Here is a 42755-nt window from a genome sequence, read left to right as displayed (position 1 = left end):
TCAGTAAATATTACAAAAACTACTACAAACCTTACTTTAAATGATTCACATCATACTATAGTACTTTCTGGAAATCATACTATTACATTACCTGAAGCAAATACTTGTCCAGGAAGAATTTATATCATAGAAAATCCAACTAACAACTTAGTAACTGTTTCTAGTTATAAAGATTTAATTGGAGCAGGATCAACTATAATAAAAAGACAATCAACAACAAAGCTTAAAAGTGATGGGGATAGTTGGTTACAAATAAAAGCAAGTAAAATCACATATTGAAAATAGTAATTAAAGTTACTAAAGACGATAGTTTTGCACTTAAATGGTTAAGGCGTATACCTTAATTATAAATCATAATAAATATCAAATAGTTGGTTAACTTTGCCAACTTATATGGATTCACTAACTCAAATAGTTTTAGGAGCAGCTTGCGGAGAAGCTATTCTAGGAAAAAAAATAGGAAATAAAGCCTTATTATTTGGTGCTATTGGAGGCACCATTCCAGATTTAGATGTTCTTGTTGGTAGCTGGCTTTACGGCAACGAAATTGACGCTATGCTGTTTCATAGAGGGTTTATGCACTCTATATTATTTTCAGTAATTGCCGCTTTTTTATTGGGTTGGTTGTTTTATAAACTATATAATTCAGGAAAACGATTAAATACTACCACACAAAAAGATTGGATTCTATTATTCTTTTGGTCCCTTTTTACACATCCTATTCTAGACTGTTTTACACCCTATGGTACTCAATTATTTGCGCCATTTAGTAATTATCGTGTGGCTTTTAATAATATTGCTGTTGTAGATCCTATATACACATTACCTTTTTTAATTTGTATGATAGTTTTAATGTTTTTTAATCGTGCATCAAATACCAGACGTATTTGGTTAAAATGGGGGATTTACATGAGTTCTGTTTATATGTTTTTCACATTAGGAAATAAACTATACATAGATTCTGTTTTTAGGAAATCTCTAAAGGATAGTACTATAAACGCTATTCGATTTAGCACACAACCAGCCATTTTTAATAACATATTGTGGTATGGTATTGCTGAAACAGAAAGCACGTATTTTATTTCTGATTATTCTTTATTCGATTTAAAAAATAGATTTTTAAACTTTAGGGAAGTACCTAAACAACGTGATTTAAATCCCCAAGATTATAAGGATATTAAAGATTTAGCATGGTTTAGTAATCAGTATTATAGTGTTTATAAAATAGGGGAAAATGAATTTCAATATAACGATTTAAGATACCCCCTTTTAGATCTTGATAATCCAAATACATCTGTATTTAGTTTAAATCTTTACAAAGATGAAAATAGGTTAAACATGAAACCTTTTAAGCCTAAATTTGAAAGTTTAGATGATATTATAAGTACTTTGTGGATAAGGATAAAAGGAATCTAGGGACTGTAATTTTATTATTTTAACTATTTATTTAACTTCTTTTAGATCTCTTTAATTTAGAAAATCTCTTCGTTTATCGATTATTTTAAGGTATTCGTCTTGTTTTAAGCGGATTAAGCCAAATTCTCTGTGACCTATTGATTTAGTTGGAGTCTAAACATTAAATAATTAATTCAGTATCACGATGTCCTCAATAATTAAACTTTTTAAAATATATTTTATATCATTCTTTTCATTTTGTTTTAGGGAAAATGTTGACACAGTCAAAATAAATAATGAGAATAGTGAATTTGTAAGTTATAATTCTAAAAACGATAAAATAGAAAAGAGTACTACTATAAAAAGTTTTGGTAATACCAAATCAAAAGTAATTGAAATAAATTATAATAAAACTACATTAAGTAACCTTGAGGTTGATTCTAAAATAAAAGTGCTTTATTTCAGATTACGAAAAAATTTAGATACACTAGTTTATCTTTCTGAATTAGAGGCTCAGTTTGAAAATAAATATAGTTTATCTAAAGTGATTCAACAATATAATGCAATTAAAAAGTCAATTCAAGTTGATACTATTGAGATTACTAACGAATTGTCATATTATAAAGGATTAAAACAAAATGCATGTGCTTAATTATAACTTGCATAAATATTATAAATTAATTAATAATATTTAATTTCTGCATACAGTTACGCATCATTTTATAAGTACGCTCAATATCAGCATCTAAACCAATAGAAAAACGAATTAATCCATTACTTAAACCCATTTCCTTTTGCTCATTTTCAGGAATTTCAGATGATGTAGAGCTACCTGGTGCACTAAATAAAGTTTTATAAAACCCAAGGCTAACAGCTAAGTATCCTAAATTTTTGTTTTGCATAAGTTCCATTAGCTCATTAGCTTTTTCTAGAGAACCAACATCAATAGTTAGCATTCCACCAAAACCGTAAGTTTTATTCATCATACTTTTAAATAAGTTGTGTGAAGGGTGTGATTTTAAACCAGGATACACCGTTTTTAAACCATCTGATTCAAATTTTTCAGCTAAATACATCCCGTTTTTACTATGCTGCTGCATTCTAATATGCAATGTTCTTAAATTTTTTAATACAGATGCAGCTCTTAAACTATCCATAGTCGACCCTAAAAGCATAGAAGCACCATCGTTAACATTTCGTAAATCATTTATAAAATCTTGAGTGCCACAAACTACACCACCAACAGTATCACTAGAACCGTTAATAAATTTAGTTAAACTATGTATTACGATATCTGCTCCCAAAGTAGCAGGAGATATTGATAAAGGAGAAAAGGTGTTATCTACAATTAATTTTAAACCGTATTTTTTTGCAATAGCAGACAAACCTTTTATATCTGCAACTTCTAAAAGCGGATTGCTTACAGATTCACAGTAAATAATTTTTGTGTTTTTTGTTATAGAAGCTTCAACAATTTCAAGTTTAGTAATATCAACAAAACTTGTTTTAATATTAAATCTAGGTGTAAAATTTTTAAGAAAGGCATAAGTGCCACCATAAATAGTCCTGCTTGAAACAATATGATCTCCAGAATTACATAATTGTAAAATAACAGGTGTTATAGCTCCCATTCCAGATGCAGATACATTGGCGGTTTCTGTACCTTCCATAGCTGCTAAGGCCTCGCCTAAATATAAATTTGAAGGTGAAGAGTGGCGAGAATATAGGTAACAGCCATCAGCATTTCCTTCAAAAGTATCAAACATAGTTTTGGCAGATAAAAATGTATAGGTAGATGAATCTGAAATTGAAGGGTTAACACCTCCAAATTCTCCAAAATATTGTAAATCTTGTATATTGTTTGCGGGTTTAAATGCCATGATTTTTTTGTTTAGGTTAAATTGGGTTGATGTTTTATGTTATTTCATACAAATCTTATTATAATTAGTCTTAAAAACAATGATTATGTTTTAATTTAGAAAATAAAACTAAATTTATATCAATTTTTAGATTATTTATTTAAGTATATCGTATTTTTGAGTTCATTAAAGAAATATTTTAAATTATGATATTTGATGCAACAGATAAAAAGCTTTTAGAATTTATACAACAGGATAGTAAACAGACTAATAAAGAACTTTCAAATAAGCTAAAAATGTCTGTAACAGCTGTTTACGAACGAATAAAAAAGCTTGAAAAAGAAGGATATATTAATGGTTATATAGCTGTCGTTAATAAAGAAAAGGTTGATAGAAATTTTGTGGTGTTTTGCCATGTAAAACTCATTCAACATAGTCAAGAATTTGTAATTAGTTTTGAGAAAGAAGTTAAACAACTAGATGAAGTTCTAGAATGTTATCATTTGAGTGGAGATTATGATTATCTTTTAAAAGTAATTGTAAAAGATATGGCTGCTTTTAGAGAGTTTATGGTAAAAAAGCTAACCCGTATTAATCATATTGGAAGCACGCATAGTATGTTTGTAATTAATGAAGTAAAATACAGTACAGCAATTAATTTCTAATGAATTCTATAATTTATAAAAGTTTAGAGCTTTTTATTATTTTTATTTTAATACCAACAAGTTTTGCTATAAGTTATTCCCCTTGGCTTAAATTTGGTATTGGTGTATTTGGGTTTATTTATGTGATTTATATATTGTTAAAAGTAGAAAACCTCAATTTTAAAATTTCAAAATACTTAAATTGGAAATCCTTTTGGAAAAGTACTGCTGTTAAATTAGTTTTAATTGCTATTCTTACTACATTGTTTGTATGGTTTACAGACAGAGAATCACTTTTCATAGTAATGCTTAATAAACCCATAAAATGGTTTGCCATACTGTTTTTTTATAGTTTCTTTTCAGTATATCCACAAGAATTGATTTATAGAACTTTTTATTTTAAAAGATACAATAACTTATTTAAGAGTGAGTGGCTGTTTATTTTTGTCAATGCTATATTATTTGCTTTAGCTCATCTTTTTTTTGGAAGTGTTTTAGTACTTATTTTAACTTTTTTGGGAGGTTTATTGTTTTCTTTTACTTACAAAAACACACAATCAACACTTTTAGTATCCATAGAGCATGCAATCTATGGCTGCTGGTTGTTTACTGTCGGTATGGGTGAAATGCTAGGTTTTCCAATATAGTATAAAAAAATATTTTTTAAGTGAATGATTGTTTTTTACAATAGTAAATTCTTTTTACTACTTTTAAGCAGCTATTATTAACAAAAACTAACTTATAACATGAAAAAATTAGGACCAATTATCTTAGGAATTATTATTGGAGCAGTATTAACGTATTACTTTTGCCCTCGACAAATTGATGATATGCACTCTGTGGGTGCAGAATTATTAATACCTAAAGACACTATATCTGTTGCTGAAGCCAAAATATTAAGCAAAAACTGGGAGAAAAATAATGCTACAGAAGTAGACTCAACTCTTGAAATTGAAGGATCAAAAAAGAAAATCCGTTCTGTTTGGTGGTCATTAAAAGAAGTTAGAGAGTACCTAACTTACGCAAAATCAAAATCAGACTCTTTAGGGTATAAAATGACAGGTGTTAGAGTTTATTTAGCAAACTATGGTAAGAATGCAAAACCTTCCAAAAATAATAGAAATACTATGTTTATTGTGCCAACAGGGGTTAAATCAACTTCAAAGGCTAGTAGTATAAATCTTTATTTACCACCAAGTAATGGGGATATTCCTGCACCACCATTAAATGAAGGACAAGGAGGAAATCAAGGTTATCCGCAATAATATTAATGAACGATTTTTTATTAGAATATAAAAACACTATTACTTTTAGTGTAGAAATTTTAGCATCTGTTACAGGTTTATTACTTTATAAAAAGTATAAATCAACAGATGTTAAATTTTTTATATGGTTTTTGGTATACCTAACTGTTTGCGATACATTAGGTAATTACACAGAATATATTCATGATGGTGGTATTCTAAATTTTCTTGAAGGTTCTATAATAGACCAAAGTTACTGCTATTGGTGGTATACTACATTCTGGAAAATTGGCGCTATTATGTTTTTTGCTTTTTATTATAGAAAAATATTAGAAAAAAAACTGTTTAAAAAAATAATACAAATTTGTAGTTATATTTTTTTAACATTTTCAATTATTTTTATTGTGCTTAATTGGGATGATTTTTTTAATAAGTTCTTTCCGGCTATTAGTGTTTTAGGTGCTGTAATTATTTTTCTTTGTACAGTTTTTTACTTTATTGAAATATTGCAAAGTGAAAAAATACTAACTTTTTATAAATCAATAAATTTTTATGTTAGTACAGCTATATTTATTTGGTGGCTTGTAGTAACACCGTTAGTTTTTTATGACATTTATATGTCAAATGCAGATTGGAATTTTATTTTTTTAAGATGGCAAATTTATTTGTTTGTTAATATACTTATGTATTCCACTTTCACCTTTGCTTTAATATTTTGTAAGCCAGAAAAAACTGTTATAAACTAATAATTTGGATGATTTTTTTATAAAATATTATACTCAATTAATTCATTTAGTGGAGATTATTGCTGCGGTTACAGGAGTATTACTTTATAAAAAATATAAATTCACAAGTACTAAATATTTCATATACTTTTTAGTGTTTATTGCTTTGGCAGAGATTGTTTCAATGTATACTTATTTGGTTGAGTATAACGGTGTTTTAGGTTTTCTTAAAAGTACTGTTTTTAGAAGAAATTATTGGTGGGGAACATTATATTGGAGCATAGGTAGTATTATGTTCTATTCTTTTTATTTCTTAAAAATATTAAAAACAAAACGTTATAGAGGCATTATAAAAGTAAGCCGTTATTTCTTTTTGTGCTTTAGTTTCATTTTTATAATTATGAATTTTGATGAGTATTTTACAAAGCCATTTCCAATAATTAGTGTACTTGGTGCCTTGATAATTTTTTTGTGCGTGATATTTTATTTTTTAGAAATTTTGGAAAGCAATACAATTTTGCACTTTTATAAATCTATTAATTTTTATATTGCAGCTACAATATTTTTATGGTGGTTAATTATAACACCAATAGTCTTTTTTCATATTTATTTTAGAAATGTAGATTGGGATTTTATTCATTTAAAATGGAGAATCTATTTATTCGCTAATATTTTTATGTATTTAACTTTTACATTTGCTTTAATATGGTGCAGACCACAGAACGATTAGCCAGTACAGCTTCAGAGCGATATTTATTGATTTACATGATTGCTGTTTTGGTAATTGTAACGTCTTTAGTTATTTTATTTTTTGTTGTTTTTTTAAAACGAAAAAATAAATTACTCTTAGATAAAATAAAGCAGCAACAAGCATTTGAAGCAGAAATTATACAAGCTCAAACTGAAGCACAAGAGCAAACCTTAAAAAACATAGGATGGGAATTGCATGATAATGTTGGTCAACTATTATCTTTTGCAAGTATGCAATTAAGTATATTAAAAATGCAAGTTTCTGAAGATATAAAAGATAAATTTAAAGATACATCAGAAGCATTAAGTAACGGCTTAAAGGAGGTTAGAGCACTTTCAAAAACATTGAATAACGACGTTATTTTAAATATTGGTTTTGAAAAATCCATAACCAATGAATTGGATAGAATGAAAAAGATGAAGTTTACTTCGGCAGAACTAAAAATTATTGGCGATAAAGTTGAGTTTAACGACCGTAAACATGAAATTATTATCTTCAGAATTCTTCAAGAGTTTTTATCAAATTCAGTAAAATATTCTGAAGCAAAGAATATAGGTGTAACTCTAGATTATAAACCAGAAAGTATTATTATAACTGCAGTCGATGATGGAAAAGGTTTTGATATAAATGATGTTGAAAAGGGCTCTGGCTTAATTAATATGAAAAGTAGAGCAGCATTAATTAATGCCAGTTTTGAGTTAAACTCTAAACCCAATAAAGGCGTAGAATTAATCATTAATTATCCTTTAAATATTACCCCAGAAATTTAAACACTTTTTTTAGTAACCCTGTTTTTCCTTTATATGGTGCATACCTAAATGAGGGATCAAACCAATTACCACGTTTTACAACAGGTTTTGTATTCGAAAATGCTTCAAAACCATGTTTTCCATGATATTCACCTATACCACTAGCACCAACACCACCAAAAGGTAATCTGTGGTTTCCAAAATGGATTAACAAATCATTAACTACACCGCCACCAAAACTAAATTTATTAATGGTTTTTTCAATAAATGACTTGTTATTAGAAAACACATAAAGTGATAAAGGTTTATCTAAATTCCAAATAATGTTTTCAATATCTTCATTAGTATTATAAGTTACTATTGGTAAAATTGGCCCGAAAATTTCTTCTTGCATAATGGCACTATCTAAACCAGGTTCATCAATTAAAGTAGGTGAGATATAACAATCGTTAATATCAATTTCTCCACCAAATATAATTTTAGTGTCTTTAATTAATTCAGCAAGTCTAAGTGTGTTTTTTTTATTTACTATTCTAGGGAAATCAGCAGATTCTTTAGGATTTTCACCGTAACCTTTTTTAATTTCAGTTTTTAAAACCTGAATAAGTTTTTGTTTCATTTCAGACTGTACAATAACATAATCTGGTGCAATGCAGGTTTGTCCACCATTTAGTAATTTACCCCAAACTAACCTTCTAGCAACGAGTTTTAAATTAACAGTACCATCAATAATACAAGGCGATTTTCCACCAAGTTCTAATACTGTTGGTGTTAAGTTTTTTGCTGCTGCTTTAGCTACTATTTTTCCAACTGTAGTGCTGCCAGTAAAGAAAATAAAATCCCATTTTTGGGACAATAACTCTGTAGCAGTTTCAACACCACCTTCAATAGATGTTGCATGTAACTCAGTAAATACATTTTTAATTATTCGAGTAATTACTTCAGAAGTATGTTTTGTTAACTCACTAGGTTTTAAAACGACAGTATTTCCTGCTGCTATAGCCATAATTAACGGTTCAATGGCCAAGAGAAACGGATAATTCCATGGGGCGATTATAAGTACTGTTCCGTAGGGTTCTTTGTAAATAAAATCTTTTGATGGAAAGGTTAGTAATGATGCTTTAATCCGTTTTGGTTTTGCCCATTTTTTTAAGTTTTTTATAGCTAAGTTTAATTCTGAAATAACAATACCAAATTCACTTAAGTAGGCTTCAAACTCAGATTTTTTAAAATCTTTATTTAGAGCTTTTAGAATAGCTTTTTCATTAGCAAGAATCTCAACTTTTAAAGCTTTTAACAGAGATATTCTATAATTAATATCTTTAGTTTTTTGCGTTTTAAAAAAGGATTTTTGTGAAGAGACTATTTCTTTAATGGATTTCAATTTTTTCTTTTAAAGATATGAAAAATTTAAAGACAAGCATTCCAAACAGCATCATTTGGTAAAGGTGCATCAATAGCTATTGGTTCTTTTTTTACAGGGTGAATAAACTCTATATGTCTGGCATGTAAACTGATGCTGGCATCTTTATTACTTCTATCGAAACCATATTTTAAATCGCCTTTAATTGGGCAGCCTATACTTGAAAGTTGTACTCTAATTTGGTGATGTCTTCCAGTTTCTAAGTTTACTTCAAGTAAATAATAGTTGTCTAGTTTTTTTAAGATTTTATAATGAAGTATGGCTTTTTTACTTTCTGAAACCTCTTTGGTATATGCTTTAGATTTATTGTTTTTAGGATTCTTCTTGAGCCAATGAACTAGGGTGTCTTCATTTTTAGGTGGTTCATTTTTAACTAGAGCCCAATAAGTTTTATTAATATCCTTTGAAGCAAATAATTTATTTAATCTTGGAAGTGCTTTACTGGTTTTTGCGAAAATAACAAGCCCTGTTGTTGGTCTGTCCAACCTATGTACAGTTCCTAAATATACGTTTCCAGGTTTGTTGTATTTATCTTTTATATATTCTTTTACAACGTCGCTTAAAGGTTTGTCGCCTGTTTTATCTCCTTGTACAATGTCTCCAGCACGTTTGTTTACTACAATAATGTGGTTGTCTTCAAATAAAACTTGAAGATTGTTTTTATGAGATAGAATTTTTTCTGCCACGAATTCACGAATTATATATACTAACCACTAAGAGCGATTAATATTGTTCACTCTCATTCGGGAAATCTTGTGTTTTTACATCGTCAACATATTGAGAAATAGCTGTCGTCATTTCTTCATATAGATGTAAATATCTGCGTAAAAATCTTGGGTTAAATTCGTGAGTCATGCCAAGCATATCGTGTAAAACTAATACTTGCCCATCTACATCTGGTCCAGCTCCAATACCAATAATTGGAATACTAACACTTTCGGCTACTTGTTTTGCTAGTTTAGCTGGTATTTTTTCTAATACAATAGCAAAACAACCTACTTTTTCTAACATTTTAGCATCCTTAATTAATTGTTTAGCTTCTTCCTCCTCTTTAGCTCTAACAGTATAAGTTCCAAATTTATATATAGATTGTGGTGTTAAACCTAAATGCCCCATAACAGGAATTCCTGCATTTAAAATTCGTTTTATAGATTCTTTTATTTCATTTCCACCTTCTAGTTTTACAGAATGTGCACCACTTTCTTTCATAATTCTTATGGCAGAACGTAAAGCTTCTTTTGGGTCACTTTGGTAGCTTCCAAAAGGTAAATCTACTACAACTAAACATCTATCTATGGCTCTAATTACAGAAGATGCATGATAAATCATTTGATCTAAAGTAATAGGAAGCGTTGTTTCGTGTCCTGCCATAACATTACTAGCAGAATCACCTACAAGAATAACATCTATACCAGCACCATCAACTATTTTTGCCATAGTATAGTCGTATGCTGTTAGCATAGATATTTTTTCACCATTGGCTTTCATATCAACCAAGGTTTTTACGGTAACGCGTTTGTATTCTTTTTTAGCTACAGACATGTGTTTTTTAGTTTAGTTTGCATGTAAAAATACTAAATTAAGAAGATACTCTTAAACTTTTTATTGTTATAGTAGGCCTTATAAATAAATGTGTGCTTAAAGTTACTAATTACCAAAGTGTTGCATTATAAAATGGCATTGGCTAATAATACTTTTGTTGCCATTGGATGCGCAAGGGATAGAAGAGGAAAGCCCACAGCGAGGTACGAGCGAGGACTTGTAACGTATAGCCCGACCCTTGTGGTTGCGCCCATATAATGACATGATTACTCCAGCTAAATACCTATAATTACTAATAATTTAATAAATATATGACACTATGACATATTTTTTTGGTTGGCATAATGATTGACTTATACAACCTGAAATTAAAAATGAACATTCAACACAATAAAAAAATATATTATGAGTAAAATTATTGGAATCGATTTAGGAACAACCAACTCTTGCGTTTCTGTAATGGAAGGTAACGAGCCAGTAGTTATTCCTAATGCAGAAGGGAAAAGAACAACACCATCTGTTATTGCTTTTGTAGAAGGCGGTGAGATTAAGGTTGGTGATCCTGCAAAAAGACAAGCGGTAACAAACCCAACAAAAACAGTTTATTCTATTAAACGTTTTATGGGTAATAAATATTCTGAGTCTAAAAAAGAGGCAGAACGTGTACCATATAAAGTAGTTAAAGGTGATAATGATACACCTAGAGTTGATATTGATGGTCGTTTATATACACCACAAGAATTATCGGCTATGATTCTTCAAAAAATGAAGAAAACTGCCGAAGATTATTTAGGAACAGATGTAACACGTGCTGTAATTACTGTACCTGCTTACTTTAATGATAGCCAACGTCAAGCTACTAAAGAAGCTGGTGAGATTGCTGGTTTAAAAGTAGAGCGTATTATTAACGAACCTACTGCGGCTGCTTTAGCTTACGGTATGGACAAAAAAGGAACAGACCAGAAAATTGTGGTTTTTGACTTTGGTGGAGGAACACATGATGTATCTATCTTAGAATTAGGAGATGGTGTATTTGAAGTACTTTCTACTGATGGTGATACACATTTAGGTGGTGATGATGTTGATGAGAAAATCATTAACTGGTTAGCAGATGAGTTTCAAGCTGATGAGAATATGGACTTACGTAAAGACCCAATGTCTTTACAACGTTTAAAGGAAGCTGCTGAAAAAGCGAAGATTGAATTATCATCTTCTGCACAAACAGAAATTAACTTACCTTATATTACGGCTACTGCTAGCGGACCAAAACACTTAGTGCGCACATTAACACGTTCTAAATTTGAGCAATTAATTGACGATTTAGTAAAACGTACTATCGAGCCATGTGAGTCTGCTTTAAAAGCAGCTGGTTTATCAAAATCAGATATTGATGAAGTTATTTTAGTAGGTGGTTCTACACGTATTCCTGCAGTACAAGCAGCAGTTGAGAAATTCTTTGGAAAAGCGCCAAGTAAAGGTGTAAACCCTGATGAAGTTGTGTCTCTTGGAGCTGGTATTCAAGGTGGTGTATTAACTGGTGATGTTAAAGATGTATTACTTCTTGATGTTACACCATTATCTCTTGGTATTGAAACTATGGGTAATGTATTTACTAAGTTAATTGAAGCGAATACTACGATTCCTACTAAGAAATCGCAAGTATTCTCTACAGCAGCAGATAATCAGCCTTCAGTAGAAATTCACGTATTACAAGGTGAAAGAGCTATGGCAGCAGATAATAAAACAATTGGACGTTTCCATTTAAGTGATATTCCACCAGCAAGACGTGGAACACCACAAATTGAAGTAACGTTTGATATTGATGCGAATGGTATCATAAAAGTATCAGCTGAAGATAAAGCAACTGGTAAGAAACAAGATATTAGAATTGAAGCATCTTCTGGTTTAAGTGAAGAAGAAATTCAAAAAATGAAAGCAGATGCTGAAGCAAATGCTGAAGCAGATAAAGCTGCTGCAGAACAAGCTCAGAAATTAAATGAAGCAGATTCTATGATTTTCCAAACGGAAAAACAATTAGAAGAGTTTGGTGATAAATTATCTGAAGATAAAAAACAACCAATCGTTGATGCTTTAGAAGAGTTGAAAAAAGCTTATGAAAGTAAAGATTTAGAAGTTATTACTCCTGCTTTAGATAAAATAAATGAAGCTTGGAAAGTGGCCTCTGAAGAAATGTACAAAGCACAAGCGGAAGCTCAAGGTGGAGGTGAAGCTCCAGGACCAGATGCTAGCCAAGGTGGAGAAGCTGAAGGAAGTGATGTTGAAGATGTTGACTTTGAAGAAGTGAAGTAATATAACTTATAGTTTAAAAACTGAAGTTAAAAGTTTAAAAAACGCAATCATTAATTTGGTTGCGTTTTTTTATGAAGTAGCCTAAAGCAATTATCTAATTAGGTTTGTTTTTTAATTGAAAGTTATTTTGATTTTTGGAGGTTCGTTTAAAGGTATCGACTATGGATAGTTGCGTGGGTTAGCACTTAATTTTACAAGTATGTACCGAGCTGATAATCCACGAGGAATTTCCAAAGTAGGCGAGAACAAGCAATTACTTATAGCCTTTGTTACCAGCTATTTCGGTTTTATTCTATACTATTCCATATTTCATAGAAAACAGCTCCACTATTCTCTTTTTGGGAATCGGTATTAGTTATTAAGATTCTTCCTCTTCCGGTTTTAGTATCAAAAAACATAAAGCTATTTATGCCAGGATCACCACCAGTATGTCCAATAACATTATATGCAGGTTCTAAGTCCAAAAATAAACCTGTATTATATCCTTCATTTTTATTTTCTTTTTCTTGAAAAGCTTTTTCTTGTAATTGAGGTTTGAATAATTCTTTGTAGCTATTAGCATTGAGAATAGTTCCATTTCCGTAATGACCTTTAATCAATTCGACTAGAAAACTACTTAAATCTGTACTTGAAGTTATGAGTCCTCCATCGGGATAAGAGAGTATTCTATAATAAGGTAATTTATGATTGTCAGCATATAATTTTGAATAGTTGCTACTATCCACATCTTCAAAAAACCAGCCAGTAGAATGCATTTTCAATGGCTTAAAAATGTGCTCTTTTGTGAAATTACTGAAGGGTTTTTTAGCAGCAGACTCAATAACTAAACCACATAGGGCTGCCCCAATATTACTATATTCATAAATTTCTCCAGATTTTCTATTTGCAAAAGTAGATTCAGTATAAAACTCTCCAGAACCTTTTAAAACCTTACTTAAATATTCTTTTAAAGGTATCCAATTAGAAGAAGGGTTCTGGTAATATGTTCCGTATTTTTCCATAAGATTCTCGGATATTGGAATATTATTTTTGTTTATATAACAGGTCTCCAAGTAAATATCTGTATCTACAATTGTACTTGTATGAGTGGCTAGGTGTCGAATCGTGATAACATCTTCGGGATAGTTTGGATTTATAACCTTAAAAGGCAAATGCATATTTATCGGGTCATCCAAATTTACTAGATTCATTTCTTGAGCTTTCAATAAGGCCATACCAATAAAAACTTTTGAAACAGATGCAATATTAATAATCGTATTTGCAGTATATTTTTTCTTTTCTTCAACATTGGCATAGCCAAACCCTTTATTGTAAAGAATTCCTGTTGAATCTACTATAGTAGCTGAAAAGCCGTTGAAAATCTTTAAATTATAAAGGCTATCTAATTTTTTGTCCAAAATGATATTGTTCGGGTTGTTAGTTCTATCAATTTCTAAATCAGATGGTTTGTCCTTTCTTTCTTGACAAGAAAAGCATAGAATTGTGGATAGAATAATAAATATGTATTTCATTTTCTAGTATTGTTTACTTACTGTTAATGTTCTTACGGATATGAAATCGTTTTAATACAGAAACAAGTTCAGCACGGTTAGTTTTATATCCGACATTAAACGAAGTTAGTTGATTTTTTTCACAAAGTAAAGCGCATTATTAATTTATAACTCATTATAAAACTGTACAGATATCCATTCAAAACATTTATTTTTACCAGAAATTTAAAGCATGTTCTTTTCAACAAAAATAAAATCTAAATACACTTCAAAACGTCTAGCAGTTAAACTTAACTCAAAAGGCGAACAATTTGTTGTACAAGGACATCCTTGGGTATTTTCAAATAATATTACCAAAATAAATGATGATGCAAAATCTGGTGATTTAGCTATTGTTTTTAGTAAAAACAAAAACAGAGTGGTTGGTTTAGGCTTGTATGATGCCAATTCGCCCATTCGAATAAAAATGCTACATAGTAGTCATGAAAAGGCTGAGATTAATGCCACATTTTTTAAAAACAAAATAAGAGACGCTTATAACAAAAGACAACCTTTATTAAAAACAAATACTAATAGCTACCGATTATTATTTGGTGAAAACGATGGTTTTCCTGGTTTAATAGCAGATGTTTATGCATCCGTTTTGGTAGTAAAAATTTATTCTGAAATCTGGTTGCCTTACCTAGAAAGTATCATTCCAAGTTTGCAGCAAATAGCTCAAGCAGAAACAGTTGTTATTCGATTAAGTAGAAGTTTAGAGCAATCAAAAGCGCATCAACTTAAAAATGGCGAAGTTGTTTATGGTGTTTTAGAAAATGAAGTTGTAGAATTTGTAGAACATGGCGTTAATTTTTCTGCAAATGTTATTAAAGGTCATAAAACGGGCTACTTTTTAGACCATCGTGCTAACCGAAAACAAGTAGGCGAGTGGAGTAAGGGAAAAACAGTTTTAGATGTGTTTAGTTATGCTGGTGGATTTTCTGTACATGCTTTATTTAATGGCGCTAAAGAAGTGACGAGTTTAGATATTAGTAAGCAAGCACTAGAAATAGCCATTAAAAACGGTAAACTAAATAACTATTCGGGTAAACATAAAACTATTGCTGGCGATGCTTTCGCGGAATTAAAACAACTCATAAAAAACAAAGTTACTTTTGATGTGGTGGTAATAGATCCGCCAAGTTTTGCAAAACAAGCATCAGAAATTGAATTAGCCAAAAAGAAATATGCACAACTAGCAGAGTTAGGTGCTAAGCTAATAGCTAAAAAAGGCTTATTAGTGTTAGCATCATGTTCTTCTAGAGTTTTAGCACAACAATTTTTAGATATTAATAGTCAAACTCTAGCCTTATCCAACAGACATTTTAAAATAGTTTTAAAGACAGATCATGATACAGATCATCCTGTTAGTTTTCCAGAAGGCGCTTATTTAAAATGTGGTTATTATCGTTTTTTAGACTAGGATTTGTTTTTGCATTAATTCTGATGAATTTTTAAAAACTAGATATATTTATAAAAAAAGCGCAATCATTAATTTGATTGCGCTTTTTTATTAAATAAGGGCCTTATTAAATAAACGCACCTTTTTCATTTGTCTTAATTGTAATGATTTCATCTTCATTTTCAAGTTTGATTTTATATACTTGTTTTAAAGAATCTTTTTCCATTTGGTACTTAATATAATACACATCTTCAACTATTCCCCAGTTAGGGAAACGCTTTGAAACTGCTTGTAATACTACTTGTGGTAATCTTATATTATTATATTTTTCAATAGTTCTAACAATTTTGCCATTAGCATCATATGCAGCAACAATTTTTCCTTCTGGTATATAAAAAGATACACTATAAGTATCCTGTTCATCATCATATAATTCTGATTGCTCTACATTTTTATAATTTAGTACAGCTTCTTCTAATTTTTTTACATTTTCAGGAACATTATTAGAGTCTACAGCATCAATATATTTATAATTTATAGAAATGACTGCTTCTTGTAGTTCGACAGTTTGAGAATTCACTTGGATGGTTAATCCAAAAATAAGTAAACCAATGATTATTTTTTTCATGACAGCGTATAATAAATTTTGAGTTGTAAAATTAACTATGCGTGCATAATAAAAAAATGATAAAAGTCATAAAACCAGTTATTTAACTAAAAATAATATTGATAAAAACTATAACTAATTGATTATTAGATACTATGCGTGCATAATATTTTTATTATATTTGAAAAAAAATAACGATGGAAACCAAACTTACACAACTTTTAAATATTAAGTATCCAATAATTCAAGCTCCAATGTTTTTGGTTTCAAATGTCGCTATGGTTAAAGAAGCTATGGTAGGGGGCATTGCAGGTTGTATACCAGCATTAAATTATAGAACTTTAGATGAATTACGCATGGCTTTAAGAGAATTAAAAGCTGTAAAGCCTGAAGGCGGTTCTTTTGGGTTTAATCTTATTGTAAACAAATCTAATGTAAAGTATAAAGGGCAATTAGAAGTGATTTGTGAAGAAGGTTGTGATTTTATAATTACATCGTTAGGAAGCCCAGAAGAAACCATAAATCAAGCACATAAGGTAGGAATTAAAGTGTTTTGTGATGTAACAGATTTAAAATTTGCAAAAAAAGTTGAAGCTTTAGGTGCCGATGCTATAATAGCTGTTAATAATGAAGCAGGTGGACATCGAGGAAACTTATCACCAGAATTATTAATTAAAGAATTGAGTTCAAATTGTGCTATTCCTATTATTTCTGCAGGCGGTGTTGGATGTAAGGCCGATATTGATAAAATGTTGGGTTATGGCGCAGAAGGTGTTTCTGTTGGGAGTCCATTTATTGCATCAGTAGAAGCTGGTGTTACAGAAGAATATAAGCAAGCCTGCGTCGATTATGGCGCGAAGGATATTGTAATGACCGAGCGTATTTCAGGCACACCATGTACAGTAATAAATACAGATTACGTAAAAAAAATAGGCACTAAACAAACCTGGTTAGAATCTGTTTTAAATAAAAATAAGAAGTTAAAAAAATGGGTAAAAATGATTCGTTTTTCTATAGGTATGAATGCTACTAAAAATGCGGCTACCAAAGCTACTTATAAAACTGTTTGGGTGGCAGGGCCAAGTATAGAGCATACCAAGAAAATTCTACCAACAAAGGATATTATAAAGAAGTTAGTTAATTAACTATAGCAACCTTTTTTAGGGTTTCTTTTTTCTTTTTGCCAACAAATAATTGAAGTGTTGTACTTGCAACTAAACCACCCATTGAGGTCGCAATCATTTCACCAGTATCAAAACGGCCATCAATAATGTGTCCATCATAAAATTCTTTAGAAAAGCCTACTAAAGTGGAAGCAGCCAAGCTATACCAAAAGGCCTTTTTCTTGTTTTTGGTTTTTGTATAAACATAGGCGTAAGTTCCTCCGGAAATTATAAATCCAGCACCAAAATGTAATGTGTCATCTTCAGACACAAATTGGGCATTACAAAAATTTACAAAGGATAAAGCTAATAGTAAAGCAAATATCTTCATGTTAAAAATGTTGATGAATGTAAGTATAACTGTTATTAACTAATTGTTTTATAAATACTTGTTGAATTTACTAATTAATTGGTTAAAAACGATTAAACGCTCATTTAGGTTTTAAAATTCTTAAATTTGATTGTCATAACAATTACTCTATTTATGAAAATTGAAAATGAAGATCAACTTCGTAAATTATATGGCTATCCAAGCAGAAGAGCTAAAGAAAAGGTTTTAACTCGCTTAGAAAAGCATGCCATAAATTTTATTGAAACATCTCCTTTTTTAGTCATGTCAACTTCTAATAAAAAAGGAAAAATGGATGCATCACCGCGTGGAGGAGTAGCTGGCTTTGTAAAAGTAATGGATAAAACAACACTTGTTATTCCTGATGTAAAAGGCAATAATAGAGTAGATAGTATTAGTAATATTGTAGAAACTGGCCGTATCGGATTACTGTTTTTAATACCTGGAATTGATGAAACCTTACGTGTTAATGGAAGTGCTTATTTATCTACTGATACTAAATATTTAGAATTGTTTACACAAGAACAAAATTTACCAAAAGCCTCCATAGTAGTGTCAGTTGAAGAAGTTTTTTTACATTGTGCTAAAGCCTTTATGCGTTCTAAATTATGGGATGCATCAGCTCAAATTGATAGTCATTCTTTTCCAACAATGGGGCAAATGCTAAAAGATCAATTAGGTACAAAAGAAGCACCAGAAACAAGAGAGGCAATGATAAAACGTTACAAAAAGGATTTGTAATAAATATATCAAATACAAAATGTATCATTTTTTATGTAACTTTTTAAGGTTGTTAGTCGTCATACAATAACAATCAAAAAATACAACAATCAATCAAAAAATCATCTTATGAAATCAAAATCAAATTTTTTTCACTCAAAACAAGGCTTATTTTTACTTGCGTTACTATTATTTAGTTACATATCTTTTTCACAATCAAAGGCAGATAAAATAGATCAACTTATTAGTAAATATCAAGAATACGGAAAGTTTAATGGTTCTGTTTTAGTATCAGATAAAGGTAAAGTTATCTTTAAAAAAGGTTTCGGAATGGCAAATATGGAATGGGATATTCCTAACGCACCAGATACGAAACACCGTTTAGGCTCCATTACCAAACAATTTACAGCCATGCTTATTTTACAATTAGCAGAAGTAGGGAAGTTAGACTTACAAGCACCAATTACAACCTACCTTCCAGACTACCCAAAGGAAACGGGAGATATAATTACGGTGCATCATCTTTTAACACACACATCTGGCATACCAAATTACACATCGTTTCCTAAGTTTTTTGAAGATGTAAGTCGCAATCCATTTACACCAGATGAATTTGTAAAACAGTTTGATGAAAAAGATCTAGATTTCGAACCAGGAAAACAATTCAGCTATAGCAATTCGGGGTATTTCCTTTTAGGTGTTATAGTTGAAAAATTAACAGGAAGCACTTATGAAGAACAGCTTCATGAAAAAATTTTTAAACCTTTAAACATGAATGCTACAGGTTTTGATAACCACAGCGAGATCTTAAAAAGCAGAGCTACAGGTTACGAAAAACAAGGTGACGGTTACGTGAATTCTAGATATTTAGATATGTCTATACCTTATGCTGCAGGATCCATGTATTCTACCGCAGAAGATCTGTACCTCTGGGATCAAGCCTTATATGGCAACAAAATACTGTCTAAAAAATATATGGATTTATTTTTTAAGCCTTATATATCAGCTTGGGGCGATAACCATTATGCTTATGGTTGGGGCGTTGGTTACGAAAACCTTGGTAAGTCTAAAGATAGCATTTTTACCATAGCGCATGGCGGAGGTATAAATGGCTTTAATACCAATATAGCAAGAACGCCATCAGATAAATCGTTAATTGTACTTTTAAATAATACAGGAGGCGCACCGCTTCAAGATATCACTATTGCCATTCTAGGTATCATCCATGGAAAAGACTATAGTATGCCTAAAAAATCGGTTGCAGATGCTTTTTATACTGTTATAGAAGCTAAAGGTATAGATGCTGGAATTTCACATTATAATAGTATTAAAAGTGCTGAAACTTATAACTTAAGTGAAAGCGAAATGAACAGTATGGGCTATAAACTCATGGGTTCTAGTAAAGTTGAAGAAGCCGCAAAAGTATTCGAACTTATTATTGAAGCCTTCCCAAAATCATCAAACGCATATGATAGTTATGGGGAAGCTTTAATGACTTTAGGTAAAAAAGATTTAGCTATTAAAAACTATAGAAAATCGGTTGATCTAAACCCAAATAACCAAAACGGCATAGACTTTTTAAAGAAGCTGGGCGACGATGTTAGCGATTTAGTAAAAGAAGTAAACGTACCAGACGCTATTTTAGAAACCTACCTTGGTAAATACGAACTTATGCCTGGTTTTGTTTTAACGGTTACCAAAGAAGGCAACCAATTAAAAACCCAAGCTACAGGACAGCCCGTTTTTGATGTGTTTCCTAAATCTGAAAACGTATTTTATTTAAAAGTAGTAACTGCACAATTAACCTTTAATAAAAATGAAGTAGGAGTAATAGATAGCGTAACGCTTTTACAAGGTGGTCGAGAAATTATTGGTAAACGTATAGAGTAAAAAATGATACTAGTTATTTAATAATATAAACACTTTTCAATATTTTGGGAGGTGTTTTTGATTATTATTGATTAATGAGTACTTATTGATTTAATAGTAAGAATTTTCTAATTTCAATTATCAATCAATATCATTCAATGAAACTGAATGATTTCTTAACGTTCTACATAATTTGAATAAACAGATATTGTAACAAAACAAGAAAATTAACTACTAATAATTTAAAACAACAACTGTATTATTTATGAAAAGCTTGATTTTAGTATTTATTTTCTTTTTTAATTTTTCTTTTGCTAATTCACAAGATAGCAAAATTGACCAGGACAAAATTAAAGAAGATTTAAATGAAATCATAACCGACATATCACACAACTATGTTTACCTACAAGAAAAAAATATAGATTTAAATTGTTTACAAGAATACTACATAAAACAAATTCCAAAAATTAAAACAGAAGAAGAAACAGTATTGTTTTTTGAGTATTTACTTAACGAGTTTTATGATAATCATCTTACTTTAAGAACAAATACAAATTCTTCTTTTCGTCTTTTTGCACCAATTTATACTGGAATAGAAAATGGAAAGTTAATCGTAACAAACATTTGGCAGTCGCAAATAGAAAGTTCAAATCAAAATATAATCGGAGCTGAAATTATAAAATTTAATGGAATTGATTTTGAGCAAGTTATTAAGGATTTTCCAACGTATTGTAATGATAAAAGTCTTCCTGAAACTAAAGAATGGATTGCTAATAAAATTTTAGCAGGTCGATACAATGAACCAAGAATATTGAGTTTAAAATTACCCAACAAAAAAGAAATTGAATACAATTTAGATAGCATCAAGTTAAAAAATAATGAAGGTTTATTACATTCCAAAACGATTAATAAAATTGGAATAATTAAAATAAACAACTCACTTGGAGATGATGATTTAGTAAGTGCATTTGATAAAGCATTAAATAAATTATCAAATACAAAAGGTCTTATTATAGATTTAAGAAATACAATATTTGGTGGAGACTCATATGAAGCTCGTGGAATTATGAGTAGATTTATAAAAGAGCCCAAACCTTATCAAAAACACTCATTTATTGAGAAATCAAAAAACAATCCAAATGTTGAAAGAAGTTGGATTGAATATGTTGCTCCTCGTTTGGAGCAATACGAAAAACCTGTTGTAATTTTAGTTGGTCGTTGGACAGGAAGTATGGGAGAAGGACTTGCAATTGGTTTTGAAGGAATGGAAAGAGCTGAAATCGTTGGTTCAGAAATGAGAAGATTAGCTGGAGAAGTTTATGATTTTAGTTTTAAGCACCAAAGATATGGTTACAAACTTTCTACAGCGAAGTTGTATCACATAAATGGTACAATAAGAGAAAAATATATTCCAACGAATTATGTAAAACAAACGTCAACTGAAAAAGATGAAACTTTGGAAAAAGGAATTAAACTCATTAACAAATTAACGGAGTAAAACCCCTTTCTACTTTTTAAGAAAAACCTTATGATTAAATATTTGACATTCGGAATATCAATATCATTTATCTCTTGGATTGTCGGAATGATTTTTAATAGTATTCTATTAAAAACTAAGTATTATAAAAAACTGTCTAACCTGAACTTTGTTACGAACAATAAAATTAATAAATGTATTGGAATTAAGCAGTTCAAATGGATTGTTAAAAACACATTTTTCAAATTTTTTAACGGAAAAATAACCTTAAAAGATAAAAATGTAGAATTAAGTGAAATACGCATAGAAATGACAATTGCAGAAATAAGCCATTTAATCGGATTTATATTTGTTACTGTTATTGCCTTATACAAGAGCATTTCTCATAACTATTTATTCGGATTGATAATTATGATTGCTAATATAATAATGAACTTATATCCTTCACTTTTACAACAGGAAAATAAAAGACGAATTGACAAGTTGATTAAAAGAAAGATAAAAACTGTTTAGAAAACCTTTTGTAATAAATGGCTATTTCTCGCTTATTTACTAAAATATTCGTGGATTTACTATTCGGTTTATATTTGCTAAATTAGGTACCTAAACACCTAACTAACCATACATAAACACGATAAGCGTAATAACCAAAAACCCACAGTTACGAGTTTAAATAAAGTCCCCTTTTTAATTCAAGAATCGTTCTTGATACGATATTTTTAATCATTTTAAAACACCATAATACCTTGGTACAGAATTTGTTTGTAACAAAACAGTAAGTTTTACTACATATAAGTAGAACCGATTTAAAAAAACAGAAAAATGATTATAAATAAAGCAACTATTACCCTAGGTATAATAGCCGGTACAGCCATTGGCGCAACCATTGGTGTTTTATTGGCACCAGAAAAGGGTAGTGCTACAAGAGACAAATTAAAGAAAGAAGCATCAACTATTAAAGATCAGTTTATTAAGGATGCTAAAGAAGTTAAAGAAGATTTAACAAAAACAGCAGCTTCTGGTAAAGAGACTCTAAAAAAAGAGTTTGTAAATGTAGCAACTAAAGCAAGTTATAAAACAGACCATGTTATTACATTCTTAGAAAAGCAATTAGCTATTTTAAAAGCTAAAAATAAAAATTTGCAGAAAACAAGTTAGTCGTTAAGTATTTTATAATTTGTAATTTCTACATAAGAAATGGCATTGGTTTTCTGAATCTGTTATGAGATTCCTCCGTTGTCGGAATGACAAGTTGAATTTAAATGTATGCTTTAAAAACATCCTTTTTAATACCATCCCATTCTTCCTTCAAAATTCCATAACAACAGGTGCTACGTTTAAAACCATCAAGCATCAAAACATCTTTTCTTAAAATACCTTCAAGGGTGCCACCAAGCTTTTCAACTGCTTTTCTTGAGCGTTTGTTACGCTCATCAATAGTAAAACCAACTTTATCAAATTTCAACGTTTCAAAAGCATATTGTAGCATTAAAAATTTCATATTCATATTTAATCCTGTGCCTTGAAATTCGCGTCCAATCCAAGTCCAACCTATGTATAAAACTTTGTTATGCCAGTTAATATGACCAAATCGTGTACAACCAGCAAATTCCTGTTTGTCCTTATCAAATATTATAAATGGGATAGCTTTTTTATCTAGCTGTCTATTTAAGGCCGTTTGTACATAGGCTTTTAAATCTTCTGGGGTATCCACTTTACTTGGCGAATATTGAACTAAGTTTTCTTGTTTAGCAATGTTTAATAAGTGCATATAGTTATCCATACTTAATGGGGATAATTTTGCACGTTGGTTTTCTAAAGTAGGTACAATCATTTACTTAAGTAATAGGTTTAATTCTCTATGCATTTTGTACTTTTACAAACACGATTTAAAAATACATTTTTATATGCAATTATCTAAAAAAGATGTTTTAGAACAAGCTAAAATAGCATGCAAAAACACTTTAATGGAAACGTTACAAATTGAAATGATAGACTTTGGTGAAGATTTTTTAGTTGCCAGAATGCCTGTTAATTCTAGAGTACACCAACCCGATGGTGTTTTACATGGGGGTGCTACAGCTGCCTTAGCAGAAAGTGTAGGGAGTTTTGCATCTCATATTTTTATTGATACAGATACGTTTTTTGTTCGTGGAATAGAAATTACAGCCAACCATTTAAAAAGTGTAAAAGATGGTTTTGTATATGCTAAAGCAACGTTTTTACACAAAGGAAAAACCACACAATTATTAGATATTAGAGTTACTGATGAAGCTGATAATTTAATTTCTATTTGTAAGCTATCTACCATTTCTTTACCTAAAAAATAAGCATGACTTCATCTGATTTTTTTGAGCGTATTGAAACGCATTTTCAAAATAATTTACCATTTGTAACATACAGAAAACCAAATAAGGTTAAAATTTATGCACGTTTGCAAAAGGACTCAAGTTTAAATTTTGTTGAAGATTTTAATGAAAAAGGTTTTGTGTTTTCTCCATTTGATGCTATTGATAAAACAGTTTTAATACCCAACATTATTTCAAACCTCATTAGTTCAGATTTTTCACCATCAAATATATTAAAAGTATCAAAAGTTATAGATGAGTCTGTGACATCAAATTCTAAAGCCAATCATATTAACTTGGTTAAAAAAGGAGTAGCAGCTATTAATAACTCAGAATTTAAAAAAGTTGTGTTATCAAGACAAGAAACCATAAGTCTTTCTAAGGGTGACCCTTTTCAAATATTTAAAAACCTTTTAAATAATTATAAATCGGCATTTGTTTATTGTTGGTATCATCCAAAAGTAGGATTGTGGTTAGGAGCTACACCAGAAACTTTAATAAAAATTGAAGGAAATAGGTTTTCAATTATGGCATTAGCAGGTACACAAGATTATAAAGGCAGTTTAGATGTTGTTTGGCAAAATAAAGAAAAACAAGAACAGCAGTTTGTTACAGATTTTATAATAGATAACCTAAAACCATCTATTGAGAACTATAAAGTTTCTGATACAGAAACCGTTAAAGCAGGTAATTTAGTGCATTTAAAAACCATGATTTCTGCACATTTAAAACCCAATACACCTTTAAAAAATGTTATTGAAGCTTTACACCCAACACCAGCAGTTTGTGGGTTACCAAAACTGGCTGCAAAACAATTTATTTTAAAAAACGAACATTATAATCGTGAATTTTATACAGGCTTTTTAGGTGAATTAAATTGCGAAGCAACTATTGCACCACGTTCTAGTAAACGTAATATTGAAAATAGAGCTTATGCCGTAAAACGAAAAAGTACACAATTGTACGTTAATTTACGTTGCATGCAACTTAAAAATAAACAAGCTATAATTTATATTGGTGGTGGTATAACTAAAAGTTCTGATGCTGAAAGCGAGTGGGCAGAAACTGTCTCAAAATCGTTAGTAGTAAAATCTATTTTATAACTGGTGTTTTAATAGGCTATTTCGTATTTTTGCTATACAAAATAGTTAGATGACTTACCCAAAAATTCCGCTTGCTCAAACCGTTATTCAACTCTGTAAGACCAAAGGTATTAAGCATATTGTTATTTCTCCTGGAAGTAGAAATGCGCCTTTAACAATAGGTTTTACTCACGATAATTTTTTTAAATGCTATAGTATTGTTGATGAACGATGTGCTGCATTTTTTGCCTTAGGTATTGCACAACAATTGCAGGAGCCTACAGCTGTAGTTTGTACATCTGGAAGTGCTTTGTTAAATTATTACCCTGCGATTTCAGAAGCTTTTTATAGTGATATTCCTTTGGTAGTTTTATCTGCAGATCGGCCAAAACATTTGGTTGGTATAGGAGATGGGCAAACTATTAATCAGAAAAATGTTTTTGAAAATCATATTTTATATTCTGCAAATTTAAAATTAGATTTAAAAGATGAAAAGCATGTACCTGCACATGAAGAACTTCCTATATTTAAAAATTTGGAAGATAAGTTTGAACGATTATTAGGTTTACAAAAGGATATTCAAACACATAATGAAGAAGAGATAAATACTGCAATAAATTTCGCGAAAATTAAAAAAGGGCCTGTGCATATTAATGTACCTTTTGATGAGCCATTATATGAAATGGTAGATAAGTTAAGCGTAGCTCCTAAAGCCATAGAATCAACTATAAAAACTGAAGTTATTGAAGATTATGTTTTACAATCTTGTTTTGAAGATTGGAATGCATCATCAAAAAAAATGATTCTTGTTGGAGTAAATGAACCAAATCAAATAGAACAAAAATGGTTGGATGAATTAGCTGAAGATGATAGTGTGATTGTGCTTACAGAAACAACATCAAACATACATCATTCTAGTTTTTTTCCGAGTATTGATAAGTTAATTGCACCACTTTCTGAATCTGAAAAACTGCAATTACAACCCGATATTTTAGTGACTTTTGGAGGGTTAATTGTATCAAAAAAAATAAAACAATTTTTAAGAAAATATCAACCTAAACACCATTGGCATATTAATAATAAAATGGCTAATGATACTTTTTTTTGTTTAGATAATCATTTTAAAAACACACCCAACGAGTTTTTTAAAACCTTTTTACCAAGAGTAACACATTATGTAAAAAGTAATTATAAATCAACCTGGACAGCAGTTAAACAGCACAGAACAAAAAGGCATAAAGCATATATGGCTGAAATACCGTTTTCTGATTTTAAGGTTTTTAATAGCGTTTTAAAATCGATTCCTAATGATTATATTTTGCAATCGGGTAATAGCTCAACTATTCGTTATACTCAATTATTTAAAATACATAAAAGTATTGAAGTGTTTTGTAACCGAGGCACAAGTGGTATTGATGGAAGCACATCAACAGCCATTGGTTGCGCTGTTGCTAGTGAGAAGCCAACGGTTTTTGTAACTGGCGATTTAAGTTTTTTTTACGATAGTAATGCACTATGGAATAATTACATACCAAAAAATTTCAGGATTATAATTGTAAATAACCAAGGAGGAGGCATTTTTAGAATATTACCTGGGCATAAAAATACAGAGAATTTCAACACATATTTTGAAACCAATCATGATTTAAATGCAGAGTATTTATGTAAAATGTATGGTTTTAAATATGAATCTGCTTGTAATGAAGACGAACTTAAAAATATATTAGAATCCTTTTATTCTAATGGTGATGAGCCAAAATTATTAGAGGTTTTTACACCAAAACTTATTAATGATGAAGTACTGTTAAACTATTTTGAATTTATTAAGTAATAATGTGACAATTTGATATTTTATGTGTCTAAAAATTAGTTATCTTTATTACAGTTATAAATTTAAATTATTTTCTAACATATAAAACAAAATCATTATGAGTAAAAGAGACGAGCTTATTGTAAAGTATGCTGCAGATTTAAAAGACAAATGCGGAATTAGCGCAGACATGGATTTATTAAAAAAAGTTACTATTGGTTGCGGACCTTCAATTTATAATAAGGATGCTGCTACTGTTTCAGGATCGGATGCATCTGAGTTAGCAACTGTTAAAAACAATTTTTTAATTAAAAAATTAGGTTTAAGTGATGGACCAAAATTAGACGAAGCAATTGCTTCTGTAATGGATACTTACGGTAAATCTAATCGTAATAAATACAGAGCTGTAGTTTATTATATGTTAACTAAGCATTTTGGTAAAGAGTCTATTTACTAGAAATAAGATTATAAAAATTAAAAAGCGCTGCATTAATGTAGCGCTTTTTTTATTTTAAAAAATTATGGATAATTATAATTTTGGCGTTATAACATATGCTATTATTTGTTGCGCAAGGGATTGAACGGTATGTTTGAGCTCGCCGACGCAGGAGGAAGCGAGTAGTGAAAGCCCGACCTTAAAGGGTTGCGCCATTAAAAAAAATATAAATAAATGCTTAAAGTTGAGTTGAACTTAAAGGCGTGTTAGATTGAAAAATTGTTACCTTTACGGCATGATAAAATTAGGTGAAATAAACACATTAGAAATACTTCGTGAAACCGATCATGGTATTTATTTAGTTGATGATGAGGATAACCAAGTATTATTGCCAAATCGTTATGTACCTGAGGGTTTTAAGATTTGGGAAAAGCTTGATGTTTTTGTGTATTTAGATAATGAGGAACGCCCTGTTGCTTCAACAGATTTCCCTTATATTAAGCGTGGTGAATTTGCTTTATTACGCTGTAACCAAGTGACTGATTATGGTGCTTTTTTAGATTGGGGTTTAGTTAAGGAGTTATTTTGCCCATTTAAAGAACAGGCTTTTAAAATGAAACCTGGTGGTTGGTATTTGGTGCATTGTTATTTAGATGAAAAAACCGAAAGATTGGTGGCATCTAGTAAAACAAATCGATTTTTAGATAATAGAGAACTTACTGTTAGTGAGTTTGAGGCTGTTGATTTGATTGTATCTCACCCATCTGATATTGGAATGAATGTTATTGTAAATAAAAAACATATGGGTTTAATTTACAAAGACAGTATTTTTAAAGACCTTAGTATTGGAGATAAACTTAAAGGTATTGTTAAAAAAATAAGACCAGGTAATAAACTTGATATTTCTTTAGGCCAAGTAGGATATAGAAATATTGAACCTAATGCCGACCGTATTGTACAAGAGTTGCAAGATAATAGTGGTTATTTGAATTTAACAGACAAATCGAGCCCTGAAGCCATAAAAGAGGCGCTGCAAATGAGTAAGAAGAATTTTAAAAAGGCTGTTGGGACTTTGTATAAAAGGCGTGTTATAGAAATTAAACCAGATGGTATTTATTTAGCTTGACGAAAAAGACCACTATTTATAACTCTATTGTATACAATCTTAATGGCTTCGTTTAAATTATCGAAATCTATTTTTTCTGAAACACAAAACTTGTTTTCTATTTCAGCATTCATTTTACTAGCTAAATCGTGTCCTACAACCCCATAAGCGAAAAAGTTTTTTGCTTTTTCTTTAATAAGAGGCGTTTCTATTAGATTAATAGAATAAGAATTAATTCTGTTGGCTACTACACCAAATGGTTTTGAGTTGCCAAAGTAAGATGTTAGCTCATCAATAATTAAAGATGCATTTTTAATATCAAAATGAACACCTTCATGAAGTTCTACAACAGCAATATGGTTAAAAAAAAAGATGTTTCCGAGCTTATTTTCTACAAATTTTAATATCTGATTTGAAAATTTGGATTCTATTATTTTCATTATCTGCAAGTTATATACCTGATTTCTCTGGGGTGGATTAAATTAATACGATTTATTTAGGGTTTAAATATTTGACACACAGATTTTTAAATAGTCACATTTGTTGCCAAATCAGACTTTTGTTTGATTTTTTATTAGTATTTAATTGCTTTCTGTACTTTTTTTGGGTTATTAAGCCCTCTTTAATATTTAGGATTATAAAATGATGAATATAAAAACCTTAGTTTTTAATAATAATAACAAGTTTTGTTATTAGTGAAGTGTTGATTAGCATTTCAAATTTAGTATTTTTGAAACATGATAAATCAAGATACCATAGTTGCTTTAGCAACACCATCTGGAGCAGGCGCCATTGCTGTTATAAGGCTATCTGGAAATGAGGCTATAAGTATGGCTGATAGTTGTTTTCGTTCTGTAAAGACTAAAAAAAAGCTTGTAAATCAAAAAACTCATACTATCCATTTAGGGCATATTATTGATAACTCTAGAACGATTGACGAAGTTTTAGTATCTGTTTTTAAAAACCCTAATTCGTATACAGGTGAAGATGTTGTAGAAGTGTCATGTCATGGATCAAACTATATTCAGCAAGAAATAATACAATTGTTTTTAAGACAAGGTTGTAGAATGGCAACTGCTGGTGAGTTTACGCTTCGCGCTTTTTTAAATGGTAAATTAGATTTAAGTCAAGCCGAGGCTGTAGCCGATTTAATTTCTAGTGATAATGAAGCATCGCATCAAATTGCCATGCAGCAAATGCGTGGAGGTTTTTCTTCCGAAATTGCTAAACTTCGCGAAGAGCTTTTAAATTTTGCTTCCCTTATTGAATTAGAATTGGATTTTGCAGAAGAAGATGTTGAGTTTGCCGATAGGACTCAATTTAAAGAATTGGTTGAGCGTATTCGATTTGTGCTAAAACGACTTATAGATTCCTTTGCTGTTGGAAATGTTATTAAAAATGGAATACCTGTTGCAATAGTAGGTGAGCCAAATGTAGGGAAGTCTACACTTTTAAATGCGTTGTTAAATGAAGAACGTGCTATTGTGTCTGAAATTGCTGGAACTACTAGAGATACTATAGAAGATGAAATTTCAATAGGAGGTATTGGGTTTCGATTTATTGATACAGCAGGTATTAGAGAAACAAAAGACGTAGTTGAAAGTATAGGTATTAAAAAAACTTTCGAGAAAATAGATCAAGCTCAAGTTGTAATTTTTATCGCCGATAGCACAAATTTTAAAGACGAGTCTTTTGTACATTCATTCAAGATTGAAGTTGAGAAGATTAAAAATAAATATCCGCTAAAACCATTACTTATTATTGCAAATAAAGTTGATAAGTTAAATGGAAAGCAAATAGAATTTGTTAAAAATGATATTCCAGATATTCATTTATTATCTGCAAAAAATGTTATTGGTGTAGAGGAGTTAAAAGACAAACTTTTAAGTTTTGTAAATACAGGTGCATTGAGAAATAATGATACCATTGTAACTAATTCTCGTCATTATGATTCTTTATTAAAAGCTTTTGAAGAAATTGAGAAAGTTAAAGATGGTTTAGATTCAGGTTTATCAGGAGATTTATTAGCTATAGATATTCGTCAAGCACTTTATCATTTTGGAGAAATTACAGGAGAGATTACTAACGATGATTTGTTAGGAAATATTTTTGCTAATTTCTGTATAGGAAAATAGTTTTTTTTGATACAAATTTTTTAAATATATTTATGATAATTATCATGAAATAGACTTGTTACTTTTTTCAAATTTGCGCTTTTAAACTAAACAACCATTACTAATGAATAAGAACAAGTTCACTATTGTTAAACTTACTTTAGTTTTCCTAATAATTTTGTCATCTCAATTTGCCATTGCTCAATTAGAAATTGGAGCAGATATAAGACCAAGGTTTGAGTACAGACATGGGTTTAATAATTTATTTCCTGATAATGCAGAACCTGGAGCATTCGTAGTACAACGTTCTAGATTAAATGTTAAATACAGCATTGATAAGCTTGATGTTATGATGAGTATGCAGGATGTAAGCACATGGGGTGATACCAGACAAATTGATGCTACAGATAGTAATAATTCTTTTTCATTATTTCAAGCATGGGTTGAATATCATGTAAATGAAAATTGGTCTACTAAATTAGGAAGACAAGTTTTATCTTATGACGATCAAAGAATTTTAGGAGGCTTAGATTGGGCTATGCAAGGTCGTTTTCATGATGCTGCTTTAATTAAATACAAGAAAGATAGTTTTATAGCAGATTTTGGTTTTGCTTTTAGTCAAGAATCACAAAGTTCTGTAGGTAATGTTTTTACAATTCAAGGGGCATTTACTTATAAAGCTATGCAATTTGCTTATCTTAAAAAGAATTGGGAAAACAGCTCAGCTAGCTTTTTGTTTTTAAATACTGGGTTTCAAAATTTCACAGGAGTTGATAATACAATAGCAGATGGTGTGTATTACAGACAAACTGCTGGGTCTTATTTTACTTTTCCTGTTAATAAATTAAAATTTAAAGGGTCTGCATATTATCAGTTTGGAAAATCCAATGAATCTACAGATTTAAATGCATATCAAGTATCTTTAGAAGCTAATTATAAACCAGCAAAAACCTTGTTTGCATTAGGTTTTGAAATGTTAAGTGGTACAGATCAAGATGGTGATACCAAGAATAAATCGTTTTTTCCTTTATACGGAACAAACCATAAGTTTAATGGATTTATGGACTATTTCTACGTAGGCAATCATGCTAATAATGTTGGATTAAATGATTTGTATGCAAAAGTTGTATTTAATGCAGGAAAAAACGCTACCTTGCTTACAAAAGCTCATTATTTTTCAGCTAATGCAGATTTAAGTAACAATGCCGATAATTATTTTGGAACTGAATTGGATATTGTTTATAATAGAAATTTAATGAAAGATGTTACATTAAGTGTTGGTTATTCTCAATTATTTGCTTCAGATAGCATGAGTTTAATTAAAAGTGGTTTACCTAATGATAATACGAATAACTGGGGTTGGGTACAATTAAAAATACAACCAACTTTGTTTAAAAGCACAAATAAATAATATTGAAATCTACTAAAAACATATTACCTCCAAAAACCACAAAATGGCGAACTACTGCTGTCATTTTTATTGGTATAATAATTGGTTTGGGTTTGTTTATGGCAAAGGAATCTAAGATAACATCTTACATGTCTGATGATCCACAAGCCTGTGTTAACTGTCATGTAATGACACCCGTTTACAACAGCTGGATGCACAGTTCTCATCGAGAATGGGCAAATTGTAACGATTGCCATGTACCTCATGATAATGTTTTCAATAAATATTATTTTAAAGCTAAAGATGGGTTATATCATGCATCTGTTTTTACTGCAAGAGCAGAACCAGATGTTATTGAAATGAAAGAAGCATCGCAAGAAGTAGTACAAAATAATTGTATTCGATGCCATGTACAACAAGTTACACAAGTAAAATATGATGGTTGGATTGAAGGTCATCGAGAAAATAGAACAGGGCGACAATGTTGGAGTTGTCATAAATTAGTGCCACACGGAAAAGTACATGGTATATCTACCATAAAATATAATATTGCACCATTACCAACAGACCAAGAAAAACTTGTTATTCCTGCTTGGATGGAAGAACAACTTAAAGATTAAAACGCATAGAAATGAAAAACAAAGTATTATTTATTATAACCATTGTTGTGGTTTTTTTATTAGGACTATTAGCGTCAAGTATTGTTAATAGAAAATCTGAAGCAAAATATAAATATACACCTAGTGTAGATATTGCCGAAAATGAACCTAGAAATGCTGTTTGGGGAGAAAATTTCCCATTAGAATATCAGTCTTGGTTACAAACATCAGACACAATGTTTGCATCTATGCAAGGTGGTTCTGCAATGCGAGATGTTTTAGAAGAAGATCCTAATTTGGTAATTCTTTTTGCAGGTTATGGTTTTTCTAAAGATTATAACCAAGGAAGAGGGCATGCCTATGCTATTGAAGATATTCATAATTCTTTAAGAACGGGAGGACCAAAAGGAAATGGAGATGGCCCAATGCCAGCAACATGTTGGACATGTAAAAGTCCTGATGTACCACGTTTAATGAATGAAATTGGTATTGCCGAATTTTATAGTGGAAAATGGGCTGATAAAGGTGCCGAAATTGTAAATCCAATTGGTTGTGCAGATTGCCATGACTCTAAAACAATGAAATTGCGTATATCCAGACCAGCACTAGTTGAGGCTTTTGATGCTATGGGGAAAGATATTAACAAAGCAACCCACAACGAAATGCGTTCTTTAGTATGTGCACAATGTCATGTAGAATATTATTTTAATAAGAACATACCAGGAAAAGAAGGCACGCCTTATTTAGTATTTCCTTGGAAAGATGGTATGACTGTTGAAGATATGGAGAATTACTACGATAATTTAGAATTCTCTGATTGGACACACAAATTAAGTAAAACACCAATGCTAAAAGCGCAGCACCCAGGTTACGAAACATTCTCTACAGGAGTACATGCAGATAGAGGTGTATCTTGTGCAGATTGTCACATGCCATATAAAAGCGAAGGTGGACAAAAATTTACCGATCACCATATACAATCACCTTTAAATAATACCTCTAATGCTTGTCAAGTATGCCATAGAGAAGAATCTAATAAATTGATTGCTAATGTTTATGAAAGACAACGTAAAGCAACCGAAAATAGACTTAAATTAGAAGATTTGTTGGTAAAAGCACATTTAGAGGCTAAAAAATGTTGGGATTTAGGAGCTACAGAAGCACAAATGAAACCTATTTTAACAGATATTCGTCATGGACAATGGCGTTGGGATTATTCGGCTGCATCTCACGGTGCATCTTTTCATTCACCTGTTGAAACTGCGAGAGTTATTGGTAGTGGTTTAGTAATAGCACAAGAGGCTCGTGTTAAGTTAGCTAGATTATTAGCAGAATTAGGACATAACAAAGCTATCGATATGCCAGACATTTCAACAAAAGAAAAAGCACAAGAGTTTATTGGCTTAGACATGAAGAAATTAAAAGCAGAAAAATCTGAATTTAAAAAGAATTTATTACCAAAATGGCTTGAAGAAGCTAAAGCTCGTGAAGATAAAATGCCAGTTAATTCGGTGTCTTCAGTAGCAAAATAATAAGAAAGTAAAACAACATATTTAAGGATACCTTATTAACTAAAAGTAAGGTATCTTTTTATTTAACACAACATGTAAACTAAATGAATAAAATCTTACGCCTTTTTGCTTCACCCATTTTAGCGGTTTTATGCTTGTTTATTTTTGCAGTATCTATGGCTGTAGCCACATTTGTAGAGAATGATTATGGTACTGCAACAGCTTGGAAAATTATTTACGATGCTTGGTGGTTTGAAGTAGTAATGTTAGGGTTAGGTATTAGCTTTATCATGAGTATTTTTAAATATAAACTTTGGCGAATTGAAAAATGGGCATTGTTAACGTTTCATTTAGCATTTATTATTATTTTACTAGGAGCTGGAATTACTCGTTATGCCTCTTATGGTGGTATTATGCGTATTCGCGAAGGTGCATCATCAAATGTTATAATATCCGATAATAATTACCTTCATATTCATTTATCAGATGGTACAACTAATAAAATAGTAAAAAAGCAACTAAGTTTTTCACCAATAAGTAATAACGATTTTAGTATTAATACAGACTTTAACAATACTCCTGTATTAATTTCATATAATAATTTTGTTGCAGATGCCATCCCAGAGATTATAGATGATGCAACAAATGGAAAACCTATGATTCAGATGGTTGTTTCTGCAGGAAATGGAAGAGAAACTGTTTTTCTTGAAAAAGGCGAGGTAGAGGCAATTGGAGCTCATAGACACAAAGTTGGTTTTGATGTGGAAGAAGCAGATGTTATCAATATAACAGAAAAAGATGGTGTTTTTAGTATTCTATCTCCTAGAGATTTAAGTACATTTGTTATGGCTACAGAAACTGCTAGCACCATAAAAAAAGACAGTTTACACACAATACAATTACGTACACTATATCGAGATGGCGATGCTTCATTTGTACCATTATCATATCATCCAAAAGGAGCTATTACACTTGTAAGCGCTTCAGAAAAACTAAAAGATAACGACGAGCAAAAAGATGATGCTTTAGTTGTAAATATTAAAGTAGGAGATCAAACAAAAGAAACCACATTATTGTATCGTGAAGGATTTTTACCAATAAAGCATGATGTGGAGGTGAATAATATAAAAATGACTTTGTCTTATGGTTCAGAAGCTATAAAAACACCATTCTCAATTCATTTAGATGATTTTCAATTAGAACGCTACCCAGGTTCAACAAGTCCATCGGCATATGCAAGTGAAGTAAAAGTGATTGATGGAGATGTTGAAACACCTCACCGTATTTTTATGAATAATGTATTAGATTATGATGGGTATCGCTTTTTTCAGGCGAGTTATGATACTGATGAATTAGGTACTGTTTTAGCTGTAAATCATGATGCATTAGGAACTAATGTTACTTATTTAGGGTATTTATTAATGATGATTGGTATGTTTTTTACCCTTTTTGGAAAATCATCACGCTTTACATTAATTAATAAAAAATTAAAAAAGTTGAAGCTAAAAAGTGCAACATTAATTTTAGTATTACTGTCTATGTCTAATATGGTTTTTTCTCAAACAGAAAAGCCAGATATTAACTTAGACATGATAAAGCAATTAGAAGTGGACAATCAACATGCAGAGTTGTTTGGTCGCTTAATGGTTCAAGATTTAGATGGCCGAATAAAACCCATGAATACTTTGGCATCAGAGTTCTTAAGAAAGCTTTCACGTAAACCTTATTTCAAGTTTACTAAAAATGGAGAAAGTGTTGTTTTTAGTTCAAATCAGGCATTTTTGGCAATGCAATCGGCCTCAAATATTTGGCAACATATTCCGCTTATAAAAGTAGATTTAAAAAAAGGTGGAGAATTATTTGAAAATTTAAATATTAGTGAAGATGGCCTAGTGTCTTTTACAGAATTACTTGATGATAAAGGTAAATATTTGTTAGATGATGCCGTTGAAAAGGCTAATTTAAAAAAGCCTGCAGAACGTAATGAATTCGATAAAGAAGTTTTAAAGGTTGATGAAAGATTTAATATTCTATATAATGTGTTTACTGGAAATTATTTAAAGGTGTTTCCTAATAGTAATGATCAAAATAATAAGTGGCACAGTCAAACCCATCATTTTGATGATTTTCCCTCTGAAGATGCCGTTTTTGCAAAACAAATTATACCAACTTATTTCAAAAACGTAAATGCTAAAAACTGGATCGCAGCAAGTGAAAATCTAGAGTATATAAAAACATTTCAAGATATTTTAGGAAAAGAAATTATCCCAAGTAGAAAACGTATTGAAGCAGAATTATGGTATAATCAACTTAATTTGAATTTCTGGTTATTTCAAGTGTTTTTTGTTATTGGCGCAATACTTTTAGTTTTAGCAATTATAAAGATTTTTACCAATAAAAAATCAGTTAATTTCATTTGGTATGCTTTAGTAATTATTACGTTAGTCAGTTTTATTTTGTTTACAGGAAATATAATTTTACGTTGGTATGTAGCACAACATGCTCCATGGAGTAATGGTTATGAAATGTTGGTTTTTGTATCGTGGGTATTATTACTTTGTGGATTATTAACATTTAGAAAATCTGATTTTAGTTTGCCATTGGCTACACTTTTTTCTGGTGCTTTATTGTTTGTAAGTTATTTAGATTGGTTAAGTCCAGAAATAACCAATTTAATGCCTGTTTTAAAATCATTTTGGTTAAAAATTCATGTAGCAACAATTGTTAGTAGTTATGCACCATTGGCACTTTCTGCAGTATTAGGTTTTATGGCATTATTGCTCATGATTTTTAAAACTAAAAAGTCTGAAAAAGAAATAGATATTAGAATAAAAGAACTTACTTATATAAACGAAATATCCATGACAATTGGTTTATTTGTATTGGCTGTAGGTACTTTTTTAGGAGGTATTTGGGCTAATGAATCTTGGGGACGTTATTGGGCTTGGGATCCAAAAGAAACTTGGGCATTAATTAGTATAATAGTTTATGTTATTGTCTTACACCTGCGTTTAATTCCTGGTTTAAAAAGTAATTACATATTAAATACAACTAGTGTTTTTGCTTTCGGATCAATAATCATGACTTCATTTGGTGTTAATTATTATTTGTCGGGTTTGCATAGTTATGCTGCTGGCGACCCATTACCAATACCTTCATTTATTTATGTATTATTAGTAGTTGTAGTTTTAGTTTCTGTTTTAGCTTATTTTAGAAAGAAAGTTTTTAAAAACAATTAATAATCTTTTACTTAATTTTTAATTTACTTATATTTTTGTAGGTAATAACACATGATATTTTGTTTTTTATAAAAATAAATCGATAAAACGATTATTTTTAACGGTAAATTACATAAATTTGTGCTTTAAACCCCTAAATCTATAACATGAAAGTGAAGATTATTTTATTCAGTCTAAGCCTATTCCTCTTTACTGGTATTAGTTTTGCACAAAAAAAGAAAGCACCTAAAAGTTTTATAAGCGAAAAAGTTACTATAAAAAAATATCATAATAAAGGTGAACTTGAACGCATGCAAAAAGGAGAATTAATTACATTATATTCTGAAAGAATACAAGTGTTAATAAGAACATTGCCTTATGTAGCATTTGCAACTAAACCAGGAATAACGATGACTACATTAGGTATTCCAAACAATAATGATAATAAGAAAGCTCTAGAGAATCAATTTGATTCTACTGATGAATACCTTGAGAAAGCTGGAGAATTTCATAGTGTATATTTGCCTTATTCTGATACAGGAAATTTAATTGCTGGTATATTATATTATGAAGAAATAATGAAATCTCTTCACCAGTATAATGATTTTCGTTAAAAGTTTATTCGATTAAACAATTATTTATATAAGTTTCGACTTCTCAAATTAATGTCAATTATATTTTTGTAGCTTTTAACTTTCGTATTCGAATTTTTATTAAATCAATTGCATTTTATCGATTGTAATTCTTATCTGAACTATATAAGTATTGCATTTCATCGAAATAATTAGCACTTCATGGATTTTTTTGTATTTTTGAGTTATAATTGAATCTGAAATTATATTTAGTTTTTATTAAATATCTAACTATGAAAAACATTACCCAAATTATTTTCATGTTCCTTTTTGTTATGGCAAATAGTTTTGCACAACAAGAAAAAGGTATTGTGGGAGAAGAGAACTGGCTAAGTAATTGGACTGAGTTTAAGCCCAATCAAAAAGAATATGGTGAGCCAACTAAAATTTTAACTGGTAATATTGAAGAAAACACGACACTATATAAAAAGGAAGTTTACCTTTTACTAGGAAGTGTATTTGTAACCAATAACGCAACTTTAACTATCGAAGCTGGTACAGTAATTATTGGCGACTATAATTCGAAAGGATCTTTAACCATATCAAAAGGCTCAACAATTATTGCAGATGGTTATCAAACAGACCCAATAGTTTTTACATCAAACAGAAGTGTTAAAAGAGCTGGTGATTGGGGAGGTCTTACTATTTTAGGTGATGCCCCGTCAAATAAATTTGGTTATGGTTCTGTAGCATCTTTTCATAATCAAGTTAACCCAATATCCAATGGAGCTGCTAATTATGGTGGTGAAAACGTTGATGATAATTCAGGTATTTTAAGATATGTTAGAATTGAATTTGCTGGTAAACGTGTAAAAAATGGTAGTTATTTTAATGGTTTATTATTAGCTGGTGTAGGTCATGAGACTATCTTAGAAAATATTATGGTTAGTTATTCTGCCGGAAATGGTTTTGAAATTATTGGTGGAAATATAAATATGTACAACATAGTGTCATATAGAACAAATAGTATTGATTATAACTTTAATTATGGAGCTCAATGTAGTTTGCTTAATTCACTAGCTATAAGATCTCCATATGTTTCTAGTAACAATGGGTCAAGATGTTTACAAATTTTATCTTATAACAAAAAAGAAGAAGTTGACTTTGCAAAAAGTGGAACCTATGTTAATGCTAAAAATTTAACCTTTATAAACGACAGTAAAAATTTAGAAACCGATATAAAAATGAATTTAGTTCAAGAATCTATATATGTTGGTGAAAACACATCTTTTATTATGAGTAAAAGTGTTATTTCTGGATTTAACCCTGCAGTAATATTAGATGAAAAAATAACATTAAATCAAACTAATTTAGACAGAATCATATTTAATAATATGTTGTTTAACAACTGTAACGGAAATATTTTTGTTGATTATAATTCTAATAATGAAGACTTAGAAAATTGGTACGGCAATAGTGTATTTTTTAATGTGTATTCTAAAGGTGATAATTACGAAACTTTTATTGATACAAAAAATGAAAAAAAACCAGATTTCAGGTTAAGAATTAACAAAATAATAGCTTCAAACGAAGTTGACCCTGATTTAAGAATAATGGATTAAATGCAAAATGATTATTAAAACTCTAACCTATATACTTTCTTGTTTGTATTCTCATAAATTTTGTCAAAATATTTGGCTTTAATGTAAATGAGGTAAAGTATTAGTTTCTAGATGTTTTATTTAATTAGTAAATAAAATTGAATGAGGAATATTACTTTATTTTACGTTATTGTTTTTTTAATTTCATCATTAAGCAAAACGTTACATGCTCAAATTGTAATTAGTAAGCCTAATTTAGGTTTTACTCAGGCTTGTGCTAGCCCTTCATTTAATAATTATAATTTAACTTTTTCTTTTACTCCAGAATCTGCTTTAGAATCATCAAATAAATTTATAGCAGAATTATCAGATGAGACTGGTAGTTTTTCAGATCCTACTATAATTTATTCATCTACTGCAGGCACATTAACAACATCTCCAGTAACTATAAGTTTTTCGTTACCTACAAATATAGCAGGGGAGGCTTACAGAGTAAGAATAAAAAGTACAGCACCAAATTCAATTAGTTCTAGTTCAAATGTATTTGCTGCCTATTATAAAATTCAGGACACACCATTTTCAATAAATAATTTAATAGCCACAGGTGTTTATTGTTCTGGTGGTAGTTATATATTAACTATTGATAATCCTGGCGGCTCATCAAATGATTCCCCATTACAATATGCTTCATTAACATATAATTGGTTTAAAGAAACGAGTCCAACCACTTCAGTTTTTGTTTCAAATGGAGAAACTTTATCTGTAGATCAACCAGGAACATATTTTGTAGAAACTAATTACGGTACATGTACCTCAAATTCATTTTCAAATAGAGTAACCGTAAGTGAAGCAGCTTCTGGCGCTACAAGTAGTATTAGTTCTAGTATGGGGAACCCATATTGCTCGGCAGATGGCGCAACTGTATTAAGCGCTATTAATGCAATTGGTTATCAATGGTTTAAAGATGGTGAAGCAATATCTGGAGCTACCAGCCAAATGTATGAAACTAATGAAGCAGGTGAGTATTCGGTAAGTATCGATTTAGGTGATTGTATGACAAGTGCAATTATTAATCTTGAAAACACAGGTTTTACAAGTAGTATAAACGTAGATGATGTTGTTAATTTTAGCGAAGACGATTCATTTTTAGCTACCATAACAACAACAGCAAAGAATCCAGAATTTAAATGGTATTTAAATGATTCTTTAATTACAGGTGCTAATAATCATAGTTTAGAAGTTATAGAAACAGGCTCTTATAAAGCAGTTGTTACTCAAACATCTGGTTGCAATGCTTCAACAGAATTTTCTTTTACTGTAAAATCTGCATTTCCAGATGTAGATAATATTCCAAATTTAATTAGCCCTAATGGTAATGGAGAAAATGATACTTGGGTAATTCCTCAAAAATATGTTAGTGGAACAAATACGGAAGTTGTAATTATAAATTCACAAGGTAAAATAGCACTTCAAACTAATAATTATCAAAATAACTGGCCAGAAAATCAATTGGATTTTAATGATGTAAATCCATTGTATTATTACATCATAACTACTTCTGATGGTAAAACAAAGAAGGGGTCAATAACAGTTGTTAAGTAATATGAAAACTTATCTATTACATATAGTTTTATTTTTCTGTATTACACAACAACTCTATTCTCAAGAAAATGGTGTTGTTGCATTTAATATGCCAGCCAGAAATTCTTTAAAATTTAACAGACAATTTATTAATCCAACTTTTAGTTTTGTTCGAGAGCAAAATAAATATATAAGTTTTAATAATAAACGAGAATGGGTTCAGTTTGATGATGCTCCACAAACGTATTTGTTTGGTTATTCTGGTAGATTTAGAGAAAACGTAGGTGCCGGTATTAGTTTATTTCAACAAGATTATGGAGTTTTAACCACTTTTGGTGGCGTAGTGAATTTTGCATATAATGCTGTTCTTGATAGAGATAGTAATTTAACTTTTGGACTCAACCTTGGTATTTATAAAAGTGGAATTAATGAAGGTAATGTTGTAACTAATTTTCCCGACTCGGCACTTGATAACTTTCCATCAAATTCAATAATTACAATAAACCCTGGAGTAAATTACGGAATTGAGTTTTTGGACTTTGGTGTTTCATTAAAAAACCTAGTATCTTATAATTTTACTACTTCAAAAATGATAGAAGATAATCCTGAGCAAGGTATTCAAGCACATATTATGTATACGGGTTATATGAATAGTCGAGGCTTTTTTGATGAGAGTAGATTTTCAGGTATTGTAAGTTCAGAATTTAAAAAAGATCAAACTGTATTGTCAGGAATGCTCATGTTAATGGTTCCAAAAGGTATTTGGGCACAAGCTGGATATAATAGTTTGTATGCTTTATCATTAGGTGTTGGTTTAAATGTGAGTCCTCAAATTGCCATTGAATACAATTATGAAAAGGGTGTTGGCGGCTTTTCAACATTTGGAAATTCTCATGATATTACTTTAGCTTATAAATTTAAAAATAACTACAGGTATAATTATAGTGGAGATGATGATGAAGAAGCTTTAATAATGTCTTCAAATAAAAAATATAAAAATATTGCTAAACGTAGAAAGTCAACAAATTCACAAAGTCGCAAAAAGACTAAACCAGTTGCTATTGAAAAAAATGATGTGAATTCTGAAAAAGTTACTTCAGGTAATCAAGATAAATTAAAAGATGAAAATTCAAATATAACTGAAGCAGCCCAAGCAAAATTAGCAGAAGAAGCAAGAATAGCGGCAGCGGCAGCAGAACAAGCAAGAAACGAAGAATTAGCAAGAGTAAAAGCTGAAGAAGCAGCTCAAGCAAAACTAGCAGAAGAAGCAAGAATAGTGGCAGCGGCAGCAGCAGCCCAAGCAAGAAACGAAGAATTAGCAAGAGTAAAAGCTGAAGAAGCAGCTCAAGTAAAACTAGCAGAAGAAGCAAGAATAGCGGCAGCGGCAGCAGAACAAGCAAGAAACGAAGAGTTAGCAAGAGTAAAAGCTGAAGAAGCAGCTCAAGCAAAACTAGCAGAAGAAGCAAGAATAGAGGCAGCAACAGCAGCAGCAGCCCAAGCAAGAAACGAAGAGTTAGCAAGAGTAAAAGCTGAAGAAGCAGCCCAAGCAAAATTAGCAGAAGAAGCAAGAATAGCGGCAGCGGCAGCAGCCCAAGCAAGAAACGAAGAATTAGCAAGAGTAAAGGCAGAA

Annotated in this window: 39 protein-coding genes and 1 pseudogene; 31 read left to right on the top strand and 9 right to left on the bottom strand. The window is 30.3% G+C overall.

Annotation, left to right across the window (positions count from 1 at the left end; translation table 11 throughout):
- The 3 genes and pseudogenes from Q0842_RS15275 to Q0842_RS15265 all read left to right on the top strand — a co-directional run.
- Positions 1–279 (top strand): annotated as a pseudogene (locus Q0842_RS15275) (hypothetical protein); the annotation flags it as partial.
- 114 nt (positions 280–393) lie between these two features.
- A complete protein-coding gene (locus Q0842_RS15270; RefSeq protein ID WP_298500150.1) occupies positions 394–1416 on the top strand; it encodes a metal-dependent hydrolase in 1023 nt (340 codons plus the stop codon).
- Positions 1417–1600: 184 nt separating this feature from the next.
- Positions 1601–2047 carry a hypothetical protein gene (locus tag Q0842_RS15265; protein ID WP_298500148.1) on the top strand — a complete coding sequence of 149 codons (447 nt, stop codon included), beginning with the start codon at positions 1601–1603 and terminating at the stop codon, positions 2045–2047.
- Positions 2048–2072: 25 nt separating this feature from the next.
- Here the strand turns inward: Q0842_RS15265 and Q0842_RS15260 are convergent, their stop codons facing one another.
- A complete protein-coding gene (locus tag Q0842_RS15260; protein WP_298500145.1) occupies positions 2073–3275 on the bottom strand; it encodes an aminotransferase class I/II-fold pyridoxal phosphate-dependent enzyme in 1203 nt (400 codons plus the stop codon).
- 185 nt (positions 3276–3460) lie between these two features.
- Here Q0842_RS15260 and Q0842_RS15255 point away from each other — a divergent pair, with 185 nt between their 5' ends.
- From Q0842_RS15255 to Q0842_RS15230, 6 genes are all read left to right on the top strand, one after another.
- Positions 3461–3919 (top strand): Lrp/AsnC family transcriptional regulator, encoded by a 459-nt coding sequence (locus Q0842_RS15255; protein ID WP_298500142.1) that lies wholly within the window; start codon positions 3461–3463, stop codon positions 3917–3919.
- The gene (locus Q0842_RS15250) at positions 3919–4545 is read left to right on the top strand and encodes a CPBP family intramembrane glutamic endopeptidase (protein ID WP_298500138.1); all 627 of its coding nucleotides are present in this window, start codon (positions 3919–3921) and stop codon (positions 4543–4545) included. The genes Q0842_RS15255 and Q0842_RS15250 overlap by 1 nt, the downstream gene beginning before the upstream one ends.
- Positions 4546–4644: 99 nt before the next feature.
- Positions 4645–5163, top strand: coding sequence for a hypothetical protein (locus tag Q0842_RS15245; RefSeq protein WP_298500135.1), 519 nt, complete (start codon positions 4645–4647; stop codon positions 5161–5163).
- A gap of 5 nt (positions 5164–5168) precedes the next feature.
- A complete protein-coding gene (locus Q0842_RS15240) occupies positions 5169–5888 on the top strand; it encodes a hypothetical protein (protein ID WP_298500132.1) in 720 nt (239 codons plus the stop codon).
- Between the two features lie 4 nt (positions 5889–5892).
- Entirely contained in the window at positions 5893–6597 is a 705-nt protein-coding gene (locus Q0842_RS15235; protein WP_298500129.1) for a hypothetical protein, read from the top strand.
- Complete coding sequence (locus Q0842_RS15230) at positions 6573–7388, top strand: histidine kinase (protein WP_298500126.1); 816 nt, start codon at positions 6573–6575, stop codon at positions 7386–7388. The genes Q0842_RS15235 and Q0842_RS15230 overlap by 25 nt, the downstream gene beginning before the upstream one ends.
- On the opposite strand, the gene Q0842_RS15225 is transcribed toward Q0842_RS15230, so the two are convergent.
- Genes Q0842_RS15225 through panB form a run of 3 tightly spaced genes read right to left on the bottom strand, consistent with a single transcriptional unit; the run spans position 7372 to position 10332 of the window.
- The gene (locus tag Q0842_RS15225; protein ID WP_298500123.1) at positions 7372–8751 is read right to left on the bottom strand and encodes an aldehyde dehydrogenase; all 1380 of its coding nucleotides are present in this window, start codon (positions 8749–8751) and stop codon (positions 7372–7374) included. The genes Q0842_RS15230 and Q0842_RS15225 overlap by 17 nt on opposite strands.
- Before the next feature lie 26 nt (positions 8752–8777).
- Positions 8778–9476, bottom strand: a complete 699-nt coding sequence (locus tag Q0842_RS15220) for an RluA family pseudouridine synthase (protein ID WP_298500120.1) — start codon at positions 9474–9476, stop codon at positions 8778–8780.
- Between the two features lie 37 nt (positions 9477–9513).
- Positions 9514–10332 carry a 3-methyl-2-oxobutanoate hydroxymethyltransferase gene (panB, locus tag Q0842_RS15215; protein WP_298500117.1) on the bottom strand — a complete coding sequence of 273 codons (819 nt, stop codon included), beginning with the start codon at positions 10330–10332 and terminating at the stop codon, positions 9514–9516.
- Positions 10333–10737: 405 nt separating this feature from the next.
- On the opposite strand from panB, the gene dnaK reads away from it, so the two are divergent.
- Entirely contained in the window at positions 10738–12642 is a 1905-nt protein-coding gene (gene dnaK / locus Q0842_RS15210) for a molecular chaperone DnaK (RefSeq protein ID WP_298500114.1), read from the top strand.
- A gap of 287 nt (positions 12643–12929) precedes the next feature.
- On the opposite strand, the gene Q0842_RS15205 is transcribed toward dnaK, so the two are convergent.
- The gene (locus Q0842_RS15205) at positions 12930–14153 is read right to left on the bottom strand and encodes a serine hydrolase (RefSeq protein ID WP_298500111.1); all 1224 of its coding nucleotides are present in this window, start codon (positions 14151–14153) and stop codon (positions 12930–12932) included.
- A 211-nt stretch (positions 14154–14364) separates the two neighbouring features.
- Between Q0842_RS15205 and Q0842_RS15200 the strand changes: the two genes are divergently transcribed.
- The gene (locus Q0842_RS15200; RefSeq protein WP_298500108.1) at positions 14365–15594 is read left to right on the top strand and encodes a class I SAM-dependent rRNA methyltransferase; all 1230 of its coding nucleotides are present in this window, start codon (positions 14365–14367) and stop codon (positions 15592–15594) included.
- Positions 15595–15700: 106 nt separating this feature from the next.
- Here the strand turns inward: Q0842_RS15200 and Q0842_RS15195 are convergent, their stop codons facing one another.
- Positions 15701–16201 (bottom strand): nicotinate-nucleotide adenylyltransferase, encoded by a 501-nt coding sequence (locus tag Q0842_RS15195; RefSeq protein ID WP_298500105.1) that lies wholly within the window; start codon positions 16199–16201, stop codon positions 15701–15703.
- A gap of 176 nt (positions 16202–16377) precedes the next feature.
- Between Q0842_RS15195 and Q0842_RS15190 the strand changes: the two genes are divergently transcribed.
- Complete coding sequence (locus Q0842_RS15190; RefSeq protein WP_298500102.1) at positions 16378–17325, top strand: nitronate monooxygenase; 948 nt, start codon at positions 16378–16380, stop codon at positions 17323–17325.
- On the opposite strand, the gene Q0842_RS15185 is transcribed toward Q0842_RS15190, so the two are convergent.
- Positions 17318–17674 carry a hypothetical protein gene (locus tag Q0842_RS15185; protein WP_298500099.1) on the bottom strand — a complete coding sequence of 119 codons (357 nt, stop codon included), beginning with the start codon at positions 17672–17674 and terminating at the stop codon, positions 17318–17320. The genes Q0842_RS15190 and Q0842_RS15185 overlap by 8 nt on opposite strands.
- Before the next feature lie 153 nt (positions 17675–17827).
- On the opposite strand from Q0842_RS15185, the gene Q0842_RS15180 reads away from it, so the two are divergent.
- From Q0842_RS15180 to Q0842_RS15160, 5 genes are all read left to right on the top strand, one after another.
- Positions 17828–18433 carry a pyridoxamine 5'-phosphate oxidase family protein gene (locus Q0842_RS15180; RefSeq protein WP_298500096.1) on the top strand — a complete coding sequence of 202 codons (606 nt, stop codon included), beginning with the start codon at positions 17828–17830 and terminating at the stop codon, positions 18431–18433.
- Between the two features lie 108 nt (positions 18434–18541).
- Positions 18542–20302 (top strand): serine hydrolase, encoded by a 1761-nt coding sequence (locus tag Q0842_RS15175; protein ID WP_298500093.1) that lies wholly within the window; start codon positions 18542–18544, stop codon positions 20300–20302.
- 244 nt (positions 20303–20546) lie between these two features.
- Positions 20547–21779, top strand: coding sequence for a S41 family peptidase (locus tag Q0842_RS15170; RefSeq protein ID WP_298500090.1), 1233 nt, complete (start codon positions 20547–20549; stop codon positions 21777–21779).
- Between the two features lie 30 nt (positions 21780–21809).
- Positions 21810–22271 carry a hypothetical protein gene (locus Q0842_RS15165; RefSeq protein WP_366941133.1) on the top strand — a complete coding sequence of 154 codons (462 nt, stop codon included), beginning with the start codon at positions 21810–21812 and terminating at the stop codon, positions 22269–22271.
- 309 nt (positions 22272–22580) lie between these two features.
- Positions 22581–22916 carry a YtxH domain-containing protein gene (locus Q0842_RS15160; RefSeq protein ID WP_298500087.1) on the top strand — a complete coding sequence of 112 codons (336 nt, stop codon included), beginning with the start codon at positions 22581–22583 and terminating at the stop codon, positions 22914–22916.
- A 100-nt stretch (positions 22917–23016) separates the two neighbouring features.
- On the opposite strand, the gene Q0842_RS15155 is transcribed toward Q0842_RS15160, so the two are convergent.
- On the bottom strand, positions 23017–23592 hold the full coding sequence (locus Q0842_RS15155) for a GNAT family protein (RefSeq protein WP_298500084.1): 576 nt from the start codon (positions 23590–23592) through the stop codon (positions 23017–23019).
- Positions 23593–23665: 73 nt separating this feature from the next.
- Here Q0842_RS15155 and Q0842_RS15150 point away from each other — a divergent pair, with 73 nt between their 5' ends.
- The 5 genes from Q0842_RS15150 to Q0842_RS15130 all read left to right on the top strand — a co-directional run bounded on the left by Q0842_RS15150 (position 23666) and on the right by Q0842_RS15130 (position 28560).
- Positions 23666–24088 (top strand): PaaI family thioesterase, encoded by a 423-nt coding sequence (locus Q0842_RS15150; protein ID WP_298500081.1) that lies wholly within the window; start codon positions 23666–23668, stop codon positions 24086–24088.
- Positions 24089–24090: 2 nt separating this feature from the next.
- Complete coding sequence (locus tag Q0842_RS15145) at positions 24091–25209, top strand: chorismate-binding protein (RefSeq protein ID WP_298500078.1); 1119 nt, start codon at positions 24091–24093, stop codon at positions 25207–25209.
- 49 nt (positions 25210–25258) lie between these two features.
- On the top strand, positions 25259–27019 hold the full coding sequence (gene menD / locus Q0842_RS15140; RefSeq protein ID WP_298500075.1) for a 2-succinyl-5-enolpyruvyl-6-hydroxy-3-cyclohexene-1-carboxylic-acid synthase: 1761 nt from the start codon (positions 25259–25261) through the stop codon (positions 27017–27019).
- A gap of 97 nt (positions 27020–27116) precedes the next feature.
- Positions 27117–27455: a DUF2853 family protein gene (locus Q0842_RS15135; protein WP_298500070.1), complete on the top strand. Its 339-nt coding sequence runs from the start codon at positions 27117–27119 to the stop codon at positions 27453–27455.
- Between the two features lie 274 nt (positions 27456–27729).
- Positions 27730–28560, top strand: coding sequence for a S1-like domain-containing RNA-binding protein (locus Q0842_RS15130; protein ID WP_298500067.1), 831 nt, complete (start codon positions 27730–27732; stop codon positions 28558–28560).
- Here the strand turns inward: Q0842_RS15130 and Q0842_RS15125 are convergent.
- The gene (locus tag Q0842_RS15125; RefSeq protein WP_298500064.1) at positions 28548–28979 is read right to left on the bottom strand and encodes a hypothetical protein; all 432 of its coding nucleotides are present in this window, start codon (positions 28977–28979) and stop codon (positions 28548–28550) included. The two genes, Q0842_RS15130 and Q0842_RS15125, sit on opposite strands and share 13 nt — an antisense overlap.
- 297 nt (positions 28980–29276) lie before the next feature.
- On the opposite strand from Q0842_RS15125, the gene mnmE reads away from it, so the two are divergent.
- From mnmE to Q0842_RS15080, 9 genes are all read left to right on the top strand, one after another.
- Entirely contained in the window at positions 29277–30674 is a 1398-nt protein-coding gene (gene mnmE / locus Q0842_RS15120; protein ID WP_298500061.1) for a tRNA uridine-5-carboxymethylaminomethyl(34) synthesis GTPase MnmE, read from the top strand.
- A 103-nt stretch (positions 30675–30777) separates the two neighbouring features.
- Positions 30778–32064, top strand: coding sequence for an alginate export family protein (locus Q0842_RS15115; protein WP_298500058.1), 1287 nt, complete (start codon positions 30778–30780; stop codon positions 32062–32064).
- 2 nt (positions 32065–32066) lie between these two features.
- The gene (gene nrfH, locus Q0842_RS15110; RefSeq protein ID WP_298500055.1) at positions 32067–32663 is read left to right on the top strand and encodes a cytochrome c nitrite reductase small subunit; all 597 of its coding nucleotides are present in this window, start codon (positions 32067–32069) and stop codon (positions 32661–32663) included.
- An 11-nt stretch (positions 32664–32674) separates the two neighbouring features.
- Positions 32675–34174, top strand: a complete 1500-nt coding sequence (gene nrfA, locus Q0842_RS15105; RefSeq protein WP_298500052.1) for an ammonia-forming cytochrome c nitrite reductase — start codon at positions 32675–32677, stop codon at positions 34172–34174.
- An 83-nt stretch (positions 34175–34257) separates the two neighbouring features.
- Positions 34258–37392 carry a cytochrome c biogenesis protein CcsA gene (gene ccsA, locus Q0842_RS15100; protein WP_298500049.1) on the top strand — a complete coding sequence of 1045 codons (3135 nt, stop codon included), beginning with the start codon at positions 34258–34260 and terminating at the stop codon, positions 37390–37392.
- A gap of 146 nt (positions 37393–37538) precedes the next feature.
- Entirely contained in the window at positions 37539–37985 is a 447-nt protein-coding gene (locus tag Q0842_RS15095; protein WP_298500046.1) for a hypothetical protein, read from the top strand.
- Between the two features lie 251 nt (positions 37986–38236).
- Complete coding sequence (locus tag Q0842_RS15090) at positions 38237–39565, top strand: hypothetical protein (RefSeq protein ID WP_298500043.1); 1329 nt, start codon at positions 38237–38239, stop codon at positions 39563–39565.
- 141 nt (positions 39566–39706) lie between these two features.
- Positions 39707–41146, top strand: coding sequence for a gliding motility-associated C-terminal domain-containing protein (locus tag Q0842_RS15085; protein ID WP_298500040.1), 1440 nt, complete (start codon positions 39707–39709; stop codon positions 41144–41146).
- A gap of 1 nt (position 41147) precedes the next feature.
- A partial coding sequence (locus Q0842_RS15080) for a PorP/SprF family type IX secretion system membrane protein (RefSeq protein ID WP_298500037.1) occupies positions 41148–42755 on the top strand: 1608 nt, incomplete at its 3' end.

The organism is uncultured Algibacter sp. (assembly GCF_947495675.1).
Lineage (GTDB): Bacteria > Bacteroidota > Bacteroidia > Flavobacteriales > Flavobacteriaceae > Algibacter_B.
This window is presented reverse-complemented; position numbering and strand designations above follow the sequence as displayed.

Excerpts from the sequence above, each read along its gene's own strand:
- Q0842_RS15125 (WP_298500064.1), bottom strand. The coding sequence starts at position 28,979 with ATGAAAATAATAGAATCCAAATTTTCAAATCAGATATTAAAATTTGTA.
- Q0842_RS15260 (WP_298500145.1), bottom strand. The coding sequence starts at position 3,275 with ATGGCATTTAAACCCGCAAACAATATACAAGATTTACAATATTTTGGA.
- Q0842_RS15245 (WP_298500135.1), top strand. The coding sequence starts at position 4,645 with ATGAAAAAATTAGGACCAATTATCTTAGGAATTATTATTGGAGCAGTA.
- dnaK (WP_298500114.1), top strand. The coding sequence starts at position 10,738 with ATGAGTAAAATTATTGGAATCGATTTAGGAACAACCAACTCTTGCGTT.
- Q0842_RS15205 (WP_298500111.1), bottom strand. The coding sequence starts at position 14,153 with ATGAAATACATATTTATTATTCTATCCACAATTCTATGCTTTTCTTGT.
- Q0842_RS15175 (WP_298500093.1), top strand. The coding sequence starts at position 18,542 with ATGAAATCAAAATCAAATTTTTTTCACTCAAAACAAGGCTTATTTTTA.
- Q0842_RS15265 (WP_298500148.1), top strand. The coding sequence starts at position 1,601 with ATGTCCTCAATAATTAAACTTTTTAAAATATATTTTATATCATTCTTT.
- Q0842_RS15230 (WP_298500126.1), top strand. The coding sequence starts at position 6,573 with ATGGTGCAGACCACAGAACGATTAGCCAGTACAGCTTCAGAGCGATAT.
- Q0842_RS15250 (WP_298500138.1), top strand. The coding sequence starts at position 3,919 with ATGAATTCTATAATTTATAAAAGTTTAGAGCTTTTTATTATTTTTATT.
- Q0842_RS15200 (WP_298500108.1), top strand. The coding sequence starts at position 14,365 with ATGTTCTTTTCAACAAAAATAAAATCTAAATACACTTCAAAACGTCTA.
- panB (WP_298500117.1), bottom strand. The coding sequence starts at position 10,332 with ATGTCTGTAGCTAAAAAAGAATACAAACGCGTTACCGTAAAAACCTTG.
- Q0842_RS15150 (WP_298500081.1), top strand. The coding sequence starts at position 23,666 with ATGCAATTATCTAAAAAAGATGTTTTAGAACAAGCTAAAATAGCATGC.
- Q0842_RS15115 (WP_298500058.1), top strand. The coding sequence starts at position 30,778 with ATGAATAAGAACAAGTTCACTATTGTTAAACTTACTTTAGTTTTCCTA.
- menD (WP_298500075.1), top strand. The coding sequence starts at position 25,259 with ATGACTTACCCAAAAATTCCGCTTGCTCAAACCGTTATTCAACTCTGT.
- Q0842_RS15135 (WP_298500070.1), top strand. The coding sequence starts at position 27,117 with ATGAGTAAAAGAGACGAGCTTATTGTAAAGTATGCTGCAGATTTAAAA.
- Q0842_RS15185 (WP_298500099.1), bottom strand. The coding sequence starts at position 17,674 with ATGAAGATATTTGCTTTACTATTAGCTTTATCCTTTGTAAATTTTTGT.
- nrfA (WP_298500052.1), top strand. The coding sequence starts at position 32,675 with ATGAAAAACAAAGTATTATTTATTATAACCATTGTTGTGGTTTTTTTA.
- Q0842_RS15165 (WP_366941133.1), top strand. The coding sequence starts at position 21,810 with ATGATTAAATATTTGACATTCGGAATATCAATATCATTTATCTCTTGG.
- Q0842_RS15195 (WP_298500105.1), bottom strand. The coding sequence starts at position 16,201 with ATGAAAAAAATAATCATTGGTTTACTTATTTTTGGATTAACCATCCAA.
- mnmE (WP_298500061.1), top strand. The coding sequence starts at position 29,277 with ATGATAAATCAAGATACCATAGTTGCTTTAGCAACACCATCTGGAGCA.
- Q0842_RS15160 (WP_298500087.1), top strand. The coding sequence starts at position 22,581 with ATGATTATAAATAAAGCAACTATTACCCTAGGTATAATAGCCGGTACA.
- Q0842_RS15190 (WP_298500102.1), top strand. The coding sequence starts at position 16,378 with ATGGAAACCAAACTTACACAACTTTTAAATATTAAGTATCCAATAATT.
- Q0842_RS15255 (WP_298500142.1), top strand. The coding sequence starts at position 3,461 with ATGATATTTGATGCAACAGATAAAAAGCTTTTAGAATTTATACAACAG.
- Q0842_RS15085 (WP_298500040.1), top strand. The coding sequence starts at position 39,707 with ATGAGGAATATTACTTTATTTTACGTTATTGTTTTTTTAATTTCATCA.
- Q0842_RS15180 (WP_298500096.1), top strand. The coding sequence starts at position 17,828 with ATGAAAATTGAAAATGAAGATCAACTTCGTAAATTATATGGCTATCCA.
- ccsA (WP_298500049.1), top strand. The coding sequence starts at position 34,258 with ATGAATAAAATCTTACGCCTTTTTGCTTCACCCATTTTAGCGGTTTTA.
- Q0842_RS15240 (WP_298500132.1), top strand. The coding sequence starts at position 5,169 with ATGAACGATTTTTTATTAGAATATAAAAACACTATTACTTTTAGTGTA.
- Q0842_RS15155 (WP_298500084.1), bottom strand. The coding sequence starts at position 23,592 with ATGATTGTACCTACTTTAGAAAACCAACGTGCAAAATTATCCCCATTA.
- Q0842_RS15270 (WP_298500150.1), top strand. The coding sequence starts at position 394 with ATGGATTCACTAACTCAAATAGTTTTAGGAGCAGCTTGCGGAGAAGCT.
- Q0842_RS15170 (WP_298500090.1), top strand. The coding sequence starts at position 20,547 with ATGAAAAGCTTGATTTTAGTATTTATTTTCTTTTTTAATTTTTCTTTT.
- Q0842_RS15095 (WP_298500046.1), top strand. The coding sequence starts at position 37,539 with ATGAAAGTGAAGATTATTTTATTCAGTCTAAGCCTATTCCTCTTTACT.
- Q0842_RS15130 (WP_298500067.1), top strand. The coding sequence starts at position 27,730 with ATGATAAAATTAGGTGAAATAAACACATTAGAAATACTTCGTGAAACC.
- Q0842_RS15145 (WP_298500078.1), top strand. The coding sequence starts at position 24,091 with ATGACTTCATCTGATTTTTTTGAGCGTATTGAAACGCATTTTCAAAAT.
- Q0842_RS15090 (WP_298500043.1), top strand. The coding sequence starts at position 38,237 with ATGAAAAACATTACCCAAATTATTTTCATGTTCCTTTTTGTTATGGCA.